Source organism: Streptomyces sp. NPDC050433, from assembly GCF_044458565.1.
GTDB lineage: Bacteria > Actinomycetota > Actinomycetes > Streptomycetales > Streptomycetaceae > Streptomyces.
In genome coordinates this window covers 1-57671 of record NZ_JBITIB010000031.1, presented here as the reverse complement: position 1 = coordinate 57671, position 57671 = coordinate 1, and the positions used below count along the sequence as shown (strand labels likewise).

General features: G+C 69.0%; 41 protein-coding genes and 1 pseudogene (1 of these 42 running past the window's edge). 17 read left to right on the top strand and 25 right to left on the bottom strand.

Annotated elements, in window-relative coordinates:
- Together ACIBLA_RS30495 and ACIBLA_RS30490 are read left to right on the top strand one after the other, a co-directional pair.
- Positions 1–479, top strand: partial view of an ABC transporter ATP-binding protein gene (locus ACIBLA_RS30495; RefSeq protein ID WP_399200492.1) — the 3' portion only. The gene continues 478 nt to the left of window position 1, outside the view; the window shows 479 of its 957 coding nt (coding positions 479–957); the start codon falls outside the window, past its left edge; it ends in the stop codon at positions 477–479.
- A complete protein-coding gene (locus ACIBLA_RS30490) occupies positions 476–1357 on the top strand; it encodes an ABC transporter permease subunit (protein ID WP_399200491.1) in 882 nt (293 codons plus the stop codon). The genes ACIBLA_RS30495 and ACIBLA_RS30490 overlap by 4 nt, the downstream gene beginning before the upstream one ends.
- Positions 1358–1409: 52 nt before the next feature.
- On the opposite strand, the gene ACIBLA_RS30485 is transcribed toward ACIBLA_RS30490, so the two are convergent.
- From ACIBLA_RS30485 to hemG, 3 genes are all read right to left on the bottom strand, one after another.
- A complete protein-coding gene (locus ACIBLA_RS30485) occupies positions 1410–2207 on the bottom strand; it encodes a BTAD domain-containing putative transcriptional regulator (RefSeq protein WP_399200490.1) in 798 nt (265 codons plus the stop codon).
- Positions 2208–2936: 729 nt separating this feature from the next.
- A complete protein-coding gene (gene hemQ / locus ACIBLA_RS30480; RefSeq protein WP_363239567.1) occupies positions 2937–3653 on the bottom strand; it encodes a hydrogen peroxide-dependent heme synthase in 717 nt (238 codons plus the stop codon).
- A gap of 4 nt (positions 3654–3657) precedes the next feature.
- Positions 3658–5115 carry a protoporphyrinogen oxidase gene (gene hemG / locus ACIBLA_RS30475; protein WP_399200489.1) on the bottom strand — a complete coding sequence of 486 codons (1458 nt, stop codon included), beginning with the start codon at positions 5113–5115 and terminating at the stop codon, positions 3658–3660.
- Positions 5116–5288: 173 nt separating this feature from the next.
- Here hemG and ACIBLA_RS30470 point away from each other — a divergent pair, with 173 nt between their 5' ends.
- Positions 5289–6269 carry a DUF4349 domain-containing protein gene (locus tag ACIBLA_RS30470; RefSeq protein ID WP_399200488.1) on the top strand — a complete coding sequence of 327 codons (981 nt, stop codon included), beginning with the start codon at positions 5289–5291 and terminating at the stop codon, positions 6267–6269.
- 70 nt (positions 6270–6339) lie between these two features.
- Positions 6340–7740 carry an FAD-dependent oxidoreductase gene (locus ACIBLA_RS30465; protein ID WP_363239564.1) on the top strand — a complete coding sequence of 467 codons (1401 nt, stop codon included), beginning with the start codon at positions 6340–6342 and terminating at the stop codon, positions 7738–7740.
- Positions 7741–7742: 2 nt separating this feature from the next.
- Here the strand turns inward: ACIBLA_RS30465 and hemE are convergent, their stop codons facing one another.
- Complete coding sequence (gene hemE, locus ACIBLA_RS30460) at positions 7743–8834, bottom strand: uroporphyrinogen decarboxylase (RefSeq protein WP_399200487.1); 1092 nt, start codon at positions 8832–8834, stop codon at positions 7743–7745.
- Between the two features lie 92 nt (positions 8835–8926).
- Between hemE and ACIBLA_RS30455 the strand changes: the two genes are divergently transcribed.
- The 5 genes from ACIBLA_RS30455 to ACIBLA_RS30435 all read left to right on the top strand — a co-directional run bounded on the left by ACIBLA_RS30455 (position 8927) and on the right by ACIBLA_RS30435 (position 15706).
- Entirely contained in the window at positions 8927–9601 is a 675-nt protein-coding gene (locus ACIBLA_RS30455; RefSeq protein WP_363239562.1) for a DUF3000 domain-containing protein, read from the top strand.
- Positions 9602–9811: 210 nt separating this feature from the next.
- Positions 9812–10471 (top strand): response regulator transcription factor, encoded by a 660-nt coding sequence (locus ACIBLA_RS30450; RefSeq protein ID WP_023537917.1) that lies wholly within the window; start codon positions 9812–9814, stop codon positions 10469–10471.
- 88 nt (positions 10472–10559) lie between these two features.
- The gene (locus tag ACIBLA_RS30445; RefSeq protein ID WP_399200486.1) at positions 10560–11843 is read left to right on the top strand and encodes an HRDC domain-containing protein; all 1284 of its coding nucleotides are present in this window, start codon (positions 10560–10562) and stop codon (positions 11841–11843) included.
- A 519-nt stretch (positions 11844–12362) separates the two neighbouring features.
- Entirely contained in the window at positions 12363–13583 is a 1221-nt protein-coding gene (locus ACIBLA_RS30440) for an acetyl-CoA C-acyltransferase (RefSeq protein ID WP_363246905.1), read from the top strand.
- Positions 13580–15706 (top strand): 3-hydroxyacyl-CoA dehydrogenase NAD-binding domain-containing protein, encoded by a 2127-nt coding sequence (locus ACIBLA_RS30435; RefSeq protein ID WP_363246906.1) that lies wholly within the window; start codon positions 13580–13582, stop codon positions 15704–15706. Before ACIBLA_RS30440 ends, ACIBLA_RS30435 begins: the two co-directional genes overlap by 4 nt.
- 567 nt (positions 15707–16273) lie before the next feature.
- Here the strand turns inward: ACIBLA_RS30435 and ACIBLA_RS30430 are convergent.
- A complete protein-coding gene (locus tag ACIBLA_RS30430) occupies positions 16274–17443 on the bottom strand; it encodes a hypothetical protein (RefSeq protein WP_363245374.1) in 1170 nt (389 codons plus the stop codon).
- A gap of 101 nt (positions 17444–17544) precedes the next feature.
- Here ACIBLA_RS30430 and ACIBLA_RS30425 point away from each other — a divergent pair, with 101 nt between their 5' ends.
- Positions 17545–17937: an NTP pyrophosphohydrolase gene (locus tag ACIBLA_RS30425; RefSeq protein WP_363245373.1), complete on the top strand. Its 393-nt coding sequence runs from the start codon at positions 17545–17547 to the stop codon at positions 17935–17937.
- Here ACIBLA_RS30425 and ACIBLA_RS30420 read toward each other — a convergent pair.
- The 10 genes from ACIBLA_RS30420 to ngcE form a co-directional block, all read right to left on the bottom strand.
- Positions 17913–19463, bottom strand: a complete 1551-nt coding sequence (locus ACIBLA_RS30420) for a glycosyltransferase family 39 protein (RefSeq protein WP_399200485.1) — start codon at positions 19461–19463, stop codon at positions 17913–17915. The two genes, ACIBLA_RS30425 and ACIBLA_RS30420, sit on opposite strands and share 25 nt — an antisense overlap.
- A 39-nt stretch (positions 19464–19502) precedes the next feature.
- The gene (locus ACIBLA_RS30415; RefSeq protein WP_363245371.1) at positions 19503–21005 is read right to left on the bottom strand and encodes an amino acid permease; all 1503 of its coding nucleotides are present in this window, start codon (positions 21003–21005) and stop codon (positions 19503–19505) included.
- A gap of 170 nt (positions 21006–21175) precedes the next feature.
- Complete coding sequence (gene dxs, locus ACIBLA_RS30410; protein WP_363245376.1) at positions 21176–23107, bottom strand: 1-deoxy-D-xylulose-5-phosphate synthase; 1932 nt, start codon at positions 23105–23107, stop codon at positions 21176–21178.
- 254 nt (positions 23108–23361) lie between these two features.
- Complete coding sequence (locus tag ACIBLA_RS30405; RefSeq protein ID WP_399200484.1) at positions 23362–24654, bottom strand: sugar ABC transporter permease; 1293 nt, start codon at positions 24652–24654, stop codon at positions 23362–23364.
- Entirely contained in the window at positions 24651–25439 is a 789-nt protein-coding gene (locus ACIBLA_RS30400) for an ATP-binding cassette domain-containing protein (protein WP_363245369.1), read from the bottom strand. Before ACIBLA_RS30400 ends, ACIBLA_RS30405 begins: the two co-directional genes overlap by 4 nt.
- 221 nt (positions 25440–25660) lie before the next feature.
- Entirely contained in the window at positions 25661–26722 is a 1062-nt protein-coding gene (locus ACIBLA_RS30395; RefSeq protein WP_399200515.1) for a substrate-binding domain-containing protein, read from the bottom strand.
- 169 nt (positions 26723–26891) lie between these two features.
- Positions 26892–28091: an ROK family protein gene (locus tag ACIBLA_RS30390; RefSeq protein WP_399200483.1), complete on the bottom strand. Its 1200-nt coding sequence runs from the start codon at positions 28089–28091 to the stop codon at positions 26892–26894.
- A gap of 375 nt (positions 28092–28466) precedes the next feature.
- Positions 28467–29390, bottom strand: a complete 924-nt coding sequence (locus ACIBLA_RS30385) for a carbohydrate ABC transporter permease (RefSeq protein WP_399200482.1) — start codon at positions 29388–29390, stop codon at positions 28467–28469.
- A complete protein-coding gene (locus ACIBLA_RS30380; RefSeq protein ID WP_399200481.1) occupies positions 29390–30319 on the bottom strand; it encodes a carbohydrate ABC transporter permease in 930 nt (309 codons plus the stop codon). The genes ACIBLA_RS30385 and ACIBLA_RS30380 overlap by 1 nt, the downstream gene beginning before the upstream one ends.
- A gap of 48 nt (positions 30320–30367) precedes the next feature.
- Positions 30368–31810 (bottom strand): N-acetylglucosamine/diacetylchitobiose ABC transporter substrate-binding protein, encoded by a 1443-nt coding sequence (ngcE, locus tag ACIBLA_RS30375; RefSeq protein ID WP_363245365.1) that lies wholly within the window; start codon positions 31808–31810, stop codon positions 30368–30370.
- Between the two features lie 689 nt (positions 31811–32499).
- Between ngcE and ACIBLA_RS30370 the strand changes: the two genes are divergently transcribed.
- Positions 32500–36345, top strand: a complete 3846-nt coding sequence (locus ACIBLA_RS30370; RefSeq protein ID WP_399200480.1) for a GH92 family glycosyl hydrolase — start codon at positions 32500–32502, stop codon at positions 36343–36345.
- Here the strand turns inward: ACIBLA_RS30370 and ACIBLA_RS30365 are convergent.
- Positions 36342–37787, bottom strand: coding sequence for a WD40 repeat domain-containing protein (locus tag ACIBLA_RS30365; RefSeq protein ID WP_399200479.1), 1446 nt, complete (start codon positions 37785–37787; stop codon positions 36342–36344). The two genes, ACIBLA_RS30370 and ACIBLA_RS30365, sit on opposite strands and share 4 nt — an antisense overlap.
- Positions 37788–37896: 109 nt before the next feature.
- Here ACIBLA_RS30365 and ACIBLA_RS30360 point away from each other — a divergent pair.
- Both ACIBLA_RS30360 and ACIBLA_RS30355 read left to right on the top strand, forming a co-directional pair.
- A pseudogene (locus ACIBLA_RS30360) lies at positions 37897–38592 on the top strand (helix-turn-helix domain-containing protein); the annotation flags it as partial.
- 130 nt (positions 38593–38722) lie between these two features.
- Entirely contained in the window at positions 38723–38926 is a 204-nt protein-coding gene (locus tag ACIBLA_RS30355) for a DUF397 domain-containing protein (protein ID WP_363245362.1), read from the top strand.
- A 547-nt stretch (positions 38927–39473) separates the two neighbouring features.
- On the opposite strand, the gene ACIBLA_RS30350 is transcribed toward ACIBLA_RS30355, so the two are convergent.
- The 5 genes from ACIBLA_RS30350 to ACIBLA_RS30330 form a co-directional block, all read right to left on the bottom strand.
- Entirely contained in the window at positions 39474–39782 is a 309-nt protein-coding gene (locus ACIBLA_RS30350) for a helix-turn-helix transcriptional regulator (protein WP_363245361.1), read from the bottom strand.
- Positions 39782–40153 (bottom strand): type II toxin-antitoxin system RelE/ParE family toxin, encoded by a 372-nt coding sequence (locus ACIBLA_RS30345; protein WP_399200478.1) that lies wholly within the window; start codon positions 40151–40153, stop codon positions 39782–39784. The genes ACIBLA_RS30350 and ACIBLA_RS30345 overlap by 1 nt, the downstream gene beginning before the upstream one ends.
- Before the next feature lie 573 nt (positions 40154–40726).
- The gene (locus ACIBLA_RS30340; protein ID WP_399200476.1) at positions 40727–42760 is read right to left on the bottom strand and encodes a polymorphic toxin-type HINT domain-containing protein; all 2034 of its coding nucleotides are present in this window, start codon (positions 42758–42760) and stop codon (positions 40727–40729) included.
- A 280-nt stretch (positions 42761–43040) separates the two neighbouring features.
- Positions 43041–45755 carry an aconitate hydratase AcnA gene (gene acnA / locus ACIBLA_RS30335; protein WP_399200475.1) on the bottom strand — a complete coding sequence of 905 codons (2715 nt, stop codon included), beginning with the start codon at positions 45753–45755 and terminating at the stop codon, positions 43041–43043.
- A 178-nt stretch (positions 45756–45933) separates the two neighbouring features.
- Positions 45934–46602 carry a hypothetical protein gene (locus tag ACIBLA_RS30330; protein ID WP_399200474.1) on the bottom strand — a complete coding sequence of 223 codons (669 nt, stop codon included), beginning with the start codon at positions 46600–46602 and terminating at the stop codon, positions 45934–45936.
- Positions 46603–46651: 49 nt separating this feature from the next.
- Here ACIBLA_RS30330 and ACIBLA_RS30325 point away from each other — a divergent pair, with 49 nt between their 5' ends.
- From ACIBLA_RS30325 to ACIBLA_RS30315, 3 genes are all read left to right on the top strand, one after another.
- Positions 46652–47335 (top strand): hypothetical protein, encoded by a 684-nt coding sequence (locus ACIBLA_RS30325; protein WP_399200473.1) that lies wholly within the window; start codon positions 46652–46654, stop codon positions 47333–47335.
- Positions 47336–47616: 281 nt separating this feature from the next.
- A complete protein-coding gene (locus tag ACIBLA_RS30320; RefSeq protein WP_399200472.1) occupies positions 47617–51294 on the top strand; it encodes a S8 family serine peptidase in 3678 nt (1225 codons plus the stop codon).
- 106 nt (positions 51295–51400) lie between these two features.
- Positions 51401–52384 (top strand): LuxR C-terminal-related transcriptional regulator, encoded by a 984-nt coding sequence (locus ACIBLA_RS30315; RefSeq protein WP_363245355.1) that lies wholly within the window; start codon positions 51401–51403, stop codon positions 52382–52384.
- 83 nt (positions 52385–52467) lie between these two features.
- On the opposite strand, the gene ACIBLA_RS30310 is transcribed toward ACIBLA_RS30315, so the two are convergent.
- From ACIBLA_RS30310 to ACIBLA_RS30295, 4 genes are all read right to left on the bottom strand, one after another.
- A complete protein-coding gene (locus tag ACIBLA_RS30310) occupies positions 52468–52596 on the bottom strand; it encodes a hypothetical protein (protein ID WP_277751785.1) in 129 nt (42 codons plus the stop codon).
- Between the two features lie 293 nt (positions 52597–52889).
- Complete coding sequence (locus ACIBLA_RS30305; protein ID WP_399200471.1) at positions 52890–54257, bottom strand: cytochrome P450; 1368 nt, start codon at positions 54255–54257, stop codon at positions 52890–52892.
- Between the two features lie 123 nt (positions 54258–54380).
- On the bottom strand, positions 54381–54857 hold the full coding sequence (locus tag ACIBLA_RS30300) for a hypothetical protein (RefSeq protein WP_399200469.1): 477 nt from the start codon (positions 54855–54857) through the stop codon (positions 54381–54383).
- Positions 54858–55013: 156 nt separating this feature from the next.
- Complete coding sequence (locus ACIBLA_RS30295; RefSeq protein ID WP_399200468.1) at positions 55014–55652, bottom strand: hypothetical protein; 639 nt, start codon at positions 55650–55652, stop codon at positions 55014–55016.
- Positions 55653–55992: 340 nt separating this feature from the next.
- Here ACIBLA_RS30295 and ACIBLA_RS30290 point away from each other — a divergent pair, with 340 nt between their 5' ends.
- Positions 55993–57522, top strand: a complete 1530-nt coding sequence (locus tag ACIBLA_RS30290; RefSeq protein ID WP_363245351.1) for a UDP-N-acetylglucosamine 1-carboxyvinyltransferase — start codon at positions 55993–55995, stop codon at positions 57520–57522.
- The last annotated feature ends 149 nt before the right edge of the window (positions 57523–57671 follow it).

Below are 57671 nucleotides of genomic sequence, written 5' to 3'. Positions count from 1 at the left end.
GCGATCCCGGCGTGCTCATCCTCGACGAACCCGCCAACGGGCTTGACCCCGAGGGAATCGCGTGGATGCGCGAACTGCTCCGGAACTTCGCCGCCGAGGGGCGCACCGTGCTCGTGTCCAGCCACCTCATCGCCGAAGTAGAGCAGATCGCCGACGATCTCGTGATCATCAGTCAGGGGAAGCTGGTGGCACAGGGACCGACCGGCCGGATCGTCGACGGGCTGCGCCACGAGTCCCGCGTGCGGGTCCGGGTATCTCGGCCCGTCGAGCTGGAGGCCGCGCTGACGTCGGCGGGAGCGACCGTCACAGGCGGTCCGTCCGACGGCGACGGGGTGCTGCTGGTCGCCGGGCTCGACCCGTCCGCGGTGGCCTCGCTCGCGGCGTCCCACGGCGGCGAGATGTCCGAACTGGCCGAGGAACGGCCGGACTTGGAACAGGCGTTTCTGCACCTGACGGACGGAAAGGCGGCGATCCGGTGATCGGCCTGGTACACAGCGAACTGCTGAAACTGCGGACCCTGCGGACCTGGTGGATCGCCGGCACGGCGATGGCCGGGGTGGCGCTGTTGACGGCGGTGTGGAACAGCTGGCAGGCCAGCGCTTTCCTGAAGCCCTTCGACGACTATCTGGAAGGGGCGATCCTGACCCCTCGCGAGGAGATGTCGGCGGAGCAGTTGGAGTCCATGAGCCGGCTCTGGGAGACACAGAGCGACGTCGGCCGTATCGCCGGCACGGTGTACACCTCCGGCCAGACGCTCGGCCTGCTGCTGGCGGGGGTGCTGGCCATCCTGCTGGTGACCAACGAATACCAACACCGCACCCTGACCGCCACGTTCCTGGCCGCCCCGCGCCGTGGCCGCGTCGTCGCGGCCAAGCTCGTCGCCGTGGTCACCGCCTCCGTCGCACTGTGGCTGATCGCCACCGTGGCCGGCCTCGCGGTCGGGGCTGTCTTCCTGACCTCACAAGGCGTCGGTCTGCGACTCGGTGACCCCGATGTGGTCTTCGCGATGCTGCTGAATCTGGCCGCGTACATCGTCTGGGGCGTGTTCGGCTTCGGCCTCGGCGTGCTCATCCGCAGCCAGACCGCGGCAACCGTCACGGCGACCGCGCTGTACTTCCTCACCTCGGTCGTCGTCGCCTTCGGCTTCCAGGTCGTCCACGACCTCGTCCTCGAAGAGGACTGGGTGCTCCAGGCCCAGGTGCTGCTTCCCGGCGTGGCCTCCCAGGTCATGACCACTCCGGGCGAACTCTTCGCGGGCGCGCCCGCGCAGTGGACGGGCGGGGTGGTGCTGATCGCGTACGGCCTGCTCGCCGGCCTCGCGGGGACCGTGCTCCTGCGCCGGCGGGACGTGGCGTGAGGGTGCTGACCGGCCGGTCGGCACCCTCACCACTCCCCTAGGTGCTCCCCCGTTACGAGAAGGGCAAGCCGTACGTCTCGGTCCGGCACTGGCAACCCCCGTCGCCGGTGATCTGCGCGTGCACCGCCACCAGACGCTGCGCCTGCTCACGGTCCCAGTTCAGAGCCGCGGCCCGCATGGCCTCGACCCCGGGCGGCAGGTCGAGGCCCAAGTCGTCGGCGAACAGCCGCTGGCAGCGCTCGATCACGCCCAGGGCACCGGCGGCGTCCCCGTTGATGCAGTGCACCGCGGCGAGCAGCTCCCACAGGCGCTGCCGGTAGGGAACCTCGGCGACGGCACGCTCGATCCGATAGCCGAGCATCTCGGTGCGGCCGGCGAGTATGCGGGACGTGAACAGGTCCTGGTACGCGTCGAACCGCGCGTTGTTGAGCCCGGCCACATGGGCGTTGAACCACCGGGTCGGCGGCAGGTCCTGTCCGAACGGGCCGCGCCAGAGGGTGATGGCCTCCTCAAGTGAGGTGATGGCCGACTCGAGTTCACCGCGCAGGAGCCCGTTCCGGCCACGCCGCGCGGCACGGGTGAACTCCGGCAGGTCGAACTCGTCGGAATCGACTTGCAGCCCGTACCCGCTCTGGCCGCCCCGGTGGGTCTTCAGCCTGCGGCTGAGTTCCGGTTCGGCCTTGTCGAGATCGCGCCGGAGACCCGTGAGGTGGCTGCGGATATTCGCTGTGGCCGAGGCCGGGGGGTCGTCCCACAACAGCTCGGCGAACTCGGTGACGCCTATGGACTGTCCCGCTCTCAGCAGGAAGGCGGTAAGAATCGCGCGCCTGACGGGTGAGGCGATCGTCACGCCGCCTCGAACGCGAAGTGGACCAAGAATCCGGAAGCAGAGAATCCTGCCTTCCGTAAAATCATGGCCGCTGGGAGATTCCGCCTCGTCGCTCGGGACCATACGAATGGCCTGCGCCGCGCCAGGAATCCGGCTCAACAACGACAGTCCAGCAGATTAGGTACCGAAATATCTTCTTCCGGTCTCTCCACAACAAAAATCTTCCACATGATTCTCCTCCTGCTTGGTCAGGGCAGGGGGGGAGCGCATCAGAACTACCAACCTCGTCCCCCCGTGGACTTGCTTTAACATTTCCATGAGGAAGAGGGTCCGTCAATGAACTGGCGTATGTGCTCTCAGAGATGAGGGCCGGGAATTCACCGCTCCGTTTCAATGGAACGTGGCAAGCCGTCGCGTTCACACAGCAATGGCCCAGGAGATGGGGTTTCCGGTGATAACGCTCCTCCGGAAGCACAACTCCGGGCCCACCGGTCGCGATCGGCGAAACGCGGGCAAGTACGGGGAAGAATGCCGAATTCCCCCGTTGTTCACCGCGTCTGCGCTGGTCGGCGACCGGTGCGACCCGGAGCCGGACCCGGTGTCGCTGGACGAGAGATCCGGCCGCGGGCTGCCGCCGGTCGTCTGATCTTCCGGGTGGGACGGCCGGGCTGCCCGAGGGCGACCCGGCCGTCATGCTGTTGTGCGACCACGCTACGCGGATCACGGTCCGCGCCTGTGGATCAGGGGTGGTCAGGCGAGTCCGGCGACCAGGTCCGCGACCGACTTGCGGCGGCCGGTGTAGAACGGCACCTCTTCCCGTACGTACAACCGGGCCTTCGAACCACGCAGATGACGCATCAGGTCGACGATCCGGTCCAGTTCGTCGGCCTCGAAGGCGAGAATCCACTCGTAGTCGCCGAGCGAGAAGGACGACACGGTGTTGGCGCGCACGTCCGGGTATCCGCGGGCCATCTTTCCGTGGTCGGCGAGCATCGTACGCCGCTCGTCGTCGGGCAGCAGATACCAGTCGTACGAGCGCACGAAGGGGTAGACGCTCACCCACTCACGCGGCGTCTCGTCGGCCAGGAAGGCCGGCACATGGGACTTGTTGAACTCGGCGGGGCGGTGCAGCGCCATGTTCGACCAGACGGGTTCGAGCGCCCGGCCGAGCCGCGTGCGGCGGAAGAGGTTGTACGCCCCTTGGAGCTCGTCCGCGGTCCCGGCGTGCCACCAGATCATCAGGTCGGCGTCGGCGCGCAGCCCGGAGACGTCGTACGTGCCGCGCACGGTGATGTCCTTGGCGGCGAGCTGGTCGAACAGCTCCTGGACCTCGTCGGCGTAACCGGCCCGGTCCTCCGGCAGCAGATCGCGCAGCTTGAAGACGGACCACAGCGTGTAGCGGATGACGTCGTTGAGATCCTTGGCCTTCTTGCCCGCGTTGGGGGTCTTGTCTGGTGCGGAAGTCATACGGCTATTCTCCCGCGCCCCGGTCCGTGCCCCGCGCCAGGGTCGGCGTTGCCATGATCTCGTCGGCGGCGCGCCGGGCACTCGCGATACAGGCCGGGATGCCGACGCCGTCGTAGGGGGCGCCGCAGACACGGAGTCCGGGGAGTTTCGCGACGGCCTCGCGGATGCGGGCGACCCGGGCGGGGTGGCCGACCGGGTACTGGGGCAGGCCTCCGATCCACCGGGTCACCTCGGCGGCCACGGGCCACGTGGCGAGCCCGGTCGCGGCGCCGAGGTCGCGCAGGGACGCCGTGACGAGTTCGGTGTCCTCGCGCTGGAGCTGGTCCTCCTCGCCGTACCGGCCGATGGACGTACGCAGGACGAAGAGGTCAGGCGCCGAATCGGCGACCCAGCTCCACTTACGGGTGGAGAAGGTGGCGGCCTTGATGGTGCGGCCGTCGACGGGCGGGACGAGGAAGCCGCTGCCGTCGGGCAAGCCGGGCAGGTCCGTGAGGGCGGCGCGGCGGAAGGCCATCGTCACCAGCGCCATGGAGGCGTACTCGATCCCTGCGAGTTCGGCGGACGCGGCGGGCGACTCGTGCGCGAGGAGGGCGGACGCGGACCAGGCGGGGTTCGCCATGACCACCCCGTCGGCGGCGACCGTCTCCTCGTCGGTCCTGACCGCCCAGCCGCCGGCGCTGCGGGTGAGGGCGAGGACGGGTGCCTCCGTACGGATGTCGCCTCCGCGCGCCCGTACGGCGTCGGCGACGGCACCCGGCAGCGTGCCGATACCGCCGTCGATGCCGGTGAACACGGCGTCGGTACGGGGGGTTTCGGCGGCCTTGGCCTGGATGGCGCGGACGGCGTCGAGCAGCGAGTCGTGCGTGCGCAGCGCCTCGTAGAGCTGCGGGACGGCGGCTCGCAGGGAGATGCGGTAGGCGTCGCCCGCGTAGACGCCGCCGAGCAGCGGCTCCACCAGCCGGTCCACGACCTCGTGCCCCAGCCGCTCCGCGACGTAACTGCCGATGGAGACGTCGTCGCCGACCGGCGCCGGGCCGAGGTCCCGTTCGCGGCCGATCCTGGCGACGCCTTCCTCGGAGAGCAGACCGGCGAGGGTAGAGGCGTCGCCCGGCACGCCCATCACATGGCCCTTGGGCATGGCGCGCAGCTCCCCGCGCGACCAGAGGGACGCTGAGGTCGTGGCGGGCGACTGAAGGCGCTCTGCGAGCCCCACGGAGCGGGCGAGGTCGACGGCCTCGGGGCGGCGCGCGAGCATGGACTCGGCGCCGAGGTCGACGCGGGTGCCCTCGATCTCACCGGTCCGGAGTTTGCCGCCCAGACGGTCGGTCGCTTCCAGGAGGGTCACGCGGGCCCCGGCTGACAGCAGCCGGTCGGCGGCGGCGAGCCCGGCGATGCCGCCCCCGATGACGACGACATGGGGCGCGGGACCGGTGGGAGGCGTGGGATTCGGACTGCTCACCATGGTCTCCACTCTCTCAGACCACGTCGGGAACGCTTCGGGCGAGCCTCGGGCATGCCCGGGCCCGTACCGAGTCCCGACCGTGACCGCTTCGCGACAGGAAAAGCGCAACCCTCTCCCGCCCCGGTCCGTCGAACGGGCGACATTCGCGCACGGCATCCTTGGGGGGAACCGACATGCGTGCACTTCCCGCATTCGCGGCAGCACTTCTCACCGCTTCACTCGCCCTGGCCGGGTGCAGCGCGGGCAGTTCGGACAGCGCGGACTTGAAGGCCGAGAGCGCGGCCGAACCCGCGACGGGCCAACAGGGGGCTGGGGCGGCGGCCGACAAGGCCGACGGACAGCGGCAGGCCGACAGCGGCAAGGGCAACAGCGAGGCCGACGACGGGACTTCGGCGAAGGCCCATGTGATCCGCACCGCCACGCTCTCGGTCGAGGTCAAGAGTGTGACGAAGGCCCTCGCCAGGGCCCGTACGGTCGCGCTGGGCGCGGGCGGCGTCATCGAGGACGAGACGACGGAGCGCATCGACGACACGCACGTGACCTCGAATGTCGTACTGCGGGTCCCGGAGGCCGAGTACGACTCCGTCCTCGGCGAACTCGCGGGCGCCGGGAAGCTGTTGTCGCGTACGGCGAACGCGAAGGACGTCACCGAGCAGGTGGTCGACGTGAACAGCCGGATCGCGACGCAGCGCGCGAGCGTGAACCGCGTACGGAAGTTGATGGACCAGGCCGAGGACATCACGGATGTGGTGGCCCTTGAGTCCCAACTGAACACACGCCAGGCCGAGTTGGAATCCCTGCTGGCCAGGCAGGCATCGCTCGCCGACCGCACGACGATGGCGACCATCACGCTCGACCTGAGCGAGCGGACGAAGGAGAAGAAGGACGGCGGCGACGACGAACCGGGCTTCCTGGACGCGCTCGGCGGCGGATGGGACGCGCTGGTGTCGGTGCTGCGGTGGATCGTGGTGGTGCTGGCGGCGATCCTGCCGTTCGTCGCGGCGCTGGCGGTGCTGTTCGGGCTGTGGCTGCTGTTCGGCGTCCGGCTGCGGTCCCGGCGCGCGCCGGCGCCGGTACCGGTGGCGGTGGCGCCCGCCGAGGCCGCGCCGGACCCGGACCCGGCCCCGTCCCCGGACACGGCCAAGGAGGACTGAACCCACGCGTCCGCGTAGCGTCTTGTGTGCCGGGTGCGCGGTGCCCGGCACACACGCGAAGGGACGCGCAATGGCGGCGGAGCGCTTGGTGGTCATCGGCGGCGACGCGGCGGGAATGTCCGCCGCGTCGCAGGCCCGCAGGTTCAAGGGGCCCGAGGAGCTGGAGATCGTCGCCTTCGAGCGCGGCGACTTCGCTTCGTACTCGGCGTGCGGCATTCCGTACTGGGTCGGCGGCGACGTCGAGCGGCTGGACGATCTCATCGCCCGTACGCCCGAGGAGCACCGCGAGCGCGCGATCGACCTGCGGATGCGGACCGAGGTCGTCCGGATCGACACCGAGGGGCGGCGGGTCCTGGCGCGGGAGCGGCACACCGGAGCCGAGTCGTGGACGGACTACGACAAGCTGGTGATCGCCACGGGCGCGCGCCCGATCCGCCCCCCGCTGCCGGGGATCGACGCCCCCGGTGTGCACGGGGTGCAGACCCTCGGTGACGGCCAGGCGCTGATCGAGACGCTGACCCGCACACGCGGCGACGGGGGCGGCGGCAACGGCGGGCGCGCGGTCGTCGTGGGCGCGGGCTACATCGGCGTCGAGATGGCGGAGGCGCTGCTCAAGCGCGGGTACGAGGTCACCGTCCTGCACCGCGACGAGCAGCCGATGGCCACGCTGGACCCCGACATGGGCCGGCTGGTCCACGAGGCGATGGACGGCCTCGGCATCACCACGGTCGGCGGCGCCGCCGTCACCAGGATCCTCACCGGCGACGACGGCCGGGCCAGGGCGGTCGCCACCGACGACGCCGAGTATCCGGCGGACGTCGTCGTCCTCGGCATCGGTGTCCGCCCGGAGACGGCGCTCGCGGAGGCCGCCGGTCTGCCGCTCGGCCCGCACGGCGGGCTGCTCACCGATGTGTCGATGCGGGTACGCGGCCACGACGACATCTGGGCGGGCGGCGACTGCGTCGAGGTGCTCGACCTCATCACGGGCACCACCCGCCATATCGCGCTGGGCACGCACGCCAACAAGCACGGCCAGATCATCGGCGCCAACGTGGGCGGCGACTACGGCACCTTCCCCGGCGTCGTCGGCACGGCCGTCAGCAAGGTGTGCGACCGGGAGATCGCCCGGACGGGGCTCCGCGAGAAGGACGCCCGCGCGGCCGGGCTCCAGTACGTCTCGGCGACCATCGAGTCCACCGGCACCGCCGGGTATCTGCCGGGCGCGCGGCTGATGACGGTGAAGATGCTCGCGGAGCGCCGTACGGGCCGGCTGCTCGGCGTGCAGATCGTGGGCGGCGAGGGCGCCGCGAAGCGGGTGGACATCGCGGCGGTGGCCCTCACGGCGCGGATGACGGTGGAGCAGATGACGGCGCTGGACCTGGGTTACGCGCCGCCGTTCTCCCCGGTCTGGGACCCGGTCCTGGTGGCGGCCCGCAAGACGACGGTGGCGGTCCGCAAGGCGGGGTGGTAGCCCTACCTCGCGGTCCGGGTGTGGACGTACTCCACCAGGCGCGTCAGCGAGTCCGGGTCCATGTTCGGCAGCACACCGTGCCCCAGATTGAAGATGTGCCCCTCCAACCCCTTGGCGGCGTCGAGGACTTCGTCGGTCTTCGCCTCCACGGCCCGCGTGGGGGCGAAGAGGACCGCCGGGTCGAGATTGCCCTGGAGCGCCTTGCCGGGGCCGACGCGGCGGGCCGCCTCGTCCAGCGGTACGCGCCAGTCGACGCCGACGACGTCCGCGCCCGCCTCGCCCATGAGGCCGAGCAGTTCGCCCGTACCCACACCGAAGTGGATACGCGGCACGCCGTATCCGGCGATCATGTCGAAGACCTTGGCGGAGGCGGGCATCGCGGAGCGCCGGTAGTCGGCGGGCGCGAGGGCGCCCACCCAGGAGTCGAAGAGCTGCACGGCACTTGCGCCCGCCTCGATCTGCACCTTGAGGAACGCGCCGGTGATCTCCGCGAGCCGGTCGAGCAGTTCGGCCCACAGCTCCGGATCGCCGTACATCATGGCCTTGGTGTTCTCGTGGTTACGGGAGGGCCCGCCTTCCACGAGGTAGCTGGCGAGGGTGAACGGGGCGCCGGCGAAGCCGATGAGCGGGGTGGACCCCAGCTCGGCGGTGAGCATGCCCATCGCCTCGGTGACGTAGTGGACGTCGTCCGGTGTCAGGTCCCGCAGCTGCGCGAGGTCGGCGCGTGAGCGGATGGGGTGCGCGACGACGGGGCCGACGCCCGGCTTGATGTCGAGGTCGACGCCGATGGCCTTGAGCGGGACGACGATGTCGCTGAAGTAGATCGCGGCGTCGACCCCGTGCCTGCGTACCGGCTGAAGTGTGATCTCGGTGACCATGTCCGGCCGCATGCACGACTCCAGCATCGCCGTGCCCTCGCGCAGCTTGCGGTACTCGGGCAGCGACCGCCCCGCCTGTCGCATGAACCACACCGGGGTGTGCGGCACCGGCTCCCGCCTGCACGCCTTCATGAAGGCGGAGTCGCGGGTGGCGAGTGTCGCCGCTGTCGCTGCGGTCTTCGTCGGCTGGCCCGAGGGGCGGTCGTTGGCGCTCACGCCCCGAATCTTCGCATGTACACAGAAGCTGCCGGGCCGGGGCCGGGTGTCCTTCACCGCACGGGACGCTCGTTCCGCCTACTCTTCCCCGCATGGCTGCGGCTCAGGGACAGTTTTCTGATCATTCCAACGGCGTCGGCGGTACGGGGGGTACGGAGGGGGACTCCGTCCCGTCCGCGTTCCGGCTGGCCGTCGAAGCACTGCGGACGGCGCGGCTGCGCCCCGAGATGGAGATCGACCCCACGAAGCCGCCTCAGCGGCTCGCACCGCACGCGTACGCACTGGAGGCGGCGGTGGTCCAGGGGGACGACGACCTGGCCGACGGGAGACTCGTCCTGCTCCACGACCCGGACGGGCACGACGCCTGGCAGGGCACGTTCCGGCTGGTGACACTGGTGCGGGCGGAGCTGGAGCCGGAGATGGCGGTGGACCCGCTGCTGCCTGAGGTCTGCTGGTCGTGGCTGACCGGGGCGCTGGAGGCGCGCGGGCTGTCGTACGGGGAGCCGAGCGGCACGGTCACGCGCGCGGGGTCGCACTACTTCGGCGGGCTCGCGGAGCGCCACCCGGCGACACAGATCGAGATCCGGGCGTCCTGGACGCCGCGGGAGGGCATGGGCGGAGTCCCGGACACTGCAACGCACTTGGCGGCCTGGTGTGATCTGCTGTGCCAGCTCGCGGGTCTGCCGCCGGCGGCACCGACGGGCCCGACGGAGCCGGGAGCGGGTGTGGTCTCGCTTCCCCAGCGCCGGGGTCCGCAGGCTCGGTAGGACGGACCGGCCACAGCTGCTTCCGGGAGGGCCCACTCGTAGGATGATCGATCGCGTATCCGAATTGCCCGAATTGTTACTCATCAATTCGTGATCATTCTCTAAAGGCGGGGAGGGTTGCTGCCGAAGAGGTCAATGACCCTTCAAGCACGGTTCGCCCCCCGGCTTCATCCCCGAGCCGGCCCGTCCCGCACCTTCCCAGGAGGCCTGGTGTCCGTTCTCCTTGAGCAGCCCGCAAGCCTGGTCGCCTACCGCCCGAACAAGCCGACGGCCATGGTCGTCGTGGCCGACCCTCGCGTCCGCTCCACCGTCACCCGCCATCTGTGGGCGCTCGGAGTTCGTGACGTCATCGAGGCTTCGTCCATCGCGGAGGCGCGTCCCCGCGTCGGCAACCCACGCGACATCTGCGTTGCCGACGTCCACCTGCCCGACGGTTCCGGGCTGACCCTGCTGTCCGAGACCCGGGCAGCAGGCTGGCCCAACGGCCTCGCCCTCTCCGCCGCCGACGACATCGGTGCGGTGCGCAACGCCCTCGCGGGCGGCGTCAAGGGCTACGTCGTGACCGGTACCCGTACGAACATCGGCCACCCCGGCCGCCCCGGCGCCGCACCCATCGGCGCGGGACCCCGCATGCACCGCCGTCCCCCGGGTTCCCCGAGCCATCCGGGTGGCTACCGCGAGCTGTCCGGCCGTGAGGTCGAGGTGCTCAGGCTGGTCGCCGAAGGCCAGTCGAACAAGGCGATCGGCGTCTCCATGGGCCTGTCGGCGCTGACCGTCAAGAGCCACCTCGCCCGCATCGCGCGCAAGCTCGGCACGGGCGACCGGGCCGGAATGGTCGCCGTGGCGCTGCGTACCGGGATCATTCACTGACCGGTTTCCCCCCTCCCCACCGGCCGCCTCGCCCGCCGACGGAACGTTCCGTCGGCGGGCGGCGTCCGTTCACAGATACCCTTGACACGTGACCGACGCCCAAGAGACCGCAGAAGACCCACCACTGCGAACCACCGGGGGCGCTCCCCCGGACGACGTCGAAACGGCGCCGATCCCCCTGCTGGAGCCTCGCGAAGGAATTCCACCGGTGGTCGCCACCGCAGAAGCGCTCGCCGAGGTGATCGCTTCCTTCGCCGCGGGCTCCGGCCCCGTGGCCGTCGACGCCGAACGGGCGTCCGGCTACCGGTACGGGCAGAGCGCCTACCTCGTACAGCTGCGCCGCGAAGGCGCGGGCACCGCGCTCATCGATCCCGTCGGCTGCCCCGACCTCTCCGCCCTCGGCGACGTCCTCGCCGACACGGAGTGGATTCTGCACGCCGCCACGCAGGACCTGCCGTGCCTCAGGGAAATAGGCATGCGCCCCACGCGGCTGTTCGACACCGAGCTGGCGGGACGGCTCGCGGGCTTCCCGCGCGTCGGCCTCGGCGCGATGGTCGAAAACGTGCTCGGGTTCGCCCTGGAGAAGGGCCACTCCGCCGTCGACTGGTCGACCAGGCCACTCCCCGAGCCGTGGCTGCGGTACGCCGCGCTGGACGTCGAGCTGCTGGTCGATCTGCGCAACGCGCTGGAGAAGGAGCTGGACCGGCAGAACAAGCTGGACTGGGCCTGGCAGGAGTTCGACGCGATCGCCGCCGCCCCGCCGCCGCCCCCGCGCAAGGACCCGTGGCGCCGTACGTCCGGCATGCACAAGGTCCGGCGGCGTCGGCAGATGGCCGTCGTACGGGAGCTGTGGAACACCCGCGACCAGGCCGCGCAGCGGCGCGACGTCTCACCCGGCAAGGTCCTCAGCGACGGCGCGATCATCGAGGCGGCGCTGGCGCTGCCGCTGAACGTGCACGCCCTCACCGCGCTGCCGGGCTTCGGGCACCGGATGGGGCGGCGCACGCTCGAACAGTGGCAGACGGCGATCGACCGGGCCAGGGCGCTGCCCGACACGGAGCTGCCGCAGCCCGGCCAGCCGCTGAACGGTCCGCCGCCGCCGCGCTCGTGGGCGGACAAGGACCCGGAGGCGGCGGCCCGGCTCTCGGCGGCCCGCGCGTCGGTGACGGGGCTCGCGGAGCGGCTGAACATGCCGCAGGAGAACCTGATCACGCCGGACACGGTGCGGCGGGTGTGCTGGGAGCCGCCGGCGGAGCGGAGCGTGGAGGCGGTGTCGTCGGCGCTGGCCGCGCACGGGGCGCGGCGGTGGCAGGTGGAACAGGTGGCGCCGCTGCTGACGAGGGCGCTGACGGCGACGGCGGCGACGGGCTGATCGGGCCGGGGCGTTCGCGCCTGCGGCGCGCTGGGTGGGTTGCGGTGGTTGCCGGGTGCCGCTCCGGGGTCATGCCCGGACGGCATGATTTACGGCGCGTGCAACGCTCGTTGGTCTCGGGGGAACCGGGCTTCCCACGCGCCACACATCAGCCTGAGTGTCCGACCACGACCCCTGCGCGTCCCCCTTCCTCCGCGCGGACCGGAGCGACGAGGGGTGCTGGTACGGATCCCCCACCGGCCTGAGGGGGGCGGGGCCGCAGGAGGGGTGTGTCCGGACACTCAGGCTGATGTGTGGCGCGTGAACAAGAAGCCCTCAGCGGATCCAACGAACCCTGCACGCGCCGTAAATCACGCCGTCCGGACATACCCCTCCGAAGACCCCGACCCCCGCCCGTCAGCCGACAACAGCAACCCAGACAGCACCCCGCAACCACCAGACGGTTACCCGCAAGTAGCATAGGATCCGACAGAGCGTGCCCGCAGCAGAGTCACCCCCGCACCCTGGAGGAGAGCCATCGTGCCTCGTACCGTCAGGGACGTCGTCTTCGTCGACGGCGTCCGCACCCCGTTCGGCAAGGCGGGCCCCAAGGGCATCTACCACGAGACCCGGGCCGACGACCTCGTCGTGAAGGCCATCCGGGAGCTGCTGCGGCGCAACCCGGACCTCGACCCCGCGAAGATCGACGAGGTCGCCATCGCCGCGACCACACAGATCGGTGACCAGGGCCTGACCATCGGCCGTACCGCCGGCATCCTGGCGGGCCTGCCGCAGTCCGTGCCCGGCTACTCGATCGACCGCATGTGCGCCGGCGCGATGACCGCCGTGACGACCACCGCCGGCTCCATCGCCTTCGGCGCGTACGACGTCGTCGTCGCCGGCGGTGTCGAGCACATGGGCCGCCACCCGATGGGCGAGGGCGTCGACCCGAACCCGCGGTTCGTCTCGGAGAAGCTGGTCGACGAGTCGGCCCTGTTCATGGGCATGACGGCGGAGAACCTGCACGACCGCTTCCCGCACATCACCAAGGAGCGCGCCGACGAGTACGCCGTGCGCTCGCAGGAGAAGGCCGCCAAGGCCTACGCGAACGGCAAGATCCAGCAGGACCTCGTCCCGATCTCGGTACGCCGTACCAGCCCCGAGGGCGGCGAGACGGGCTGGGGCCTGGCCACCGCCGACGAGCCCATGCGCCCCGGCACCACACTGGAGTCGCTGGCCGGGCTCAAGACCCCGTTCCGTCCGCACGGCCGGGTCACGGCCGGTAACTCCGCCGGTCTGAACGACGGCGCCACCGCGTCGCTGATCGCCTCCGAGGAGTTCGCGCGTGAGGCCGGGCTACCGGTCAAGATGCGCCTCGTGAGCTACGCGTACATCGGTGTCGAGCCCGAGGTCATGGGCTTCGGCCCGATCCCCTCGACCGAGAAGGCGCTGGCCAAGGCCGGTCTGTCGATCGACGACATCGGTCTGTTCGAGATCAACGAGGCCTTCGCCGTCCAGGTGCTCGCCTTCCTCGACCACTACGGCATCGCCGACGACGACCCGCGCGTCAACCAGTACGGCGGCGCCATCGCGTACGGCCACCCGCTCGCGTCGTCCGGCGTACGGCTGATGACGCAGCTGGCCCGGCAGTTCGAGGAGCAGCCGCAGGTCCGCTACGGCATCACCACCATGTGCGTCGGCTTCGGTATGGGCGCGACGGTCGTCTGGGAGAACCCGCACTTCGACGGAGGCAACAAGTGAGCACCGCTGAACTCCTGAAGGGCGCGGCCGAGCTGTTCCCGGACGAGGTCGTCACGCAGGCGCATGTGCGCCACATCGAACTCCCCGGCGGCGTGGGCTCGTTCGCGCTCATCACGCTGGACAACGGCCTGGACCACACGAAGCCGACGACGTTCGGCCCGCAGTCGCTCGCCAATGTCGACGCGGCGATCGACCAGGTCGAGGCGGAGGCCGCCGAGGGCAGGATCGTGGGTGTCGGAGTCACCGGCAAGCCGTTCATCTTCGCCGTCGGCGCCGACCTCAAGGGTGTCGAGCTGCTGAAGCGGCACGAGGACGCGCTGGCCATCGGCAAGGGCGGCCACGACGTCTTCAAGCGGCTGGCCGCGCTCGCGGTGCCGACGTTCGCGTACTACAACGGTGCCGCGATGGGCGGTGGCGTCGAGATCGGGCTGCACTGCTCGTACCGCACCGTCTCCGCCGCGCTGCCGGCCTTCTCGCTGCCCGAGGTCTTCCTCGGTCTGGTCCCCGGCTGGGGCGGCTGCACGCTGCTGCCGAACCTGATCGGCGCCGACCGCGCGGTCACGGTGATCATCGAGAACTCGCTCAACCAGAACAAGCAGCTCAAGGGCGCTCAGGTCTATGAACTGGGCATCGCCGACGCCCTGTTCGAGGGCGCTGACTTCCTGGAGCAGTCGCTGCTGTGGACCGCGTCGGTGCTGAGCGGCGACCTCACCGTCGAGCGTCCGGAGATCGACCGGGGCGCGGCGTGGGACCAGGCTGTGGAGCGCGGCAGGTTCGTCGCGGACTCCAAGGTGCACGGCGCCGCCCCGGCCGCGTACCGCGCGCTGGACATCATCGCGGCGGTCAAGGACGGTGCCCTCCAGGCGGGTTACGACGCCGAGGACGCCGCGCTCGCCGACCTGATCATGGGTGGTGAACTGCGGTCGGGGATCTACGCGTTCGATCTCGTGCAGCGGCGCGCCAAGCGCCCGGCGGGCGCGCCCGACAAGGCGCTCGCGCGTCCCGTCACCAAGGTCGGCGTCGTCGGAGCCGGTCTGATGGCCTCGCAGTTGGCGCTGCTGTTCCTGCGCAGGCTCGAAGTGCCCGTCGTGCTGACGGACATCGACCAGGAGCGGATCGACAAGGGTGTGGGCTATGTCCACGCCGAGATCGACAAGCTGCTCGGCAAGGGCAGGATCAATCAGGACAAGGCCAACCGCTACAAGGGCCTGGTCAGCGGGGTCCTGGACAAGGCCGACGGTTTCGCCGACGCCGACTTCGTCATCGAGGCCGTCTTCGAGGAGATGGGCGTCAAGCAGAAGGTGTTCGCGGAGGTCGAGGCGGTCGCCCCGGCGCACGCGATCCTCGCCACGAACACCTCGTCGCTGTCGGTGTCGGAGATGGCGTCGAAGCTGAAGAACCCGGAGCGGGTCGTCGGCTTCCACTTCTTCAACCCGGTGGCGATCCTGCCGCTGTTGGAGATCGTGCGCGGCGAGAAGACGGACGACGCGTCGCTGGCGACGGCCTTCGGTGTCGCGAAGAAGCTCAAGAAGAGCGCGGTACTGGTGAAGGACGCCCCGGCGTTCGTCGTCAACCGCATCCTCACCCGCTTCATGGGCGAGATCCAGAACGTCATCGACGAGGGCACCCCGGTCGCCGTCGCCGAGAAGGCCGTCGAGCCGCTGGGTCTGCCCATGTCGCCACTGGTCCTGCTGGAGCTGGTCGGTCCCGCCATCGGTCTGCATGTCTCCGAAACCCTCAACCGGGCCTTCCCGGACCGCTTCACGGTCTCGCGGAACCTGGCGGCCGTCGTGAAGGCGGGCAAGCGGGGCTTCTACGTGTACGACTCCGGGCAGCCCGAGCTGGACCCGGAGGTCGTGGCGCTGCTCAAGCAGGGCGACACGGTGCTGACCGAGGAGCAGACACGGGCGCGCGTGCTCGACGCGGTGGCGCAGGAGATCGGCCTGATGCTGGACGAGGGTGTCGTCGCCGAGGCCCAGGACATCGACCTCTGCCTGCTGACCGGCGCGGGCTGGCCGTTCCACCTGGGTGGCATCACGCCGTACCTGGACCGTGAGGGCGTCTCGGAGCGGGTGAACGGCAAGAGGTTCCTGGAGCCGGGTGTGGCGAGCGTGCCGGCGTAACGGGTTTCCGAAGGCGGGGCCGGGCGGAACTTCCGCCCGGCCCCGCCTTCGGGTTCCGGGGTGCGGGTTGGTTGGCCGGGGGCGGGGTGCGGGGCCTTCGGGGTGCTGTCTGGGTTGCTGTTTCGTTGGCCCGGGGGCGAGGTGCGGGGCCTTCGGAGGGGTATGTCCGGACGGCATGATTTACGGCGCGTGCACGGCTCGTTGGATCCGCTGACCCTTTTTGTTCACGCGCCACAAATCAGCCTGAGTGTCCGGACACACCCCTCCTGCGGCCCCGCCCCCCTCAGGCCGGTGGGGGATCCGTACCAGCACCCCGTCGTCGCTCCGGTCCGCGCGGAGGAAGGGGGACGCGCAGGGGTCGTGGTCGGACACTCAGGCTGATGTGTGGCGCGTGAGAAGCCCGGCTCCCCCGAGACCAACGAACGTTGCACGCGCCGTAAATCATGCCGTCCGGCCATGACCCCGGAGCGGCATCCGGCAACCACCGCAACCCACCCAGCCAGTCCGGCGGACGGACCCAGCCGCCACCGGGACCGGGTCCGGGTCCTACCAACCCGGCCAGCCCCCTCAACCGCCAGGGGCAACCCGCGACCACGCCTCCAGTGCCAGCCCCGGCTCCGCCTTCTGGCGTGCCACGCGGAGGCCGCCGTCCTGGGCGATCGCCGCCATGACCACCCGGCCGCGGCCGTCCAGAGCCAGGGCGGGGGCGCCTACGCAGGGGGCGCCGGTCGGGGTCCAGGTGACGCCCGCCGCCTCGTCCTCCGTCGGGTACGCGGCGAGCAACGGGCGGCCGTCGAGGCCGCGTTGGGCCAGGATCGTGCAGTCGTGGCCGTCGACCGGGGTGCGGAGCAGGGCGATCGGGCCGGTGCCGGGGCCGCCCAGGGGGGCGGTCTGGCCGCCGTCGAGGCGCCAGGCGTGCACCGTGCGGTCGTCGGTGTCGCGCCAGAAGTGGGTGAGCCGGTCGCCGCCGGTGCGCTCCGAGGTGAGGGTGCCGGGGGTGACGCGTGCCGCGAAGCTCTTGAGGTCGCGCTCGGCCTTCGCCGCCACCTTCGGCTGCCGCCAGCGCATCACCGCGTCGTCGGTCGGGGCCAGGACCTCGATCAGACCGTCCTCGCCGACGACGGCCGCCGCCTCACCGGTCATCCGGGACCCCTTGAGGTCCGCCCAGGTGAGCCAGGCTCCGCTGGGCTTCTGGATCCGGGCCGAGAGGCCGCGGCCCGCGTTGCGGGCGAACAGGTGCAGGGAGCCGTTGGGGTCGATCACCGCCGAGGGCAGGCCGAGCAGGCCGCCTCTGGCGAGGTCCTTCGGGTACGGCGTACCGAGCGCCTGCCAGTCCCGCAGCGGGCGGCCCGTCTGGAACTGGACGGCGTACATCACGTCCGTCCGGATCTGGCCGTCGGCGGTGGGTCTGCGGCGCAGGCCGACCAGATGGACGTAGCCCTGGGCGCCGCTGGCGATGGACAGATACGGCAACAGGCCGGGCGCCGGGAGCAGTTCGGGACCGGTCCAGTGCGGTCCGCCGAGCCGGTCCTCCGTCCAGCGCAGCACGCCGTCCTCGGTGGGCGCGTACGCGGTGAGCCTGCCGTCCTTGCCCCGCAGCAGCCAGCCGGCGGTCGCGGGCAGTGTGCCGTCCGCCGTGGGAACAGGAATGGATTCAGCCGGGCTGCCGCCGATGTCGGGGGCTTCGCCGGGGGTGCGTCCGGATCGCTTCGACGTCCGTGCGGACCGCAGTGCCATGACCCACTGCCACCTTCCCAGCGCATGAAATTTCCCTGACGATAGCACTCTCGGTCGAACGGGGGCCGTACCGCCCTGGCCGGTTGTGGCACGCTCCTGAAGTGCGGATTCTATTGATTGTCGACGGGGCGAACGTGGTCGGTTCGGTGCCCGACGGATGGTGGCACGACCGGCGCGGAGCGGCCGAGCGGCTGCGGGACCGGCTGGTGTCCTTCGCTCGGCACGGGCTGCCCGATGCCGGGGTTCCGGGGCCGGTGGAAATGGTGCTGGTCGTGGAGGGGCAGGCGCGGGGTGTGGAGTCCGTGGCGGGTGTACGGGTGGAGTCGGCGCCCGGCAGCGGCGACGACCTGATCGCCGGGCTGGCGGCGGGCGCGGGAGAGCGCCCCTGTGTGGTCGTCACCGCCGACCGGGAGCTGCGGCGGCGGGTCGAGGCGTACGGGGCGCGCTGCGTCGGGCCCCGTACGGTGCGTCAACTCCCGGACGAGCGGACGTAGAAGACCGTGCCCTCGACGGTGCCGGGCAGTGGCTCGTACTGCCCGGCCAGCAACCGCCGCAGTGTCGGCAGGTGTTCGGGGGCGTAGGGCTTGCCCCGTGAGTCGTCGACGATGAGCGCGGGCGGCCGTGTCCGCATCTCGGTGGCGAAGACCCGCCAGGCGCCCGGTACGGCGTACTCCTCGCCGACCTGGGGCCCGTCCCGGCCGCCGCTGAAGTTGGTGAGGAACCCGGCGGTCAGATAGCGGCTGGCGGGGGCACGGTCGGCGAGCCGGTACGTCTGCGGGTGCATTCCCCACACGAGGACCCGGTCGGTCGGGGCGCTGTGCTCGCGTACGGCGGCGGCGACGCGTTCGGCGTGGGTGAGTTCCGCGTGGGGGGCGAAGAAGGCCCAGATCACGCAGAGCGCGCAGGCCCCGGCCGGTACGGACAGGACGTGTCTGAGCCGTTCGTGGCGCAGCGAGCGCAGAGTTGCGGTCGCCAACAGGGCGATGGGCGGCAGGAGTTGCAGGAAGTAGTGGCCGAAGAAGTGAAAGCCGACGGCGACGGCTCCGGCGGACGCGGCGAACCAGACCCAGAGGTCGGTGAGGGGTCTCCCGGCCGCCGGGCGGGCTACCTGGAGGGCTCTGCGGACCGGCGGGAGGATGCCGGCGCAGCACAGGCAGAGAATCAAGCTGTTCACCAACGCCCGGATGAGCACGTGGAGTTCGGAGCCGGTGAGGGAGAAGACGTACGCCCCCGATCCGGTGACCGTCCAGAAGACGAAGCCCGCCGGGTCGGTCAGCAGCGCGGCGGCGGCGACCGGGGCGGTGAAGCCGACTGCCGTACGGAGCAGGCCTGTTCGGAGCAGGGCCTGCTGCCTCGCGGGGCCGTGTCCGGACGATGTGCGCCAGAGGAGCCACAGCACCGGGACGAGGACCACGCCGCCGGTCTGCTTGGTGAGGAACGCCCCGGCGACCGCCACTCCGGCGGCGCCCCAGCGGCCCCGGTCGGCGCAGAGGACGGCCGCCGCCGTGAAGGGCAGCATGACGACCTCGAAGGTGACGGACTGGGTGTCCTGCGGGATGAACCCGACGGAGATCAGCAGGAAGAGCACCCCGGCGGTGACACCGGACCGGTCGCCCCAGCGGCGCCGGGCGAACGCCGCGAGCAGGGCGGCGGTGCTGAACTGGGCGGCGATCGCGAGGAGTTTGATCGCCTGGGCGGATCCGTCGCCGAAGAACGCGAACGCCGCCTCGTACAGCCAGGGCAGCAGGGGCGGCTTGCGGTCGACGACCGTCTCGTACAGCTCACCTCCCTCCGCCAGTATCCGGGCCTGCACGGCGAGATAGCCCTCGTCGGGGCTCCAGAAGGGGTGCAGGAAGGACGGGAGCCTGATGGCGAGGGAGACGGCGGCCAGGAGGGGCAGCAGCCGTCGCCAGAAGGCGTGCGGGGGCGTGCGGGCGGCCTGAGGAGGGGCGGCCTGAGGACGGGTGGGCCGACGGGCGGGTGTGAGTCGTGGGGCGGTGGGGGGCGGCTCGACGGGCATGCCTGACTCTCGTGCGGGGGTGGGGGGACTGAGGTGGCGTCAGCCGGACTTGCCCAGGCGGCTGTTGTTCTTCCCGTAGGCGAAGTACACGACCACGCCGACGGCCATCCAGATGGCGAACCGCAGCCAGGTCTCCGCCGGCAGATTGAGCATCAGCCACAGCGAGGCGAGCACGGACGCGGCCGGCAGCCACGGCACCAGCGGGGTGCGGAAGGCCCTCGGCAGATCGGGGCGCGTACGGCGCAGGATGACCACGCCGATCGCGACGACGACGAAGGCGAAGAGCGTTCCGATGTTCACCAGCGAGGCCAGCTCCTCGATGCTGGTGAAGCCCGCGACGATCGCGATGAGCACGCCGAGAAGCACCGTCGAGCGGTACGGGGTGTGGAACTTGGGGTGGACGTGCGCGAAGACCCTTGGGAGCAGCCCGTCACGGCTCATCGCGAAGAACACGCGGGTCTGGCCGAGCAGCAGGATCATGCACACAGTGGTGAGGCCGACGGCGGCGCCGAAGCTGATCACGCCCGCGTAGAACGGATGGCCGGTGGCCTTGAAGGCGTCGGCGAGCGGTGCGTCCACGGTGAGTTGGGTGTAGTGCTGCATACCGGTGACGACGATGGAGACGGCCACGTAGAGCAGGGTGCAGATGATCAGTGAGCCGAGGATGCCGCGTGGCATGTCGCGCTGCGGCACCTTCGTCTCCTCGGCGGCCGTGGCGACGATGTCGAAGCCGATGAAGGCGAAGAAGACGACGGACGCGGCGGTGAAGATGCCCATGACCCCGAAGTTGGTGGGCGCGTAGCCGAACATCAGCTGGATGAGCGGGGAGTTGAGCCCGGCGCCTGCGGGCTGCTCCTGGGCCTTGGGGATGAAGGGCGAGTAGTTCGCGGAGTTGATGTAGAACGAGCCGGCGATGATGACGATCAGGACGACGGCCACCTTGATGGCCACGACCACCGCGGTGACGCGGGCGGAGAGCTTCATCCCGAGCACGAGGATCCCGGTCAGCAGCAGGACGAGCAGAAAGGCCAGCAGGTCGAAGCCGAAGCCCTTTTCCGCGCTGGTGCCGGCGAGCGAGTCGGGCAGGTGCCAGCCCGCGTTGGCGAACAGCGACTGCACATAACCGGACCAGCCGACGGCCACCACGGCGGTGGCGAGGGCGAATTCGAGGACGAGGTCCCAGCCGATGATCCAGGCGGGCAGTTCGCCGAGTGAGGCGTAGCTGAAGGTGTACGCGGACCCGGCCACCGGCACGGTCGAGGCGAACTCCGCGTAGCAGACGGCCGCGAGGGCGCAGACGATGCCGGCGACGACGAAGGCGAGGGCGGTGGCGGGGCCCGCGTTGTCCTTGGCGACGGCGCCGGTGAGGACGAAGATGCCGGTGCCGATGATGACACCGACACCGAAGACCGTCAGATCGAGCGCGGAGAGCGACTTCTTGAGCGTGTGCTCCGGCTCCTCGGTGTCCCGGATGGACTGTTCGACGGTCTTCGTGCGGAACAAGGGATGTCTGCTGGGTCCCGTGTCGTGCTGGCTGCTCACCGGCGTACCTCCGAGTGCGTGGTACCCGCCATGATCGAGAGGCGCTCGGCGGCCCCGGCGCCAGGAGGCGTCTTTTTCACACGGATGGGCCGGTCGGACCACCCGTACAGGGAGTCCGACCGGCCCGTCCGCCGCTGTGTTCGGTCGCGGCGCGTTCCGGCGCGGTCGCGTCAGTCGCGCGCGATCTCCTCGGCCGACGGCGCGCCGGCCATACGGCCGTCGATCCGCGAGACGAGGCCGGTGACCTGGCGCGCGATGTCCGGGGCCGTCAGACCGATTTCGGCCAGCAGCTCCTTGCGTGACGCGTGGTCGAGGAAGCGGGCCGGGATGCCGAAGTCCCGCAGCGGGATGTCGACCCCGGCGTCCCGCAGGGACTGGGCGACGGCCGAACCGACGCCGCCCGCACGGCTGTTGTCCTCGACCGTGACGACGACGCGGTGCTGATCGGCGAGCGGCGCCAGCGCCTCGTCGACGGGCTTGACCCAGCGCGGGTCGACCACGGTCGTCGAAATCCCCTGCTTGTCCAGGAGATCGGCGACCTCCAGACACATCGGGGCGAGCGCGCCGACCGACACCAGCAGGACGTCCGCCGGGCCCTCGGCCGGCTTGCGCAGCACGTCCATGCCGCCGACCTTGCCCACGGCGGCGACCGCCGGTCCGACGGCGCCCTTGGAGAAGCGCACCACGGTGGGGGCGTCGTCGATCTCGACGGCCTCCCGGAGCTGCGCGCGTACCTGGTCGGCGTCGCGCGGGGCGGCGATCCGCAGGTTCGGCACGCACTGGAGGATCGACATGTCCCACATGCCGTTGTGGGAGGCGCCGTCGGTGCCGGTGATGCCCGCACGGTCGAGTACGAACGTCACTCCACAGTTGTGCAGGGCGACGTCCATCAGGACCTGGTCGAAGGCGCGGTTGAGGAAGGTCGCGTACACGGCGAAGACGGGGTGCAGTCCGCCGCTGGCCAGGCCCGCCGCCGACACCGCCCCGTGCTGCTCGGCGATCCCCACGTCGTACACCCGGTCCGGGAACCTCTTCGCGAACTTCTCCAGGCCGACCGGCTGGAGCATCGCGGCGGTGATGGCGACGATGTCGGCGCGCTCGTTGCCGAGCTTGACCATCTCCTCGCCGAACACCGAGGTCCAGTCGACGCCGGAACTGGCGATCGGCAGACCGGTGTCGGGGTGGATCTTGCCTACGGCGTGGAAGCGGTCCGCCTCGTCCAGGAGCGCGGGCTGGTAGCCCCGGCCCTTCTCGGTGAGGCAGTGGATGATGACGGGGCCGCCGAAGCGCTTGGCGCGCTGGAGGGCCGACTCCATCGCCTCCACGTCGTGACCGTCGATCGGGCCCACGTACTTCAGGCCCAGGTCCTCGAACATGCCCTGGGGGGCGATGAAGTCCTTGAGGCCCTTCTTCGCGCCGTGCAGCGTCTCGTAGAGCGGGCGGCCGACGACCGGGGTGCGCTCCAGGATGTCCTTGCCCCGGGCCAGGAAGCGCTCGTAGCCGTCGGTCGTGCGCAGGGTCGCGAGATGGTTCGCGAGGCCGCCGATGGTGGGCGCGTAGGAGCGCTCGTTGTCGTTGACGACGATGACGAGCGGGCGGTCCTTGGCGGCGGCGATGTTGTTCAGCGCCTCCCAGGCCATGCCGCCGGTGAGCGCGCCGTCGCCGATGACGGCGACGACGTGGTCGTCGCGGCGCAGTACCTGGTTGGCCTTGGCGAAGCCGTCGGCCCAGCCGAGGACGGTCGAGGCGTGCGAGTTCTCGATGATGTCGTGCTCGGACTCGGCCCTGGACGGGTAGCCGGAGAGGCCGCCCTTGCTCTTGAGCTTCGAGAAGTCCTGACGTCCCGTGAGCAGTTTGTGCACATAGGACTGGTGGCCGGTGTCGAAGAGGACCTTGTCCCTGGGCGAGTCGAAAACCCGGTGCAGAGCGATCGTCAACTCGACGACGCCGAGGTTGGGACCGAGGTGTCCGCCGGTCTTGGAGACGGCGTCGACCAGGAAGGACCGGATCTCTCCGGCGAGCTGGTTCAGCTGCTCGGGGCCGAGGCGGTCCAGATCACGAGGGCCCTTGATCCGGGCCAGCAGGTCCCATCGGTCGCCCACCGCCGCGTGGGACGGTCGCGCTGCGCGCGGTTGTGTCACCGTGCCTCCTTGCGTTGAAGTGATCTGGCGTGCCGGTTCGCCGAGTCTAGTGTTCCCGTCGCGGTGGGCGTCATCCGCCGGTGCGTGATTCACCGTCCGAGCATCTGTGCGTGTGTCAGACGTACGCCTGCCGAGGCTCCGCCGCGACGCGTACGTGCCCGGCACCGGGGGTCCGGTACCGGGCACGACACGGGGTGACGACTGTCGGGCGGCTGTCAGGCGCGGCCGGCGGTCTTCTGGGTCTTCCGGGTGACGGCGTCGATGACGACCGTGGCCAAGAGCACACCACCGGTGATCATGTACTGGATCGGCGAGGCGATGCCCTGGAGGGCCAGCCCGTACTGGATCGACGTGATGACGAGCACACCGAGCAGCGCGTTCCAGGTACGGCCCCGGCCGCCGAAGAGACTGGTGCCACCGATGACGGCCGCGGCGATGGCGTTCATCAGCAGCTCACCGGCGCCGGCGCCCTGGTTGGCGGAGGTGATCTTCGAGGCGATGAAGAGACCGCCGATCGCGGCGAAGGTGCCCGCGATGGAGAAGACCGCGATCCGCACGCCGACGACGCTGATGCCCGCGCGCCGGGATGCCTCGACGCTGCCGCCGAGTGCGAAGACCTTGCGGCCGAAGGAGGTGCGGCGGAGCACGAAGTCCGTCAGCACCAGCACGACCAGGAAGATCAGCACGGCCAGCGGCAGGCCCTTGTACTGGTTGAACATGATCGCCGCGGCGAAGGCGAGGACCGCCAGCAGGGCCGTACGGACGACGATCTCGCTCAGCGGCCGGGACGGGACACCGGCGGCGGCGCGGCGGCGGTTGTCGAAGAACGACGAGAGGAAGAAACCGGCCACCGCGACCACCGCGAGCCCGTAGGCGGCGGCGACGTCGGAGAAGTAGTAGCCGGTCAGCTTGGCGACCAGGCCCTCGGAGTCCAGGTTGATGGTGCCGTTGTCGCCGAGGATCTGGAGCATGAAGCCGTTCCAGAACAGCAGTCCCGCCAGGGTCACGGCGAACGCGGGCACGCCCACGCGGGCGAAGAAGAAGCCGTGGATGGCGCCCGCGACGGCGCCCGTGAGGATGGCCAGGATCAGCGCCAGCCACTCCGCCATGCCGTGGGTGACGGCGAGGACCGCGAAGGCGGCGCCCGCCACACCGCTGACCGAGCCGACCGACAGGTCGATCTCGCCGAGCAGCAGGACGAAGACGATGCCGACCGCGATCATGCCGGTGCCGACCATGGCGACCGAGATGTCGGAGAGGTTGCCGGCGGTCAGGAAGTTCGAGTTGAGGCTGGTGAAGATCGCCCAGATGATGATCAGGCCGATGACGACCGGGATCGAACCGAGGTCACCACCGCGCATCTTGCGCTTGAACTCCGACACATAGCCGGCGAATCCCTGCTCGCGTACGAGAAGACGGGGGTCCACGGCGACGGTGGCCGCGCCGGCCGCCGGGGCGGGCGCGTCGTCGGCGGTGCCGACGGGGGCGGAGGCCTTGTCGAGACTCACTTCTTAACCTCCACGTTGCGCGCCGCGCGTCGGGTCACGGCGTTGTCCGTGGCACCGGTGATCGCGGAGATGATGTCTTCCTGCGAGGTGCCGGCGACGTCGAAGAAGCCGTTGTTACGGCCCAGCCTGAGCACGGCGACCTTGTCGGCGACCGCGCGGACGTCCTCCATGTTGTGGCTGACGAGGATCACCGCGTAACCGCGCTCGCGCAGCCGCTCGACCAGGTCGAGGACCTGTGCGGTCTGCTCGACGCCGAGGGCCGCCGTGGGCTCGTCGAGGATCACCAGCTTGGGCTCGCCGAGCATGGACCGGGCGATGGCCACGGTCTGGCGCTGGCCGCCGGAGAGCGAGGCGATCGGGATGCGCACGCTGGGGATGCGGATCGACAGCGTGGTGAGCAGCTCGCGGGCGCGGCGCTCCATCTCGACCTCGTTGAGGACACCCCAGGAGCGCAGCTCCCGGCCGAGGTACAGATTGCCCACGACATCGAGGTTGTCGCAGAGCGCGAGGTCCTGGTACACCGTCGCCACACCCAGCTCCTGGGCGTCGTGCGGCTTGTTGATCGCGACCGACCTGCCTTCCCACTCGATGACGCCGTCATCGATGGGGTGGACTCCGGCGATCGTCTTGACGAGCGTGGATTTGCCGGCGCCGTTGTCGCCCACGAGGGCGACGACCTGTCCGGCATGGACCTCAAGCTCTACGTCGGTGAGCGCCTGCACGGCACCGAACCGCTTGGAGACCCCTCGCAACGCCAGCACGGGCGTAGCGGTCACGTAAACCATCTCCTTCGCCGCCTGGCCGGCGGGGATACCGCGCCCGGGGGTGGTGAGCGCGGGGGTCGAGCAGAAGAGAGAACTACGGAAGAGCGGGAGAGAGGCAGCAACGGCGAAAAGCCGTGAAGTGGTCCGTCCGGCGCCCCGCCCGGTAGCGGGACAGTTGAGGGCGGGGCGCCGGACAGGCTTCAGGGCGGGTTTCCGCGGTCTTACCAATCGTTACCGATCGGCTACTTGACGCCGAGGGTGTCGCACTTGGCCTTGAACTTCGCGGTGCAGATCTCGCCGGCGGTGTAGATGCCGTCCTTGATCACCGTGTCGTTGATGTTGTCCTTGGTCAGCGAGACGACCGGGACGAGGACCGACGGGATGCCCTTGGTGGTGGCGCTGTCGAGCTTCGTCTTGGCGATGGAGTCCAGGGACTCGCCCTTCGCGACGGCGACGGCCATCTCGGCGGCGATGGCGGCCTCGGTCGGGTACGGCTTGTAGACGCTCATGAACTGCTCACCGGCGACGATGCGCTGCACACCGGCGAGTTCGGCGTCCTGGCCGGTGACCGGCGGGAGCGGGTTCATGCCCGCGCCCTTGAGGGCGGTGATGATGCCGCCCGCCATGCCGTCGTTGGCGGAGTAGACGCCGACGATCTTGTCCTTGCCCAGGGCCGAGATCGCGCCTTCCATGTTGGCGTTGGCGTTCTCCGGCTTCCACTCCTTGGTGTCGTACTCCTTGCCGATCGTCACCTTGCCCTCAAGGACGGACTTGGCGCCCTTCTTGAAGAGGGCGGCGTTCGGGTCGGTGATCGCGCCGTTCATCATGACGATTTCACCGTCCTTCGCCTTCGGTCCCAGCTCGTCCAGGAGCGCCTGGCCCTGGACGCGGCCGACCTCTTCGTTGTCGAAGGAGACGTAGCCGTCGATCGGACCCTCGGCGAGGCGGTCGAAGGCGATGACCGGGATGCCGGCCTCCTTGGCCTTCTTGACCGAGCCGGCGATGGCCTTGGAGTCGACGGCGTCCACGATCAGGGCGTCGACCTTGTTGGTGACCATCGTGTCGGCCTGCTGGTTCTGGGCCGAGGCGTCCTGCTTGGCGTTGGCGTAGACGACCTTGCCCTTGCCGTCGGTCAGTTCCCTGACGCGCTTCTCTATCAGCGGCTTGTCGAAGTTCTCGTAACGCGCGGTCTGGTTCTCGGGCAGCAGCAGACCGATGGTCAGCGGGCCGTCCGCCTTCTTGGACTCCTTCGCCGAGTCACCGGACTCTTTGGCACTTCCGCAGGCGGCGAGCGAGACGGCCATCGCGGTCGCAGCGGCGGCCACGGCAGCACGTCGGAGATGTGCGTTCACTTCAGAAACCTCCCTGACGAGGCCGCGACGTTGCGGCCGAGGTGGCTGGAAGTCAACTCCGCTGCGGACGCAGCGTCAAGGAGTAAATCCTTAACGAGATGACAACGGTGCCATTCGTTATCTAAGTGAAGACAGCCGAGCCTATGGGCTGTGTGCTCTCCAGAAGGGTCGAATCGCCCATCTCACTCAGTACGAGGGCGAGTGCGCCGAGCACTTCGGCACGTCCGCCGAGGGCCCCCGGAAGCACCGAGAGCTGTCTGGCCGCACTGGGGATCGCGTACCGGGAGACCGACTCGCGGATCGGCGCGAGGACCAGCTCCCCAGCCTCCGCCAAATCGCCGCCGAGCACCACCCGGCTGGGGTTCAGCAGATTGCAGAGATTGGCGACGCCGCTGCCGATGTGGCGCCCGACGTCGGCGATCACCCGGCGGCAGCCGGGGTCGCCCTCCCTGGCCAGCTGCACGACCCGCTCCATGGTCAGGTCGCGGCCGTGGCTGGACCTGAGCAGCGGCAGTACGTAGCGGGCCGCCGTGAAGGTCTCCAGGCAGCCGCGGTTGCCGCAGCGGCAGACGGGGCCCGACTCGTCGAGCGTGATGTGCCCGATCTCACCCGCCGTACCGCCCGGTCCGCGGTAGATCTGACCTTCGATGACCAGCCCGGCGCCGACGCCGCTGGCGACCTTGATGTACGCGAGGTCCTTCACGCCCCGGCCGCTGCCCCAGACCAGCTCGCCGAGGGCCCCCAGGTTGGCGTCGTTGTCGACGTACACCGGCACGCCGAGCCGGCCCGCCAGCTCCTCGCTGGGGTTGATCCCCGTCCAGCCCGGCAGGATCGAGGTGGAGCCGAGCGTGCCCGAGACGACGTCGATCGGGCCCGGCACCCCGAGGCCCACGCCGATGACCTTCTGGCGGCCGACCCCGGTCGCCTCGATCAGCCTCTCCACCAGCTCCTCGGCCCGGCCGAAGCCGTATGCCGACGAGGCGTCCACGTCCAGCGGTTCGGACTCCTCGGCGAGCACCTGGTGGGCCAGATTGCCGACGGCGACCCGCAGATGCGTATGCCCGAAGTCGACGCCGACGACGATGCCGGCGTCGCCGCTGAGCGAGACGCTGCGGGCCCTGCGGCCCCCCGCCGAGGTGGGCGTCACCTCGACGGTGCCGCCCTCCCTCAGCTCACGGACGATGTTGGAGACCGTGGCCGCCGACAGCCCGGTGCTCCGGGCGATCTCCGCCTGGGTGAGCGAGCCCGCCATGCGCACCGCGCGCACGACACGCTCCAGATTCGCCCGGTGCAGAGACGACTGCGACCCTGGAGTCTCCACAACTGATCCACTCCTGCCCTTGGCAGGCGGCACGACCGCCGCCCCCGGCCGGGGTCGCGCCTATGAGACCCCGACGTATCTCCAACTTGTGAACTCTAAGCTCAGCCTTTCGGGTCGCTTCCCGTCAAGACCTTGAGCAGTGCCGACCCCGGATGCATACCGTACCGACGCATCTGACCTGCGAACTTCGCCGTTTTGGCGATTTCAGGCCAGGGCTGGTGGCGAAAAGTCCCCCTTCGGCTCGGGATGGATACCGAACGAACCCCCGCGCGCGGGCCCGGAACGCGGCGAACCGCCCTCCGGCGAGGGGCCGGAGGGCGGTTCGGTGGTGCGGTTCAGTGGTGCGGCACGGCGTGAAGCCGCGGGACGGCTCGGCTACTTGAGCGCTCCCGCCGTCAGCCCCGCGACGACCTGGCGCTGGAAGATGATGTACGCGGCGAGCACCGGCAGCATCGCCATCACCAGTCCGGCGAAGAGCCCGGAGTAGTCGCCCTTGTAACCCTGGCTGACCGCCAGCTGCACCAGCCCCTGCGAGAGCACCTTCTTGTCCGGGTCGGTGTTGAGCACCGTCGGCAGCATGTACTGGTTCCACTGGCCGAGGAAGTTGAAGATACCCACGCTGATCAGACCCGGCTTGGCCATCGGCAGCATGATCTGGAAGAAGGTCCTGGTGTGCGAGGCGCCGTCGATGATCGCCGCCTCTGCCACCGACGTCGGCAGCGTTCTGAAGAAGGACGACAGGAAGAACACCGTGAACGGCAGTGAGTAGGCGATATACACCAGGATCAGGCCGTGCGTGGTGTTCAGCAGCCCCATGTTGTTCATGACGAAGAACAGCGGGACCAGCGCCAGGATGATCGGGAAGCTCATCCCTCCGATGAAGAGGAAATAGACGAAGCGGTTCCCGGGGAAATCGAAGCGCGCCAGCACGTACGCGGCCATCGAGCCGAGCACCAGGGTGCCGACCAGCGAACCCCCCACCACCAGAATGGTGTTGAGGAAGTAGTCGCTCATACGCGCCTGGGTCCAGGCCCGCGACCAGTTCTCGAAGTGGAGCTTGTCCGGCAGCGCCCAGGGCGAGCTGAAGATGGAGTTGTCGTCCTTGAAGGAGGACATCACCGCCCACAGCAGCGGCAGGACGACCAGCAGCGCCCAGATGACCAGCACACCGTGCGAGAAGACGTTGAGGACGTTGCCCTCGCGCTTCTCCTTCGCCGGCGGGGCGTTCACCTTGGTCACGGGCGAGCGGTCCTGCGGCTCCTCGGGGAGCATGGCCGGAGTCGTGTCAGTGGTCTTCATCAGAACTCCAGCCGCTCGCGCCGGCCCAGCTTCGTCACGACTGCCGCGAAGGACAGCGTCACCACGAGCAGAGCGACACCGATCGTTGTGGCGTATCCGGCCTGGGCGTCCCTGAAGGCCGTTTGGTAGACGTACAGCGGCAGGACCGTGGTCGAGTAGTCGGGTCCGCCACCGCCCGGCCCCACGGTCATGATCTGGACGACCGCGAACGCCTCGGCGCCGAGCGCCAGGATGCCCATGTAGATCCAGCCGGCCTGCACGGTGTCCCAGAGCAGCGGAAGCGTGATCCGGAAGAAGGTGGTGAACCGGTCCGCGCCGTCCAGCAGCGCCGCCTCGTAGTAGTCCCTCGGAATGGAGGCCATTCCGGCGGAGAAGAGGACGACGAAGAAGCCGACCGTGCTCCAGATCAGGACCGCCATCACGCACCAGAGTGCGAGATCCGGGTCACCCAGCCAGAGCGGCTGGATGTTGTCCAGACCCACCGCGGAGAGCGCCGCGTTGATGGCTCCGCTCTCCGGGTTGTAGGCGAACTGGAAAAGAAGGGCGACGATCGCGATGGAGAGCACCTGCGGAAAGAAATACGCGATCTTGTAGAAACCCGAACCGCGCACGCCTCTGATCGCGGCGCCTTTCTTCTGCCGCCCGCCGACATTGATCATGAAGGCGAGGAACAGTGCGATGCCGAGCGTCACCAGCGGCAGCAGCAGCACGAACAGCACGCTGTGCTGCAAGGACTTCCAGAAGATGTCGTCCTCGAACATCTTCTTGTAGTTGTCGAAGCCCACCATCTTGAAGTCGGAACTCAGCCCCGTCCAGTCCGTGAAGGAGTAGTAGATGGACTGGATGAACGGCCATATGACGAAGATCGCGTACAACGCCAAGGGGGCGATCAAGAACCCCACAATGAACCGGTATTTACCGTGCTGCATGGATCCGACCCCGATCTGTCCGCGGATGCCGCCGCTGGTGACGCCTGCTCACTGGTGCTTGTAGTGCTTGATGGACTGGTCCTTCGCGGCGGCATCCGCGAAGCCCTGGATCTTCTTGATGGTCTCGGCGGGGGTGGCGCGCCCGGCCATCATCTCGCCGAGGCCGGCGACACCGATCTGCTCCTTCTGGAGCTTGACGTACCAGTCCTGTATACGCGGGTTGACAACGTTCTCGCCCGCCTTGTCCAGGGTGGCGACGGCGGACTTGAGGCCCGGCGTCAGCTCGATGCCGTCCGTACCGCCGTTGAGGGCGGTCAGCGACTTCACCTGCGAGGTGAAGTTCTTCGACGATTCCTCGCTGAGCATGATGCGCAGCAACTCCATGCCGCCCTGCGGGTTCTTGGCCTTCTGCGGCACGATGAAGGGCTCACCGCCGGACGCCCAGAGGGTACCGAACGGCAGCTTGTCGGAGGCGTCCATGCTGGACGGCGCGCCGACCGCGAGGTTGAAGTCGGCCGGCATGGTCTTGGCGGCCTCGTTCTCCACCCATGAACCGTTCGGGATGAAGAGCGCCTTGCCCTTCGTCCAGGCGGTCTGCGACTGGATGTGGTCCAGGCCGGGGGTGCCCTTGAGGATGTAGTCCTTCTTGACCAGCTCGTAGTACGCCTCAAGCGCCGTCTTGACCGCCGGGTCCTTCCAGGCGTTCGGCTCCAGGTTGTCGATCTTGTCGAGGACCTCGACGCCACCGATCTTGGCGATCAGCGGGTAGAGCGAGAACGGGATGTAGTACGGGTGCTTGCCCGCGTACGTCCAGCCCGCGATGCCCTGCTTCTTCGCCTTGGCGCAGAGCGCGAGCATGTCGTCCCACGTCTCGGGGTACGTCGCGTCGAGCTTCTCCAGCGCGGTCTGCGAGTACCAGACGCCGTACACCGTGTAGGCGTAGTACATGATCCAGACGGGGTCGCCGTCGAACTGACCCATCTCGACGATGCCGGGGCGCAGGGTGTCGCGGACCTTCTTCGCCGGGTCGTCGTACGACGGGGCGTCCATCAGCGCCGTGAGGTCGGTGAGCTGCTTCTTGCCCACCAGAACGCCCATGTCCATCTGCTCGGCGCCGGAGTTGTCGATCAGGTCCGGCGGGGTGCCGCCGTTGAACCTCGGCTGGAGCGTGGACTGGATCTTCTCGGTCGCGGCGTGCTTGACCTTCGGGGCCTTCGGGAAAGCCTCGTTGTACCGCTTCTCCGCGTCGATGGCGTACTGCTCACCGAAACCGCCGTTGAAGATGACGACGTCGAGCTGCGCCGTCTCGTTGGCTCCGAGGGGGTTCTTCGCCGTGGTCTTGCCCTTGTCGACCTTCTCGTCGCCGCTGTCGCTGCTCGCGCAGGACGCCAGGAAACTCATCGTCGGCACAGTGATCAGGCCGACTGCGGCGGAACGCTTGATCAGATCACGACGGCCAAGGCCCTCATTGCTGTGAGCGGTGGATCCCATGCTCAAGTCCTCGCCTTCTCCAGGACTCAGGCGGTGTACCGGTCGCCCGTCCTTCTCGCCTGAGGCAGAAGGGCCCCGCCACCGCGGTCAAATGAAGCTCGGTCGTGCACGATTGTGGTGGTGATAGCCGTGCGCGTTGTTGCTGCGTGTTGTCGAGCGTGTTGCTGAGCGTCGGTCGTACGAGTCGCGTGATGCGTGATGCGTGATGCGTGATTACAACAGGGACGGCCTGAATGGTTGGCGGCAGGGTGCGTCGCGGCATCGCGGCACCCAACCCACCCCCGTCTCACGGTCCTTCGCCGTTCCAGACCCGGCGAGGCGGACTGCGACAGGTATAGTCCACTTCACGTCGACTGAGCAAGATCGAAAGCAGGTTTGGTCGGGAGTCTTTCCCTAGTTGAGACCTGAGACGGGTTTCAGAAGGACCGCGCGGCATCCGTACGGTTCTCGCCGCATTTTCCGGATCGCTGGGCGGCGCGATATCCCGGACCGCCGGCGCGCTCTTGACGCGCTCTCGACGCGCGCAGTTGGATGCACATTCCATGAAACATGCGCGGCAGAATGGCCGGTTCCTTTCATCTCACACCGGCAACACCCTTGACACCTTGCCCCTCCTGTACCACTACTTAACCCGCGCATGACTTTTGACAACGTTGTCCGTCACGCTTCCGCCAGGAGGAACGCTCGGGATGCAGCGCACACCAAGACCCCGGCTCACGCAGCGCCGCAACGCCGCCCTGGTGGCTGTCGCTTCGCTGCTCGTCGTCACCGCACACTCGGCAGCCGTAGCACAGCCCGCCAAGGCCGCAGCCGCCAAGGACACGTTCGCGTCCTCTTTCGAGGAGGGCGACATACAGCCGGATTGGCGCAATACGGTCGATACCGGATCTGACGGGGAGAAGCGATCCTCGGGCGTGACCGGCGAGTTCAACGCCGGCATTCCGGGCAATGTCACCGACCGGGTCGTCGAGCTGCGCGCCAGCGACGAGAACACGGGCGGCGGCGAGGGCAAGGAGAACCTGGTCGACGTCCAGTCGAGCACCAAGTGGCTGGCCTTCGAGCCGACCGCCTGGGTCGAGTTCGACCTGGACACCCCCGTCAAGGTCGTGACCTACGCGCTCACGTCGGCGAACGACCACGCCGAGCGCGACCCCAAGGACTGGAAGCTCCAGGGATCGACGGACGGCAAGGACTGGAAGACCCTTGACACAAGGGTGGACCAGACCTTCGGAGAACGATTCCAGACAAAGTCATACGATTTCGACAATTCCACCGCGTACGCGCACTACCGGCTGGACATCACCAAGAACAACGGAGCGGGCGACGCCACCCAGCTCGCCGACGTCCAGTTCTCCGACGGCGACACCACCACACCGCCGCCCGCCGACATGCGCAGCCAGGTCGACAGCGGCCCCGGCGGCTCCCCCACCGCCAAGTCCAACGCCGGATTCACCGGTAAGCGCGCGCTGGAGTACGCCGGTTCGCACAAGCCGGACGGCCGGGGCTACTCGTACAACAAGGTCTTCGACGTCAACACGGCCGTGCGCGCCGACACGGAGCTGTCGTACCGGATCTACCCCTCCATGCCGGAGACGGACCTCAACTACCCCGCCACGAACGTCTCGGTGGATCTCGCCTTCACCGACGGCACCTACCTGAGCGATCTGAAGGCCCTCGACTCGCACGGCGGGGTGATGTCCCCTCAGGGCCAGGGCGAGGCCAAGCGGTTGTACGTCAACCAGTGGAACGCGGTCGCCTCCCGGATCGGTTCGGTCGCCGCGGGCAAGACGGTGGACCGGATACTCGTGGCGTACGACTCCCCCAAGGGCCCGGCGAAGTTCCAGGGCTGGGTGGACGACATCGCGCTGGCGGTGAAGGCGCCCGAGAAGCGCCTCGCGCACCTCTCGGACTACGCGTCCACCACACGCGGCACCAACTCCAGCGGTTCGTTCTCGCGCGGCAACACCTTCCCGGCCACCGCCGTGCCGCACGGCTTCAACTTCTGGACGCCGGTGACCGATGCCGGATCCACGAGCTGGCTGTACGAGTACTCACGCCGCAACAACAGCGACAACCTGCCCACCCTCCAGGCGCTGTCCGCGAGCCATGAGCCGAGCCCCTGGATGGGCGACCGCCAGACCTTCCAGCTGATGCCCTCGGCGGCGAGCGGCACCCCGGACGCGTCGCGCTCGGCGCGCGCGCTGCCGTTCCGGCACGAGAACGAGATCGCCAGACCGCACTACTACGGCGTGACGTTCGAGAACGGCCTCAAGGCGGAGATCACCCCGACGGATCACGCGGCGGCGATGCGGTTCACGTATCCCGGTGACGACGCGAGCGTCGTACTCGACAACATCACCAACGCGGGCGGTCTGACCATCGACGCCGAGAACCGGTCCTTCACCGGTTACTCCGACGTCCGCAGCGGTCTGTCGACGGGCGCCACGCGGCTGTTCGTGTACGGCGTCTTCGACGCGGCCGTCACCGGCAGCGGCAAGCTTCCGGGCGGCGGCGGTGAGGACGTCACCGGGTACATGCGTCTCGACGCGGGCCAGGACCGCACCGTCAACCTGCGGATCGCGACCTCGCTGATCGGTGTCGACCAGGCGAAGAAGAACCTGGCGGACGAGCTGCCGGACGACCTCGGCTTCGACCGGGTCAAGAAGGACGCGCAGCGCGCCTGGGACGACGTCCTGGGGAAGGTGGAGGTCGAGGGCGCCGACAAGGACCAGCTCACGACGCTCTACTCCAGCCTCTACCGGCTGTATCTGTATCCCAACTCCGGCTTCGAGAACACGGGTACGAAGCAGAAGCCGCGGCAGCAGTACGCGAGCCCCTTCGTGCCGAAGACGGGCACGGACTCCCCCACCCACACGGGCGCGAAGATCGTCACGGGCGAGGTGTACGTCAACAACGGCTTCTGGGACACCTATCGGACGACCTGGCCCGCGTACTCCTTCCTGACGCCTAAGAAGGCCGGGAAGCTGGTGGACGGCTTCGTCCAGCAGTACAAGGACGGCGGCTGGATCTCCCGTTGGTCCTCCCCCGGCTACGCCGACCTGATGACCGGCACCAGTTCGGACGTGGCGTTCGCCGACGCGTATGTGAAGGGTGTCGACTTCGACGCGAAGGCGGCGTACGAGGCGGCGCTGAAGAACGCGACGGTGAAGCCGCCGAGCGCGGGAGTGGGCCGCAAGGGGATGGAGACGTCGCCGTTCCTCGGCTATGCCTCCACGGAGACCCATGAGGGCCTGTCGTGGTCGCTGGAGGGATACCTCAACGACTACGGCATCGCGAAGATGGGCGAGAAGCTCTACAAGGAGACGGGCCAGAAGCGGTACAAGGAGGAGTCCGCGTACTTCCTCAACCGCGCGCAGAGTTACGTCTCGCTGTTCGACTCGAAGGCCGGCTTCTTCCAGGGCCGGGACCTGAAGGGCGACTGGCGGGTGCCGAGCGACGAGTACGACCCGCGCGTGTGGGGTTACGACTACACCGAGACGAACGGGTGGGGCTACGCCTTCACGGCCGCCCAGGACTCACGCGGACTCGCCAACCTGTACGGCGGGCGCGCGGGTCTCGGCGACAAGCTGGACGAGTACTTCGCGACGCCGGAGACCGCGTCACCGGAGTTCAAGGGGTCCTACGGCGGCGTCATCCACGAGATGACGGAGGCGCGGGACGTCCGGATGGGCATGTACGGCCACTCGAACCAGGTCGCCCACCACGCCACGTACATGTACAACGCGGCCTCGCAGCCCTGGAAGACGCAGGAGAAGGTCCGCGAGGTGCTGGGCCGCCTCTACACCGGCAGCGAGATAGGGCAGGGCTACCACGGCGACGAGGACAACGGCGAGCAGTCGGCCTGGTACCTCTTCTCCGCGATGGGCTTCTACCCGCTGGTGATGGGCAGCGGGGAGTACGCGGTGGGCTCGCCGCTCTTCACGAAGACCACGGTGCACCTGGAGAACGGCAAGAAGCTCGTCGTCTCGGCACCGAAGAACAACGCCCAGAACATCTACGTGCAGGGCCTGAAGGTCAACGGCAAGGCGTGGAACTCCACGGCGCTGCCGCACGACGTGCTCGCGAAGGGCGGCACGCTGGAGTTCGACATGGGCCCGAAGCCGTCGGCCTGGGGAACGGGCAAGGACGCGGCGCCGGTGTCGATCGCGCAGGACGACAAGGTGCCGTCGCCGAGGAGTGACGCGGTGACGGGCTCCGGCGCGCTGTTCGACAACTCGTCGAAGACGCTGATGTCGTTGGCGGCCGGCCCGCTGGACCTGCCGGTGCCGTCGGCGACGAAGGCGGTCCAGTACACGCTGACGTCGTCCAAGGCGGAAACGTCACCGGTGGCCTGGGAGTTGCAGGGCTCGTCGGACGGCAAGACGTGGAAGACCCTCGACAAGCGCTCGGGTCAGTCCTTCGCATGGGACCAGCAGACGAGGGCGTTCACGGTGGCCTCACCGGGGTCGTACGACAAGTACCGCTTGGTGACGGACGGTCAGGCGGAGCTGTCGGAGGTGGAGTTGCTGCGTTAGCGGTTCTCTGGTCGGCAGGACGGGCCCCGGCGGTGAGTACGAACGCCGGGGCCCGTCTTCACGTCCTCAGCCGGGTCGCCCACCGGACGGCGGGGACTGCGCCGCGTCGAACTGGGTGAATCCAGGGGGAGATCGGTTGTCGGCTCGGTCGGCAGGCCGACGCGGAAGAGGTGGATCTCGTTCTCGACGACGGCCGCCAACCGGGCGCCGTCGGGCGACCAGGCGAGGGCACGGGCCCCGGTGCCGGGCTGTGTGTGGTCCTTCCTCGGGCGCCGCATGACGAGTTGACCGTCGGCGACCCGGTAGATGTCCGGGGTGCACGTCCGCTCGTCGTTCCAGTCCTGCGTCGCGACCGCCAGGTAGGCGCCGTCCGGGCTCGCCGCCACCGCGTCCAGCCAGTCGCCGGGCATGGTGAGGGTGTTCAGGGTCCGGCCGGTGGCGGGGTCGACCACATGCACCAGCAAGCCGTGACCGACGAACATCCGGGTCTCGTCCGCGCTGAACGCCACGCTGGTGACCCGGCGTGAGGCGTCACCGAGTTGAATCGTGCGATCGGGCGCGGACTCCCCGGACGGCGCGGAGACGAAGTCGACCCGGCCGCCGGCGCCGTACTCGACCCGGAAGCGGCCCGTGCGCGAGCGGGCGCGGCCCGGCTCCACCGGAAGGTCGGTCTCGGTGTCGGCGTCCAGGTCGTAGGCCCACGGGACAAGCTCGTCGTACTCGTCCTCCTTGAGCGTGACCACATGCCGTCCGGGCACCCACATGATGTCCCGGCCCGCCGATTCGGGCTCCGCGTGCAGGCGAACGGACCGGTCTCTCATGTCGTACACGGCGAGTTCGCCGTCCTCGTTGGTGACGGCGAGAAAGCGGCCGTCGTCGGAGAAGGCCAGCACCACCACACTGCTGTCGGAACCGGCGAACGGAGTGAGCACGGCCTCCGGTGCCGTGAGATCCGGTAGGTGCGGGGCGTCTTCGGCGCGCACCTGGTGGGTCGGGTCCGGGTAATACCCGGTCTCCCAGCTCTGACCGGGTATCAGATGATCCAGCCAGCGTGGGTCGGTGGCCCGCACCTCGTAGTCGCCCTGCACGAGACGGCCCTCGTCCGCCCAGGCGGAGAGGGCACTGATGTGCTCCCAATCCGCGTCGGACAGCTGCTCGTTGCGGACGGCGACGCGATCGACGCCTTCGACGAACCACCGGGTGTTCACGGCGAGCCAGCCGTCGTCGTCCATCTCCCGCCAGCCGGCCACCTGGCGGAGCGCGCCGTTGTGGTCTTCCGCGCTCTCCCACAGCAGCTGGAGGAAGAAGCCGGGGTCGGCGGGGAGTTCGGCGTGCCAGCGGCGGTCGGCGTTGTAGTCGATGACGAAGATCCGAAATCTCACACGCCGCAGGTCGGGTTCCAGGGCGAGTACGCGCACGCCATAGAAGGGGTGAATGGACAAGGTTCTCCTTCGTTGCGGGGCCTCGTGCTGTCGGAGACGAAGTCGCCGCCGTGGCGGTTCTTCTCCGCTTCCGCGCACGTTGTGCTGAGTTACGGCTACGCTGGGTCACATGCCGCAACCCAATGATCTCGACGCGTACTCCAACCCAAGGGCCTTCTACGGAGCGGAACTTCGCCGCCTGCGGGAGGAGGCCGGCCTGACCCAGAGCCAACTCGGCGAGCGGGTGTTCTGCACCGGTTCGTACATCGGCCAGTTCGAGTCGGCCACGCGGTGGCCGATGGTGGACATGTCGCGGATGATCGACGAAGTGCTGGGCAGCGGGGAGCACTTGCAACGGCTGGCGAAGCTGGCGCGGAGCACGAGCATCGCGGACTACTTCGCGGACGCGGCGGCGCTGGAGCCGTTGGCACGGTCGATCTGCACGTACTCGCCGCTCGTGATTCCCGGATTGCTCCAGACCGAGCGCTACGCACGGGCTATCACGCACGCGTCGCTGCCGCTCGCCCCGCAGGAGGAGGTCGAAGAGTACGTAGGCGCACGGATGGCGCGCCAGCGCATTCTCGACGGGGACACCGGACCGACGTTGTGGGCGGTTCTGCACGAAGCGGCTCTGCGCGTCCCGTTGGGTGGTCCGGGCTGCATGGGCGAACAACTGGGCCGTCTGGTCTCGCTGGGACGGGCACGGCGGGTGATGGTGCAGGTGGTGCCGTACGCCACTTCGGCGCACGCCTACGTGCAGGAGACGTTCCGCCTGATGACCTTCAGCGACGCGCCGGACGTGGCGTACACCGAGGGGTCGCACACGGGCCAACTCATCGACGACCCGGCGCTGGTGGGCCGCTTCCACGCGTCATACGATCTGGTCAGGCCGCCGCTTTGTCACCGATGGCATCCCTCGACTGGCTCGAATCGACAGCGAAGGACTACACAACACCATGAGTGCGACAGCCGACATGACCGGCCTCACCTGGCGCAAGTCCTCGTACAGCAACGGCGAGGGCGGCAACTGCGTCGAGGTGGCGGACGGCCTCCCCGGTGCCGTCCCCGTCCGCGACAGCAAGGCGCCCGAAGCCGGGGCGCTCGCGATACCCGCCCCGGCCTGGACGGCGTTCATCGCCGGCGTCAATACCCGGAGGTAGCACGGGCCATGGTGGCGGCGATGCTGCTTCGTGGACGCGCCATGTGTGTCCGGGAAGGTGCACGGAAGCGTCTGACGACGCGTGGGCGGGCAGGTCCCGCAGCCGCTGGGCGGCCTCACCCATATGGGCGTCCAGGTGTACCTGGAGCCCGGCCCGCGCTTCGGCGGGGGTCGAGTAGGTGCGCGCGCTGAACTGCACGGTGGTGCCCTGGATATGTACCCAGCCCCAGTGGTCGGTCATTGTCGCACCTGGTCTCGCTCGCCCTTCGTGTTCTTGACTGCCGCACAACTCGCCCATGCAGTGCGCAGCACACAATGAAACCAGCCTCCCGTCCGGAGTACGACAGGAGACCGGAGCGAGCAGGGCCACCGCCCGCCGGTATCACGGGCGGCAACTCCGTGAAGGGCGGACGGCACCCCCGAGACCATCCCCAGGACACGACAGCAAGGCGCCCGAAGCCGGGGCGCTCGTGATACCCGCGCCGGACTGGGCCGAGTTCGTCGCCTGCGTCAAAACCGATAAGTAGCTGACGACAGTCGGTTGCCGCTCAGGCGGCGCGGCCCTCAAAGCGGAATTCCGGGGAAGCGCTCGGGTCGACCCGCGCGCCCGATTGCAGCGCCATTGCCAGGCGCTCAAGGAGTTCGAGGGTCGGATCGACGCCGCTCTCCTCGATACGGTCGATGTCCTCCTGGGCCATCCCCGCTCGCTCCGCAAGCTCGGCCGCGCTCCACCCCAGGTGTGCCCGCCGCTCGTAGACGGCTTGAGCGAAGTCCATACGCCGTCCGGCAGCCCGATACTCAGCATCTTCACGATGCTCGGGCGGCACGTTCCAGTTGGTGTGGTATCCCCTGCTCATCAGCCCTCCTCCTTTCTACTGTAGACGCGGTGGGCAGCGGCTGGTGGATGCTCCGCCGCACAGATCCTCCGTGCCGCCTGGGCACGCTCGACCTCAGCCGTCTCGCGCATTCGGGTCTTCCGGAACACCGTAAGCAGAACGGCACGGCGTCCTGACGCCAGCCAGTACGTCACACGAACCGACCCGATGCGAAGCTCCCGCAGGCCCTCTCCGAGATGGCTGGCCAGTGGGTACGGCATCAGCGAACCGTCGGCCGCCAGACGGTCCGCGAATCTCTCGGCCGCACGGTAGTCGGCAGGCGACAGCGTCTCCAGCCAGCGGCGGACCTCCGGTTCCACCTCGATGGCGAACGGCTCGGCAGACTCCGGCATGCCTCTTCCTCCGACGGAATGATCAGTCGGACCAGCCAAGCAGCGCGTTCACCGAGAGTGGGGCGGTTTCCGTGCGAATCACCGGATCGGGTCCGCCCCGGCACGGACCGGATTCATCGCCGGCGTCAATACCCCCGTAGCTACCTCCAAGGCACGTGCACCGGAGCGCGCTGCCACCACCACCCGCCGTCGACACCCGCCGCGTCGGCGAGCAGTTGACCGCCGTCGTCCTCGGTTTGGGCACGGAAGGCTGCCGCACGTTATTCTCTCATCCCTACTCTCCCACGAACCGGAGGAATCGATGGGGTCGCTTCAGGCACTCGCGACATAGCGCCACCAATTCGTCTGCGAATTCTGCCGACATGATTTCCGAATTAAATCTCACTTCGGAAATCTCCTCCAGCAAGGATTCCACCTGGAGTCGATTCAGCACCGTGTCTCCATACGGATCCAAGTGACCGAGGATCGGATACTGCTTACGATCCACACCGCTGAGAACTGGATCGAAACCCGGATCTGCAGCAACTGATGCCAGCGAGTCTCCGTTGCCAGATCTCACGTCTACCCTGATCATCAGGGATCCAAGTCGCGCGGGAGCCCTGGATGCATGGTGATCAATTCTCCGTCTCTGCCATCGCGAACGATCGTGTAGGTATTCGTCGGGAGACCGTGCCGGTCGGTCCCCACTATCTCTCTTCCCGTAATGAAGTACCGAATGTTTCCCGTGGCAGGCTGGTAGTGGCCGATCTGCCCGGCGCTCCCCGCTGCCAACTCCCCAAGGTTTACTCCATCTTCGAACAGAGACTTCGTCGCATCTGCCTCGGCACCACCTCGCGTATGGCGAGGAATGACGTGATCTTCGATGGCGTAAGCGTCCTCGGCGCAGCCGCTACTGTTATGGACCAATACTGGCGTCGACCCGGCCAGCACATAGTACGTGTGGATGCCGTTGACGGTGAGGTCGTGGGTAACCTGCCGCTTGGTGTAGTGCTCGACGGCGGTGACCTGTACCGACGTACCTGCCGGCGTACGCAGGTCGTCGCCCGGCTTGATGTCACCGGCGTCCGCCCAGCGCACCTTGTCCGTCAGCCAGAACGGATGCGTGTCGGTCGCCGTCAGGGTCTCCGTGCCCGAGTCCGTGAGGACCGTCAGGCGCGTGAAATCCTTGTCGTCGTAAGTGGTGATCGTCCGCTCGATGCTACGAGCTTCGGTGCGACCGCTTTCCGGATCGGTGGCGATGACGCGCATTCCCACGCGGACCTCGTCGATGGCCATCCGACTGCCGTCGGCCAGCAGCACCGGCGTGCCCGGCAGGAAGCTGTGGTTCGTCGGGCAGGACGGCAGTGCGTCGTCCTGCTCTTGGGGCGAGTCGCCGTCGCCGTCCGGTGTGTCCCGGTCGCCCCCGCCGGTCAGGCGGTCCAGCCAGCGGTACTGGCCGTAGCCCGGGATGAACGACGAGCCGACGTTCCAGCCGACGAGGCCAAGGGCCTGGCCGTAGTCGCCGTTGTTCAACATCTCGCGCACCTCGTCGCCGACGAAGCTGTCGTCCAGCACCGTCAGGCCCGTGTTGAGGGACGCCTCACCCCAGTCCCCGAGCGCACCGAGGTAGTCGCCGTCGGACCATTTGTCGGTGGCGCCCGCCGCGTCGTCCAGCCACTGCTCACCCAGTCCGCGGCCGTACTCCACCGTGTCCTCGATCACCTGACCGGGGTCGGTGATCGTGTCCCAGGCGTCGGAGATGTCGCCTCCGACACCGTCGATGACGAACCCGTCGAAGGCGCCGCCCAACTCGTCCCCGGCGCAGGAGAAGAACGCGCCGAAGCCGGACGTGCAGCTCTCACCGTCGTCGCCGTCACCGTTGTTGTCGTCCTCGCCTTCGTACCTCCCGTTGGGGTCCCGAAGGGAGGGGTCGTACGCGCCGTCGTCCGCGTGGTCGTCGGTGCGGTCGTACCCGTCGTCGGTCTCGTCGTAGCCCGGCCCGTACGCGCCGTCGTCGCTGTGGTCGCCCCCTGATCCCCCGGTGCCGTCCTCGCCGTCGGCCGCGACGGGCCCGGCCTGGCCGCCGCCGCACGCGCTTCCCGTGATCTCGCAGACCGCGGACCGCAGGCCCCCGCTGATCTGTCCGCCGACCCCGGTGGTGACCAGGCCCGTGACGATCGCGGCGACCAGGACGATCAGTCCCGCGTACTCGGCGGCGCTCTGGCCGCCGTCCGTGCGCCACTTGATCATTCGTGTGAGCCGGAACGGGCGGCGCTCCGCTCGCACGGACACCGGCAGCGCGAACCACTCCCGCGACGTTCGCCGGAACAGCAGCACGGTGATCGTGATGGGCACCACCAACTGTGTGACACCGCGCCCCGACCCCGCACCCAGCGTCCCCAACGCACCGACGACCAGCCAGACTTGCAGCGCGAGCAGCGCCCATCGCACACGCACCCCGCCGGCCCATGTCCTCCGGGCCAGCACCAGCGCGGCCACGCCGGGCGCCGACGCGTACAGCAGCAGCCCGATCAACCGGCCGTCGACGGCGTCCACCGACGCCGCCACGCTCAGCGACCCGGCCGTACCCAGCACCGTGACGCCGAACAGGAAACAGAGCAAGAACACTGCCGCGCGCAGTCCCCGCGGCATTCCCAGTCGGCCCCCGCCGACCTCCACCGTTAAGCCAGATCCCCCAACTCCGGGGTCCCCCATACCCGTTGCTGACATAACACCTGACGTTAGATCAGCACACCTGCCCGATCGCGGGCCCTGGGGCCCGAAACGGGCCTACTCCGGGCCCGTTCTCCATTGGCCCCCGTTTGGGCCCTCCGGGACGGAACCGCACACGCCGAAGGGCCGCACCCCCGTGGGGTGCGGCCCTTCGTCAACTGCTGCCCGTCAGTGCCTACTTGCGGATCAGGCTGCGCAGCACGTACTGCATGATGCCGCCGTTGCGGTAGTAGTCCGCCTCGCCCGGGGTGTCGATGCGGACCACCGCGTCGAACTCCACGCCTGTGTCCGTCGTGACCTTGACGGTCGCCGGGGTCGTGCCGTCGTTCAGGCCGGTGACGCCCGTGAAGGTGAACGTCTCCTCGCCCGTCAGGCCGTACGACAGCGCCGACGCGCCTTCCGGGTACTGGAGCGGCAGCACGCCCATGCCGATCAGGTTCGAGCGGTGGATGCGCTCGTACGACTCGGCGATGACCGCCTTGACGCCCAGCAGCGCCGTGCCCTTCGCCGCCCAGTCGCGGGACGAGCCCGAGCCGTACTCCTTGCCCGCGAGGACGACCAGCGGGGTGCCCTGCTCGATGTAGTTGCGCGAGGCGTCGTAGATGAACGACACGGGCGCGTCGGGCTGCGTGAAGTCGCGGGTGTAGCCGCCCTCCGTGCCCGGCGCGATCTGGTTGCGCAGGCGGATGTTGGCGAACGTGCCGCGGATCATGACTTCGTGGTTGCCCCGGCGCGAGCCGTAGGAGTTGAAGTCACGGCGCTCGACGCCGTGGTCCGTCAGGTACTTGCCCGCCGGGGTGTCCGCCTTGATCGCACCGGCCGGGGAGATGTGGTCGGTGGTGACCGAGTCGCCCAGCTTGGCGAGCACGCGCGCGCCGGTGATGTCGCCGACCGGGGTCGTCTCCATCGTCATGCCCTCGAAGTACGGGGGCTTGCGTACGTACGTCGACTGCGGGTCCCACTCGAAGGTGTTGCCCGTCGGGATCGGCAGCGCCTGCCACTGCGCGTCGCCAGCGAAGACGTCCTGGTAGGACTTGTTGAACATGTCCTCACCGATGGCGGAGGCGACAACCTCGTTGACCTCGGCCTCGGTCGGCCAGATGTCCTCCAGGTGGACGGGCTTGCCGTCCTGGTCCACGCCGATCGCGTCGCGCGTGATGTCGACCTTCATGGAGCCGGCGATCGCGTAGGCCACGACCAGCGGCGGGGACGCCAGGTAGTTCATCTTGACGTCGGGGTTGATCCGGCCCTCGAAGTTGCGGTTGCCGGAGAGCACCGCGGCGACGGCCAGGTCGTTCTCGTTGATCGCTGCGGAGATCTCCTCGTCCAGCGGACCGGAGTTGCCGATGCAGGTCGTGCAGCCGTAACCGACGAGGTTGAAGCCGAGCTTGTCCAGGTACGGCGTGAGGTTCGCCTTGTCGAAGTAGTCCGTGACGACCTTCGAGCCCGGCGCCAGGGTCGTCTTGACCCACGGCTTGCGGGTGAGGCCCTTCTCCACGGCCTTCTTGGCGACGAGCGCGGCGGCGACCATCACGTACGGGTTCGAGGTGTTGGTGCAGGACGTGATCGCGGCGACGGTGACGGCGCCGTGGTCGATCTCGTACGGCGTCCCGTCCGCCGGGGTGACGAGGGTCGGGCGGGTGGGCACACCGTCGGCGGAGGCCGGCGAGTCGGAGGCCGGGAAGGACTCCTTGCCCGCCTCCTCGTCGTCCGTCACGTAGTTCCGTACGTCGAGCGCGAACTGCTCCTTGGCGTTCGCCAGGACGATGCGGTCCTGCGGACGCTTGGGACCCGCGATGGACGGGACGACCGTGGCGAGGTCCAGCTCCAGCTTCTCGGAGAAGTCGGGCTCGGCGGCCGGGTCGAGCCAGAGGCCCTGCTCCTTGGCGTACGCCTCGACCAGCGCGAGCTGCTGCGCGTCGCGGCCGGTCAGCTTCAGGTAGTTGATGGTCTCGGCGTCGATCGGGAAGATCGCGGCGGTCGAGCCGAACTCCGGCGACATGTTGCCGATGGTGGCGCGGTTGGCGAGCGAGGTCGCGCCGACACCCTCACCGTAGAACTCGACGAATTTGCCGACGACGCCGTGCTTGCGCAGCATCTCGGTGATCGTGAGGACGAGGTCGGTGGCGGTGGTGCCCGGGGTCAGCTCGCCGGTCAGCTTGAAGCCGACGACGCGCGGGATGAGCATCGAAACGGGCTGGCCGAGCATCGCGGCCTCGGCCTCGATGCCGCCGACGCCCCAGCCGAGCACGCCGAGGCCGTTGACCATGGTGGTGTGCGAGTCGGTGCCGACGAGGGTGTCGGGGTACGCCTGGCCGTTACGCACCATGACGGTGCGGGCCAGGTGCTCGATGTTGACCTGGTGGACGATGCCGGTGCCGGGCGGGACGACCTTGAACTCGTCGAACGCGGTCTGGCCCCAGCGCAGGAACTGGTAACGCTCCTTGTTGCGGCCGTACTCCAGCTCCACGTTCTGCGCGAACGACTCCGGCGTGCCGAACTTGTCGGCGATGACGGAGTGGTCGATGACCAGCTCGGCCGGGGCCAGCGGGTTGATCTTCGCCGGATCGCCGCCCAGCTCCTTGACGGCCTCACGCATGGTCGCGAGGTCCACGACGCAGGGCACGCCGGTGAAGTCCTGCATGATCACACGGGCGGGGGTGAACTGGATCTCCTGGCTCGGCTGCGCCTGGGAGTCCCACGCGCCGATGGAGCGGATGTGGTCGGCGGTGATGTTCGCGCCGTCCTCGGTACGGAGCAGGTTCTCCAGCAGCACCTTCAGGCTGTAAGGGAGGCGCGCTGAGCCCTCGACCTTGTCCAGCCTGAAGATCTCGTACGACTCGTCGCCCACGCGCAGCGTGCTGCGGGCGTCGAAGCTGTTCGCCGACACGACAGTCTCCTTCATTCATGTGCGCGTACCACCGCGCCGCGACGCATGTGCGGCTGACGCCGCGCGGTGCCGCCAACGGGCTGCTCGCCGATCCGCTAAGGTAAGGCTAAGTTAGGTTCGCCTTACTTTCTGGCGGCTGCGGTACGCCTTCGGCAGATATCTCGATGTCGAGATAACTCTAGTACATGACTGCTTCGAGGTCATGTCCCTCGGTCTCGGTGTAGTCCGAGACGGACATCGCGTACAGCGGGCCCTCCTCGACGGTGTCGAGCAGGGCGCGGTTCCGGTCGGCGTTGGCCTGATTGTTGATCTTGGAGTAGTGGGCGATCTGGGCGAGGGCCTCATGCTTCGTCAGCGCCGGCTCGGCGGTCGGCGTGGGGGAGGCGATGCGGGTGGCCGTGGCTATGGTGTCGGCGTCCGGGCTGCCGGAGGTGGCGCAGGCGGACGCGGCCAGCGCGACGGATACGACGGTGAGCAGGAGGGCGGTGCGGCGGGCGGAGGTGTGCGGGGGAATCAGGGAGCTCCGGGAAAATAGCGGGTTAGCGGGTACGGGATGCGGTGGCGGATGCCGTCGGCGGGGACGGCGCGCCCGCCGGAAGCTGCGTGCCCAGCGCCGCTGTGGGCGGGCGGGTCGGTAGGCCCGCGGAGGCGGGCGTGGCGTGGCGGAAGTTGACGCCGATGCCCTGAGCGGTGAGCAGCCGCACGGCGCTCTGGATGAGCAGGGCGCGGTCGCTGGTGCTGTAGGAGGCGGGCAGGACGAACGCCGACCGTGCGGGCTGTACTGGAAACGACAGCCGTACAGCACCGTGCGGGCGTCTTCCGGTACCGACTTATACGGTGCGCCCACGACCCCGTCGGGGTACCAGGATGCTCTACCGTCCCGGGCCATGGTGAGCATGGCAGATGACACGGCAAGACAGACCCCTGCCGCGAGCCCCTGGGCCGCGGTGGGGGTCTCCGCCTTCGACGAGCTGGTGCACCAGGCGATCCTGAGCCAGCCCGACGCCGGCGCGGCGGGCTGGGCACTGCTGACCGGTGGTTCCCCGGCGCGGGTGCGCGAGTCCTGCAACCGGCTGCTCGCGCTCGGGCTGCTCCAACCCCCGGACTCCATGGGCGGGTTGCGCGCAGTCGACCCACGTGTGGCGATCCGGGCGCTGATCCGGCAGCGCGAGACGGAGTCCGAACTCCTCGCCGCGACCGCCGAGGAGATGGCCACCTCGTACGAGGCCGGGCTGCTGCGCGAGGAGCCGGCACGGCTGGTGGAGGTCGTCTCCGGCGAGGGCGCCATCGCGGCACGTCTGGCGGAGCTGTACGCGCGTGCCGAGCACGAGGTGTGCCTCTTCGAAACGCCCCCGTATTTCGCCCCGCGCACCCCGCAGTTGGACCGCCAGGCCGATCTGCTCGACCGTGGGATCGTCTCCCGCGCTGTCTACGCGGCGACCGCGCTGGAGGAGCCGCAGGCGCTGGCCCACGCCTGGCGGATGGTCGAACTCGGTGAGCAGGCCCGTGTGTTGCCGTCCGTGCCGGTCAAACTGCTGGTGGTGCTGGGGGTGCGGGCCGCTCAGCGGGGCTGGGTGTAGCCGTACCGGACTCGTACGGCGAAGGGCGGGCCACGGCCCTGGTGAGGAGCGCGACCCGACCGTCGTACCGCCAGGCGGTACCTGATCGCTTGCTTCCCGGGGCAGGCTCTTGACCGTGCGGTGCCCTCGCACAGACCGTCAACTGATGTGACCGAAGGAAGCATTGGCACGCCCCGGCCACAGGAATCCCTTGAGCCGCTTTCCACGCAGCGCTCACTCTGATGACTGGCTCCCGCTCACCAGGGCGGGACTGTTCAGCGTTCAGGGGAGGAAGTCCACCCATGCGAAGACTCCACGCCGTCTGGGCCGTGGCAGCCGCGGCCGGTCTGCTCACGGGGGCGATCACGCCCTCGATGGCCGATCCCGCGTCCCCGGTCACCAAGCCGGCCACCAAGCCCAGCACCACGAGCACGCAGACCGTCACTCTCATCACCGGCGACACGGTCACACTCACCACCGGCGCCGACGGCAAGTCCGCCGTCGACGTCCGGCGCGGCAAGGGGCGCGAGCCCGCCACCTTCCTGTCGAGCGAGCAGAACGGCGAGGTCAGCGTCGTACCGAACGACGCGATCCCGCTGCTTCAGGCGGGCCGTCTCGACCCGGCCCTGTTCAACGTCACCCAGCTCGTCAAGCAGGGGTACGCGGACTCGAAGACCGACGCCATCCCGCTGATCGCCACCTATCGCCAGGGGAACACGACCCCCGAAGGCGCGCGCAGGACGCTGTCCCTGCCCGGCATCGACGGTGCGGCGCTCACCGCGAAGAAGTCGACCGCCGAGAGGTTCTGGGCGGACATCGCCCCCGACGCCGAGAAGACGGCTGCCGAGCCCACGGCCAAGGCCGCCCGGCAGCTCGACGGCGGCCTCGACAAGCTCTGGCTGGACGCCAAGGTCAAGGCGTCCCTCGACGTCAGCGTCCCGCAGATCGGCGCACCCGAGGTGTGGCAGGCGGGCTACGACGGCAAGGGCGTCAAGATCGCTGTCCTGGACACGGGCGTGGACGCCGGACACCCGGACCTCGCGGGCAAGCTCGGGGAATCGAAGACCTTCGTGCCCGATCAGGCGGTACAGGACGGCCACGGCCACGGCACCCATGTCGCGTCCACGATCGCCGGCTCGGGCGCTGCTTCCGACGGCAAGCGCAAGGGCGTGGCGCCGGGCGCGGAGCTGATGGTCGGCAAGGTCCTCAACAACGCGGGCTCCGGCCAGTCGTCGTGGATCATCGCCGGCATGGAGTGGGCGGCGGAGTCCGGCGCGGACATCGTCTCCATGTCCCTCGGCGGTACGGCCTCCGGCCCCTCGGACCCGCTGAGCGAGACGGTGGACGAGCTGTCCGCGTCGACGGGCACCCTCTTCGTGATCGCCTCGGGCAACTCGGGCCCGCGGGAGCAGACCGTCGGTACACCGGGCATCGCCGACTCGGCGCTCACGGTCGGCGCGGTCGACAAGTCCGACAAGCTCGCCTCGTTCTCCAGTCGTGGCCCGCGCCTCGGCGACTACGCGGTCAAGCCGGAGATCACCGCGCCCGGCGTGAGCATCACGGCGGCCCGCGCCTCCGGTACCTCCATGGGCACGCCGCTCGACGACAACTACACGGCGGCGAACGGTACGTCGATGGCGACCCCGCATGTGGCGGGCGCGGCGGCGCTGGTCGCGCAGGCCCATCCGGACTGGACGGGCGAGCAGATCAAGCAGGCCCTGGCCAGTACCGCGAAGACGAACGCCGACAACTCCGTGTTCGAGCAGGGAGACGGCCGCGTCGACGCCGTGCGGGCGGTCACGCAGAACGTCTTCGCGACCTCGGCTCTGAGCTTCGGCAAGTACGAGGACGGTGACACGGAGGTCGACAGCAAGGACATCACCTACACCAACACCACTGACGCCCCCGTGGAGTTGAAGCTCTCGTCGTCCCTCGCCGGTGTCACCCTGGGGGCCGGCACCGTGACCGTGCCCGCGAAGGGCACCGCCACGGTCCCGGTCAGTGTCGACCCGGCGAAGGCGGCCCAGGGCCGGTACGCGGGCCACATCACCGCGGCCGCCGACGGCATCCTGGTCACGACGGGTGTCGGCTTCGAGAAGGCGCCGAAGACGCACGCCCTGAAGGTCTCCCTCGTGGGCCGCGACGGCAAGCCGACCACTGCGGCGTCGCTCTACACATTGCAGGAGCTGAACGGCGCCTACGCCAACGAATACGGCTTCATTGGCGCCACCGGGACCTGGGAGGTCCCGGCCGGTACGTACTCCATGGCCACCTGGATCTACGACGCCGACGCGGGCGGCGTGGCCGTCGGCACGTCGGTCGTCGGCAATCCCGAGATCAAGGTCGACGGGGACACCGAGGTCACGCTCGACGCCCGCAAGGCGGTGGAGATCAAGCCGAAGACCAAGGAGGACGCCGAGCACCAGGGCTTCAGTACCTCCTGGCACCGCGAAGGGCCCGGCAGCTCCTGGGGGTTGACGTACAGCCAAGGCCCCTGGACCGACCACGTCTATGTGACGCCGACCGAGAAGGTCACCGAGGGAACCCTCGAGTTCTACGCCAAGTTCCGTTTGTACGCGAAGGAGTTGACGGCGAGCGTCACCAGTCCCGAGCAGTACGCGCTGCCGCTCGACTACGCGAACACGTACAACGACTTCCCGGTGAAGATCACCGGTGACCGAATGGTTCAGGCGGTGGACGCGGGCGCCGGCACGGCGGCCGACTTCGAAGGGCTCGACGTCAAGGGCAAGGCGGCGGTGGTCGGGGTCGCCGCCGACACGTGGGGGCCGGACGAGGCGATGACCAACGCGGCCGAGGCGGGCGCGAGTTATCTGATCGCGTACCGCAAGAAGGCCGGCCACTGGCTCACGGCGGTGGACAGGGCGACGATGCCGGTGATGGTCGCCACCGGCGAGGACGGCGAGAAGCTCACCACCCTCCTCAAGAGCGGCGAGAAGGTCACGCTCAAGCTGGGCGGCACAGAGGTCAGCCCGTACGTCTACAATGTGACCCTCCCGCAGTCCGGAGCGATCTCGCCGGACCAGACGTACACCCTGGACCGCTCCAACACAGCGAAGGTGACGAGCCGTTACCACGCGGGCCGGGCAGGCGAGTTGGGGGCCGACACGGTCTACAGCTTCCGCCCCTGGCAGCTGTACGCGATCGAGTCCAGTGACTACATGCAACTCGGCCGGGAACGCACCGAGTACTTCAACGTAAGCCCCGACACCCGCGTCTGGCACACCGTCTACCCGTCCTGGGAGTCGAACGCGAGCCAGTGGAACACCTTGCGGACCTACGACAAGGCGGGCACCCAGCCGAGCGAGGACTGGCTGCGTCAGGTGGTACGCCCGGCGACGAGCACCGAGTACGGCCTCTCGGAGCGCACCGGCGACAAACTCACCGCCTTTGTACCGGAGTTGAGCGATGCGACGCCCGGTCACTACGGGTACGTCAGAGACGTCAACGACACCGCGCAGGGCAAGCTCTACGCGGACGGTCAGCTGGTCGGCGACTCGACGCTCGGCGGATACGGCGTCTTCGACGTCCCGGCGTCGAAGGCCTCGTACCGCTTCGTGCTCGACACGCAGCGCAAGGCCGGCTGGACGCCGTACTCGACGAGCACCCACACCGAATGGTCCTTCGCCTCGGCGCACACCGCTGAGGAGACGGCGCTGCCCCTGCTCTCCGTCGACTATGACCTGGACGGGCTCGACCTCCTCAACCGTGCCCAGACCAAGCAGGCGTTGGAGCTCGGACTCTCCGTCCGGGACCAGGAGGGGAGCGTCAAGGCCGAGGCCGTCAAGGCCTGGGTCTCGTACGACGACGGCACGTCCTGGAAGGAGGTGAAGGTCTGGAGCGGCAAGGCCGAGATCAAGCACCCGAAGGGCGCGGAGTTCGTGTCCCTGCGCGTACAGGCCTCCGACGGTGCCGGAAACCAGGTCGATCAGACCGTGCTGCGGGCGTACGGCCTGAAGTGATGGCCTGAGGTAGGAGCGCCGCCAAAAGCGGTGCGGCAATCTTAACAAAGATCCTCTAACGTGCCGAGCCATGGTGAACACGGCATACGACTCGGCAATCAGACAGATGGCACTCAGACAGACCCCTGCCGCGAGCCCCTGGGCCGCGGTGGGGGTCTCCGCCTTCGACGAGCTGCTGTACCAGGCGATTCTCCATCAGCCCGATGCGGGCGCGGGCGCCTGGGCACTGCTCACCGACGCGTCTCCGGCCCGGGTGCGCGAGGCCTGCGACCGGCTGCTCACGCTCGGTCTGCTCCAACCGCCCGATTCCACCGGCGGGCTACGGGCCGTGGATCCTCGGGTGGCGATCCGGGCTCTGATCCGGCGGCGCGAGACCGAGTCCGAGCTACTCGCCGCCACCGCCGACGAGATGGCCACGGCGTACGAGGCGGGGCTGCTGCGCGAGGAGCCGTCGCGCCTGCTCGACGTCGTGTCGGGCGAGGGCGCCAACGCCGCGCGCCTGGAGGAGCTGTACGCGCGCGCCGAGCGTGAGGTGTGCGTCTTCGACACTCCCCCGTATCTCGCCCCGCGCACCCCGCAGTTGGACCTCCAGTCGGATCTGCTGAGCCGCGGCGTCGTCTACCGGACCGTGTACGCGGCCACCGCCCTGGAGGATCCGGACGTGCTGTACCACGCCTGGAAGATGGTCGAACTCGGCGAGCAGGCCCGGGTGTTGCCCACCGTGCCGGTCAAACTGCTGGTGGTCGACGGCCGCACGGCGATGCTGCCGCTGACCGCGTCGGCCGCAGGCGGCTACTGCGCCGTCGTCGTACGCCACTCGGCGGTGACCGAGGCGCTACAGAAGCTGTTCGAGCTGGCCTGGCAGCAGGCGACGCCGCTCGGCCAGCCGGTCTCCGACGGTGAACTCACCGAGGGCGAGCGGGCGTTGACGCGCCTTCTCGCCGCCGGGATGAAGGACGAGGCGGTGGCCCGGCACCTCGGCGTGAGCCTGCGGACGCTGCGTCGCCGGGTGAGCGATCTACAGGAGCGGCTGGGCGCGGCGAGCCGTTTCCAGCTGGGGGTACGGGCGGCGCAGCGCGGCTGGGTGTGACGGTGGACGCGAGGGGCCGCACCCCTGTGTCCTACCAGGGCTGCGGCCCCTCAACTGCCGTACCCAATCGCTTACTTGATCCCTTACTTGCGGATCAGGCTGCGCAGCACGTACTGCATGATGCCGCCGTTGCGGTAGTAGTCCGCCTCACCGGGGGTGTCGATGCGGACGACCGCGTCGAACTCGACGCCCGTGTCGGTGGTGACCTTCACGGTGCGCGGCGTGGTGCCGTTGTTCAGTCACTGTGGCCCCTCGCGTGCCGACGGGAGAAGCGGCAGCGAAGGCACGCCCGAACGGGGCTGCGCGCAGTACCGTTCTCAACGGAAAAGTCCTGTCTCCACACCGCAGCGCCGTACGGGGGTGGGTGGACCGGCGCCAGTCGGATGGTTGGAGAGCCCTCGGCGACCCGGCCACCTCCCCGTCTTCCATGCTCACTTGCGTGTGCCCATCTGGACGATCTTGGTTCTACGCGCGTTCAACCACAGGCCAATGGCCCAGCCCGGCATCAAACGGACTGGGCAGATCGATCCTGGGCATCGGTCCTGGGCTCGGGGATCATGCGAAGCCGTGACGGATGCGTGGTGATCTCGCCCACCGGCCTCACGGAACCGGGCACGGCCTTGAGCCTCCATCTCGACGCTACGAAAGCCGTGATGACCTTCGCCTCCGTCAGCGCGAAGGCGTCACCGATACACATCCTCTTGCCCACCCCGAACGGGAGGAATGCCTCCCTGGGAGGCTGCGGCCGATCCGGGTGCCAGCGGTCAGGATCGAACCGATCCGGGTTGTCGTACAGGCCCGGATCACGGTGCACGGCGTAAGGACTGAAAATCACGTCGGTACCGGCCGTGAGCACGGTCTCGCCCAACCGGACCGTACGCAGGGCCTGTCTGGTGACGAGCCACGGCGCGTACAGTCGCAGAGTCTCCTGGACAAGCCGCCCGGTGTAGGGCAGTTGGCCGAGATGGTCGGCGGTGAGTTCCTCGCCGGCGAGCACGCTGTCGACTTCCTCGTGGAGCCGGCGCTCCATGTCCGGGTTGCGGCCCAGTTCGTGGAACAGCCAGGCGAGGACGACGGCGGTGGTCTCGGAGCCCGCAGCGAGCAGTGCGACGATCTCGGAGAGGATCTCGTCGTCCGGCAGTGTCGCGCCGGTGTCGTCCTGTGCGGTCAGGAGCAGGGACACGATGTCGTCGTACGTGTCGGGGTGCGCGCGGTGCTCCGCGATGATCTCGGCGACCGCGGTGCGTAGCGCGCTGCTGGCGGCCTCGGCCTTCCGGTTGCGGCGGGTGGGCAGTCGTTCCAACGCGGAGATGGGCAACAGGGCACGCTGCAGGGCGGTCGTGAAGACGGTGTCGACACTGTTGAGGATCGTGTAGGCGGGGTCCCGCCGGGGCGTCGCGGAGAACAGGGCCGACATGACGACGCTCTGCGCCATGAGCTGCATCTCGGTCTTGACGTCGAGTGCGGTTCCGCCGTCCCAGCTCGCGACGTACGGCTCCACAGCTTCTCGCATGGTGTTGACGTAGCCGGCGATCTGCTGGCGATGGAAGGCGGGCTGCATCAGACGGCGCCGACGCAGGTGCGGCTTGCCTTCGGCGACGGGCAGGGCGTCCTTGCCGAAGAGTTTGAGCTTTTCGAAGAGCAGCCCCTTGGTGAACTCGTCGGCCTGGCTCGTGAGCATCTCGTGTATCAGGGTGGGGTCGTTGACGACCGTCACGTCTTTGGGACCCACCTTGATACGCACGATCGGACCGTGGGCCCGGACGCGCTCCATGAATTTCAGCCGGCCGCTGCCCCCTGCCATGAAGAGACCGTGCCCGAGGAGCGGCAGGCGCCCTGGGACTAGGGGCGGGATTCCGGGAGCGCTGTCCAAAGCGTGTCCTTTCCTTTGCCTAGCCTGCAGTTGTCCTGGGCGCGACGCGGCGCCGCAGATCCATGGTGCCGATCACCGCCCCTGCTTGTGAAGGCCAATTAGGTCCGCGTTGGCGAGTCGAATTCATGCCCTGCGTCCAGAGCCTCGACGATGAGCCCGGCACAGGCATGCAAAGGGACAGCACTGAGCACCGGTCCCGCCACGAACCCCGACCGGCCGACCTGCGGAAAAGGTGGTCGCGCCGGCGACGAGCACCTGGGGTGGGACGGGGAGCAGTGCGGCCATCCGCGCCCCGCCGCCCCGTTCGAGCAAGGGCGGGCGGTCCGGGGTGGCCCCGGACCGCCCGGTTTCCGATCGTTTGAACACCTCGGGATCGGACTGGCGGATGAGCTTGGGCGTACGGTGGACCGTGTGCCGCGCGCTGGTCATCAGGGCCGCCTGCACCGGGCCGAAGTCACTGATGCCGGCCCGGGCCCAGAACTCGCTCTCCAACTCCCTTTCGCAGCGCAGTTCATAGGGCGCGCAGAGCTTCGAACTCATCTCGCGCCAGTACGCCATCCGTTCTCCCGCCGAGACGTCGGCGGTGCTGATCACGTCCATGACTCACCACCATGCTGTCGCTGCGAGGGCAATGATTCTGTCGTTCTACCGCTTCTGGGGGCCGTGAGGCGAGGAGTTGGAGCTGGAGCCGGAGTTGTGTCGGGCGGACGGGCGCGGACAGGGGCGCACTCGTCGTGGGGGCGGGCGCGGGGCCGGTCAACGCGGCGGCTCGGTGCGGCGACGGCGCCAGTACGCGACCGTGACCGCGCCCAGCAGCGGGCCCCACAGCAGCAGCGGGGCGTAGCAGAGGTAGAACACGAACGCGCTCCAACCGCCCGCGTCACCCGGATAGTCGGGCGATATCGGGTCTCCCCGGAGCGTGACGTTCGCGAGGTCCGTGACGGCGGCGGCGGTCCACAGCGCGGTCAGCACGGACGCGCCGACGGCGGCCGGGACGGTCGCGGCCAGTGGCGGCACGCGCCGCCCCCGCAGGACGGGCACCCAGCGCGGCCAGACCTCTCCCCAGGCAGCGATGAGCCCGACGGCGGCGAACGCGAGCAGTTCGGAGACGATCGACAGCAGGAGTACGTAGACCTCGCCCGGCAGCCATGCGGGGACGCTCCCCATGCCCCTTCCCTCGTCGGTCCCGTCGTGAACGACGACGATCCGCCAGATCCCGGACGGCAGGACGGTGAACGGAACGGAGAGCGCGGCGATCCTCGCCCAGCGGGGGACGCCGGGCACGGCGGCGTGGGCGCCCTGCGAGGCGGCGCGCAACCGGGCGCGCATGGCCGGGCGTTGGGCAGGGGGATGTGGCTCGGGATGAGGGCGGGGGTGGTCGGTGGGGGTGGTCATACGCACTCCTCCGGTACGGCGGGCGCTGCCCGCCCGGCCTCCTCCGAAGATCGCAACGGGGCACGCACCGGCGGATCGCCCGGCGGAATGAACCGGCTCCGCCGTATGGGGGGTCTCCGTGCGGAAGATGCCCCTGCGCCTTGGGCAGGGGGGCTGCTTCGCAGCCGCCGGCCCCGCACGCCCGCACCCGTACGGCCGTACTCCGCTCGCCGAAGCGCGCGGATCGCGTCAGGATGGGCGGTGTGTGCGTGCGCGGGCTTCGGCCGGGCCGTGGGCACGGGCTCCACGAATGGCGGATCCCAATCGCGCTCTCATCTCACATATGAGATATCCTTTCGCCATGGCAGACGACTACCTCGTACGCATCGGCAAGCTCATCCGTGACGCCCGGCAGCACCGGGGCTGGACCCAAACGCAGCTTGCGGAGGCGCTGGCCACCAGTCAGAGCGCTGTGAATCGCATCGAGCGCGGCAATCAGAACATCAGCCTTGAGATGATCGCGCGCATCGGTGAGGCGCTCGACAGCGAGATCGTGTCCCTCGGATACGCCGGGCCGATGCACCTCCGGGTGGTCGGCGGACGGCGGCTCTCGGGCTCCATCGACGTCAAGACGAGCAAGAACGCCTGCGTGGCGCTGCTCTGCGGTTCGCTGCTCAACAAGGGGCGTACGGTCCTGCGCCGGGTGGCGCGTATCGAGGAGGTCTACCGGCTCCTCGAAGTGCTCAACTCCATCGGTGTACGCACCCGTTGGATCAACGACGGCATGGATCTGGAGATCGTGCCGCCGGCGGAGCTGGACATGGCGGCCATGGACGCGGAGGCCGCGCGCCGTACCCGCTCGATCATCATGTTCCTCGGCCCGCTGCTGCACCGTATGGACAACTTCCTGCTGCCGTACGCGGGCGGCTGCGACCTCGGTACGCGCACGATCGAGCCGCACATGATCGCGCTGCGCCGCTTCGGCCTGGACATCACGGCGACCGAGGGGCTGTACCACGCGGTGGTCGACCGCTCGACGTCGCCGGACCGGCCCATCGTGCTGACCGAACGCGGCGACACGGTCACGGAGAACGCGCTGCTGGCCGCCGCCCGGCACGACGGCGTCACCGTCATCCGTAATGCGTCGTCGAACTACATGGTCCAGGACCTGTGCTTCTTCCTCGACGCGCTCGGGGTACGGGTCGACGGCGTCGGCACCACCACGCTCACCGTGCACGGCGTGCCGAGCATCGACACCGATGTGGACTACTCCCCCTCCGAGGACCCGGTCGAGGCGATGAGCCTGATCGCCGCCGCCGTGGTCACCGAGTCCGAGCTGACGATCCGCCGGGTGCCGATCGAGTTCCTGGAGATCGAGCTGGCGGTGCTGGAGGAGATGGGGCTGGACCACGACCGTACGCCGGAGTACCCGGCGGACAACGGCCGTACGCGGCTGGTGGATCTGACCGTACGGCCCTCGAAGCTGGAGTCGCCGATCGACAAGATCCACCCGATGCCCTTCCCCGGCCTGAACATCGACAACGTGCCGTTCTTCGCGGCGATCGCCGCCGTCGCGCAGGGCACGACCCTGATCCACGACTGGGTCTACGACAACCGCGCCATCTACCTCACGGACCTCAACCGCCTCGGCGGCCGGCTCCAGCTCCTCGACCCGCACCGGGTCCTGGTGGAGGGCCCGACCCGCTGGCGCGCGGCGGAGATGATGTGCCCGCCGGCGCTGCGGCCCGCGGTGGTCGTGCTGCTGGCGATGATGGCGGCGGAGGGCACGTCGGTGCTGCGCAACGTCTATGTGATCAACCGCGGTTACGAGGATCTGGCGGAGCGGCTGAACTCGGTGGGCGCGCAGATCGAGATCTTCCGCGACATCTAGTGTCCTGCGCCTGAAATCCTGGCGTTAAGTTGCTACGGTTTCAGGATGTCGTTCTCGGGGCGCTCTTCCGTCGAGTTTGTGTTGACCACTGACGAGCGTGACCAGCTGGTCCGCTGGTCGCAGGGGGCGTCGCGGCTGGCCGTTCGGGC

Coding starts and splice junctions, on each gene's coding strand:
- hemQ (WP_363239567.1), bottom strand. CDS start 3,653: ATGACTTCCGCACCAGACAAGACCCCCAACGCGGGCAAGAAGGCCAAG.
- hemG (WP_399200489.1), bottom strand. CDS start 5,115: ATGGTGAGCAGTCCGAATCCCACGCCTCCCACCGGTCCCGCGCCCCAT.
- ACIBLA_RS30470 (WP_399200488.1), top strand. CDS start 5,289: ATGCGTGCACTTCCCGCATTCGCGGCAGCACTTCTCACCGCTTCACTC.
- ACIBLA_RS30465 (WP_363239564.1), top strand. CDS start 6,340: ATGGCGGCGGAGCGCTTGGTGGTCATCGGCGGCGACGCGGCGGGAATG.
- ACIBLA_RS30455 (WP_363239562.1), top strand. CDS start 8,927: ATGGCTGCGGCTCAGGGACAGTTTTCTGATCATTCCAACGGCGTCGGC.
- ACIBLA_RS30430 (WP_363245374.1), bottom strand. CDS start 17,443: ATGGCACTGCGGTCCGCACGGACGTCGAAGCGATCCGGACGCACCCCC.
- ACIBLA_RS30420 (WP_399200485.1), bottom strand. CDS start 19,463: ATGCCCGTCGAGCCGCCCCCCACCGCCCCACGACTCACACCCGCCCGT.
- ACIBLA_RS30400 (WP_363245369.1), bottom strand. CDS start 25,439: ATGGTTTACGTGACCGCTACGCCCGTGCTGGCGTTGCGAGGGGTCTCC.
- ACIBLA_RS30395 (WP_399200515.1), bottom strand. CDS start 26,722: ATGGCCGTCTCGCTCGCCGCCTGCGGAAGTGCCAAAGAGTCCGGTGAC.
- ACIBLA_RS30385 (WP_399200482.1), bottom strand. CDS start 29,390: ATGAAGACCACTGACACGACTCCGGCCATGCTCCCCGAGGAGCCGCAG.
- ACIBLA_RS30380 (WP_399200481.1), bottom strand. CDS start 30,319: ATGCAGCACGGTAAATACCGGTTCATTGTGGGGTTCTTGATCGCCCCC.
- ngcE (WP_363245365.1), bottom strand. CDS start 31,810: ATGGGATCCACCGCTCACAGCAATGAGGGCCTTGGCCGTCGTGATCTG.
- ACIBLA_RS30370 (WP_399200480.1), top strand. CDS start 32,500: ATGCAGCGCACACCAAGACCCCGGCTCACGCAGCGCCGCAACGCCGCC.
- ACIBLA_RS30355 (WP_363245362.1), top strand. CDS start 38,723: ATGAGTGCGACAGCCGACATGACCGGCCTCACCTGGCGCAAGTCCTCG.
- ACIBLA_RS30350 (WP_363245361.1), bottom strand. CDS start 39,782: ATGAGCAGGGGATACCACACCAACTGGAACGTGCCGCCCGAGCATCGT.
- ACIBLA_RS30345 (WP_399200478.1), bottom strand. CDS start 40,153: ATGCCGGAGTCTGCCGAGCCGTTCGCCATCGAGGTGGAACCGGAGGTC.
- ACIBLA_RS30325 (WP_399200473.1), top strand. CDS start 46,652: ATGGCAGATGACACGGCAAGACAGACCCCTGCCGCGAGCCCCTGGGCC.
- ACIBLA_RS30320 (WP_399200472.1), top strand. CDS start 47,617: ATGCGAAGACTCCACGCCGTCTGGGCCGTGGCAGCCGCGGCCGGTCTG.
- ACIBLA_RS30315 (WP_363245355.1), top strand. CDS start 51,401: ATGGCACTCAGACAGACCCCTGCCGCGAGCCCCTGGGCCGCGGTGGGG.
- ACIBLA_RS30300 (WP_399200469.1), bottom strand. CDS start 54,857: ATGGACGTGATCAGCACCGCCGACGTCTCGGCGGGAGAACGGATGGCG.
- ACIBLA_RS30295 (WP_399200468.1), bottom strand. CDS start 55,652: ATGACCACCCCCACCGACCACCCCCGCCCTCATCCCGAGCCACATCCC.
- ACIBLA_RS30290 (WP_363245351.1), top strand. CDS start 55,993: ATGGCAGACGACTACCTCGTACGCATCGGCAAGCTCATCCGTGACGCC.